This is a genomic window from Ornithinimicrobium sp., assembly GCF_030537745.1.
Taxonomy (GTDB): Bacteria; Actinomycetota; Actinomycetes; order Actinomycetales; family Dermatophilaceae; genus Ornithinicoccus.
Genome location: NZ_JAUNVI010000027.1, coordinates 1 through 42,533, shown reverse-complemented (window position 1 = coordinate 42,533; position 42,533 = coordinate 1). Strand labels below are relative to the sequence as shown.

The 42,533-nt window shown below is 69.7% G+C and carries 38 protein-coding genes and 1 pseudogene; 12 read left to right on the top strand and 27 right to left on the bottom strand.

Annotated features, from left to right (window positions below):
• The first annotated feature begins 51 nt into the window (after window positions 1-51).
• Window positions 52-1,233 carry a thiolase family protein gene (locus Q4P07_RS07800; protein WP_303374344.1) on the top strand — a complete coding sequence of 394 codons (1,182 nt, stop codon included), beginning with the start codon at window positions 52-54 and terminating at the stop codon, window positions 1,231-1,233.
• A gap of 109 nt (window positions 1,234-1,342) precedes the next feature.
• Here the strand turns inward: Q4P07_RS07800 and Q4P07_RS07795 are convergent, their stop codons facing one another.
• Complete coding sequence (locus Q4P07_RS07795; RefSeq protein WP_303374343.1) at window positions 1,343-2,809, bottom strand: YdiU family protein; 1,467 nt, start codon at window positions 2,807-2,809, stop codon at window positions 1,343-1,345.
• Between the two features lie 15 nt (window positions 2,810-2,824).
• Between Q4P07_RS07795 and Q4P07_RS07790 the strand changes: the two are divergent.
• A pseudogene (locus Q4P07_RS07790) lies at window positions 2,825-3,116 on the top strand (aldo/keto reductase); the annotation flags it as partial.
• 28 nt (window positions 3,117-3,144) lie between these two features.
• Here the strand turns inward: Q4P07_RS07790 and Q4P07_RS07785 are convergent.
• Genes Q4P07_RS07785 through Q4P07_RS07765 form a run of 5 tightly spaced genes read right to left on the bottom strand, consistent with a single transcriptional unit; the run spans window position 3,145 to window position 11,526 of the window.
• Window positions 3,145-3,840 (bottom strand): hypothetical protein, encoded by a 696-nt coding sequence (locus tag Q4P07_RS07785; protein ID WP_303374342.1) that lies wholly within the window; start codon window positions 3,838-3,840, stop codon window positions 3,145-3,147.
• Between the two features lie 55 nt (window positions 3,841-3,895).
• Window positions 3,896-5,431, bottom strand: a complete 1,536-nt coding sequence (locus Q4P07_RS07780; RefSeq protein ID WP_303374341.1) for a methylmalonyl-CoA mutase — start codon at window positions 5,429-5,431, stop codon at window positions 3,896-3,898.
• The gene (locus tag Q4P07_RS07775; protein ID WP_303374340.1) at window positions 5,428-6,972 is read right to left on the bottom strand and encodes an AMP-binding protein; all 1,545 of its coding nucleotides are present in this window, start codon (window positions 6,970-6,972) and stop codon (window positions 5,428-5,430) included. The genes Q4P07_RS07780 and Q4P07_RS07775 overlap by 4 nt, the downstream gene beginning before the upstream one ends.
• A 4-nt stretch (window positions 6,973-6,976) precedes the next feature.
• The gene (locus Q4P07_RS07770; protein WP_303374339.1) at window positions 6,977-9,175 is read right to left on the bottom strand and encodes an acetate--CoA ligase family protein; all 2,199 of its coding nucleotides are present in this window, start codon (window positions 9,173-9,175) and stop codon (window positions 6,977-6,979) included.
• On the bottom strand, window positions 9,157-11,526 hold the full coding sequence (locus tag Q4P07_RS07765) for a bifunctional salicylyl-CoA 5-hydroxylase/oxidoreductase (RefSeq protein ID WP_303374338.1): 2,370 nt from the start codon (window positions 11,524-11,526) through the stop codon (window positions 9,157-9,159). Before Q4P07_RS07765 ends, Q4P07_RS07770 begins: the two co-directional genes overlap by 19 nt.
• Before the next feature lie 86 nt (window positions 11,527-11,612).
• Between Q4P07_RS07765 and Q4P07_RS07760 the strand changes: the two genes are divergently transcribed.
• Window positions 11,613-12,383 carry an SDR family NAD(P)-dependent oxidoreductase gene (locus Q4P07_RS07760; protein ID WP_303374337.1) on the top strand — a complete coding sequence of 257 codons (771 nt, stop codon included), beginning with the start codon at window positions 11,613-11,615 and terminating at the stop codon, window positions 12,381-12,383.
• A 23-nt stretch (window positions 12,384-12,406) separates the two neighbouring features.
• Here Q4P07_RS07760 and Q4P07_RS07755 read toward each other — a convergent pair whose 3' ends face one another.
• Window positions 12,407-12,805: a thioesterase family protein gene (locus Q4P07_RS07755; RefSeq protein WP_303374336.1), complete on the bottom strand. Its 399-nt coding sequence runs from the start codon at window positions 12,803-12,805 to the stop codon at window positions 12,407-12,409.
• 5 nt (window positions 12,806-12,810) lie between these two features.
• Window positions 12,811-14,511 (bottom strand): AMP-binding protein, encoded by a 1,701-nt coding sequence (locus Q4P07_RS07750; protein WP_303374335.1) that lies wholly within the window; start codon window positions 14,509-14,511, stop codon window positions 12,811-12,813.
• 65 nt (window positions 14,512-14,576) lie between these two features.
• On the opposite strand from Q4P07_RS07750, the gene Q4P07_RS07745 reads away from it, so the two are divergent.
• Complete coding sequence (locus tag Q4P07_RS07745; RefSeq protein ID WP_303374334.1) at window positions 14,577-15,422, top strand: PaaX family transcriptional regulator C-terminal domain-containing protein; 846 nt, start codon at window positions 14,577-14,579, stop codon at window positions 15,420-15,422.
• 40 nt (window positions 15,423-15,462) lie between these two features.
• Here Q4P07_RS07745 and Q4P07_RS07740 read toward each other — a convergent pair whose 3' ends face one another.
• From Q4P07_RS07740 to Q4P07_RS07720, 5 genes are read right to left on the bottom strand one after another with little or no spacing between them, the layout of a single operon-like run.
• Window positions 15,463-16,209, bottom strand: coding sequence for an ABC transporter ATP-binding protein (locus tag Q4P07_RS07740; RefSeq protein WP_303374333.1), 747 nt, complete (start codon window positions 16,207-16,209; stop codon window positions 15,463-15,465).
• The gene (locus Q4P07_RS07735) at window positions 16,206-17,075 is read right to left on the bottom strand and encodes an ABC transporter ATP-binding protein (protein WP_303374332.1); all 870 of its coding nucleotides are present in this window, start codon (window positions 17,073-17,075) and stop codon (window positions 16,206-16,208) included. Before Q4P07_RS07735 ends, Q4P07_RS07740 begins: the two co-directional genes overlap by 4 nt.
• The gene (locus Q4P07_RS07730; RefSeq protein ID WP_303374331.1) at window positions 17,072-18,061 is read right to left on the bottom strand and encodes a branched-chain amino acid ABC transporter permease; all 990 of its coding nucleotides are present in this window, start codon (window positions 18,059-18,061) and stop codon (window positions 17,072-17,074) included. The genes Q4P07_RS07735 and Q4P07_RS07730 overlap by 4 nt, the downstream gene beginning before the upstream one ends.
• Window positions 18,058-18,933, bottom strand: a complete 876-nt coding sequence (locus Q4P07_RS07725) for a branched-chain amino acid ABC transporter permease (protein ID WP_303374330.1) — start codon at window positions 18,931-18,933, stop codon at window positions 18,058-18,060. Before Q4P07_RS07725 ends, Q4P07_RS07730 begins: the two co-directional genes overlap by 4 nt.
• Before the next feature lie 31 nt (window positions 18,934-18,964).
• The gene (locus Q4P07_RS07720) at window positions 18,965-20,146 is read right to left on the bottom strand and encodes an ABC transporter substrate-binding protein (RefSeq protein WP_303374329.1); all 1,182 of its coding nucleotides are present in this window, start codon (window positions 20,144-20,146) and stop codon (window positions 18,965-18,967) included.
• A 204-nt stretch (window positions 20,147-20,350) separates the two neighbouring features.
• Here Q4P07_RS07720 and Q4P07_RS07715 point away from each other — a divergent pair, with 204 nt between their 5' ends.
• The gene (locus tag Q4P07_RS07715; RefSeq protein WP_303374328.1) at window positions 20,351-21,055 is read left to right on the top strand and encodes a metalloregulator ArsR/SmtB family transcription factor; all 705 of its coding nucleotides are present in this window, start codon (window positions 20,351-20,353) and stop codon (window positions 21,053-21,055) included.
• 6 nt (window positions 21,056-21,061) lie between these two features.
• Here Q4P07_RS07715 and fdxA read toward each other — a convergent pair whose 3' ends face one another.
• The gene (gene fdxA, locus Q4P07_RS07710; protein WP_303374345.1) at window positions 21,062-21,406 is read right to left on the bottom strand and encodes a ferredoxin; all 345 of its coding nucleotides are present in this window, start codon (window positions 21,404-21,406) and stop codon (window positions 21,062-21,064) included.
• Window positions 21,407-21,532: 126 nt separating this feature from the next.
• Here fdxA and Q4P07_RS07705 point away from each other — a divergent pair, with 126 nt between their 5' ends.
• From Q4P07_RS07705 to Q4P07_RS07695, 3 genes are read left to right on the top strand one after another with little or no spacing between them, the layout of a single operon-like run.
• Window positions 21,533-22,168: a hypothetical protein gene (locus Q4P07_RS07705; protein WP_303374327.1), complete on the top strand. Its 636-nt coding sequence runs from the start codon at window positions 21,533-21,535 to the stop codon at window positions 22,166-22,168.
• Window positions 22,168-22,974 carry a ferredoxin--NADP reductase gene (locus tag Q4P07_RS07700; protein ID WP_303374326.1) on the top strand — a complete coding sequence of 269 codons (807 nt, stop codon included), beginning with the start codon at window positions 22,168-22,170 and terminating at the stop codon, window positions 22,972-22,974. The genes Q4P07_RS07705 and Q4P07_RS07700 overlap by 1 nt, the downstream gene beginning before the upstream one ends.
• Window positions 22,971-23,570, top strand: a complete 600-nt coding sequence (locus Q4P07_RS07695; RefSeq protein WP_303374325.1) for a cob(I)yrinic acid a,c-diamide adenosyltransferase — start codon at window positions 22,971-22,973, stop codon at window positions 23,568-23,570. The genes Q4P07_RS07700 and Q4P07_RS07695 overlap by 4 nt, the downstream gene beginning before the upstream one ends.
• 22 nt (window positions 23,571-23,592) lie before the next feature.
• Here the strand turns inward: Q4P07_RS07695 and Q4P07_RS07690 are convergent, their stop codons facing one another.
• Entirely contained in the window at window positions 23,593-23,991 is a 399-nt protein-coding gene (locus Q4P07_RS07690) for a RidA family protein (protein ID WP_303374324.1), read from the bottom strand.
• Window positions 23,988-24,755 (bottom strand): SDR family NAD(P)-dependent oxidoreductase, encoded by a 768-nt coding sequence (locus tag Q4P07_RS07685; protein ID WP_303374323.1) that lies wholly within the window; start codon window positions 24,753-24,755, stop codon window positions 23,988-23,990. The genes Q4P07_RS07690 and Q4P07_RS07685 overlap by 4 nt, the downstream gene beginning before the upstream one ends.
• A gap of 67 nt (window positions 24,756-24,822) precedes the next feature.
• Between Q4P07_RS07685 and Q4P07_RS07680 the strand changes: the two genes are divergently transcribed.
• The 3 genes from Q4P07_RS07680 to Q4P07_RS07670 all read left to right on the top strand — a co-directional run bounded on the left by Q4P07_RS07680 (window position 24,823) and on the right by Q4P07_RS07670 (window position 28,161).
• Window positions 24,823-25,620 (top strand): enoyl-CoA hydratase-related protein, encoded by a 798-nt coding sequence (locus tag Q4P07_RS07680; RefSeq protein WP_303374322.1) that lies wholly within the window; start codon window positions 24,823-24,825, stop codon window positions 25,618-25,620.
• 126 nt (window positions 25,621-25,746) lie between these two features.
• On the top strand, window positions 25,747-26,517 hold the full coding sequence (locus Q4P07_RS07675) for a cyclase family protein (RefSeq protein ID WP_303374321.1): 771 nt from the start codon (window positions 25,747-25,749) through the stop codon (window positions 26,515-26,517).
• Between the two features lie 3 nt (window positions 26,518-26,520).
• Window positions 26,521-28,161: a thiamine pyrophosphate-binding protein gene (locus tag Q4P07_RS07670; RefSeq protein WP_303374320.1), complete on the top strand. Its 1,641-nt coding sequence runs from the start codon at window positions 26,521-26,523 to the stop codon at window positions 28,159-28,161.
• A gap of 58 nt (window positions 28,162-28,219) precedes the next feature.
• Here Q4P07_RS07670 and Q4P07_RS07665 read toward each other — a convergent pair whose 3' ends face one another.
• The 6 genes from Q4P07_RS07665 to Q4P07_RS07640 form a co-directional block, all read right to left on the bottom strand.
• Window positions 28,220-29,878: an NAD(P)/FAD-dependent oxidoreductase gene (locus Q4P07_RS07665; protein ID WP_303374319.1), complete on the bottom strand. Its 1,659-nt coding sequence runs from the start codon at window positions 29,876-29,878 to the stop codon at window positions 28,220-28,222.
• Window positions 29,875-31,392, bottom strand: a complete 1,518-nt coding sequence (locus tag Q4P07_RS07660; protein WP_303374318.1) for an NAD(P)/FAD-dependent oxidoreductase — start codon at window positions 31,390-31,392, stop codon at window positions 29,875-29,877. The genes Q4P07_RS07665 and Q4P07_RS07660 overlap by 4 nt, the downstream gene beginning before the upstream one ends.
• A 13-nt stretch (window positions 31,393-31,405) precedes the next feature.
• Entirely contained in the window at window positions 31,406-32,194 is a 789-nt protein-coding gene (locus Q4P07_RS07655) for an SDR family oxidoreductase (RefSeq protein WP_303374317.1), read from the bottom strand.
• 141 nt (window positions 32,195-32,335) lie between these two features.
• Window positions 32,336-33,166 carry a matrixin family metalloprotease gene (locus Q4P07_RS07650; protein WP_303374316.1) on the bottom strand — a complete coding sequence of 277 codons (831 nt, stop codon included), beginning with the start codon at window positions 33,164-33,166 and terminating at the stop codon, window positions 32,336-32,338.
• A 27-nt stretch (window positions 33,167-33,193) separates the two neighbouring features.
• Window positions 33,194-33,871 (bottom strand): FMN reductase, encoded by a 678-nt coding sequence (locus Q4P07_RS07645; protein ID WP_303374315.1) that lies wholly within the window; start codon window positions 33,869-33,871, stop codon window positions 33,194-33,196.
• A 44-nt stretch (window positions 33,872-33,915) separates the two neighbouring features.
• The gene (locus Q4P07_RS07640; RefSeq protein ID WP_303374314.1) at window positions 33,916-35,067 is read right to left on the bottom strand and encodes an LLM class flavin-dependent oxidoreductase; all 1,152 of its coding nucleotides are present in this window, start codon (window positions 35,065-35,067) and stop codon (window positions 33,916-33,918) included.
• Between the two features lie 118 nt (window positions 35,068-35,185).
• On the opposite strand from Q4P07_RS07640, the gene Q4P07_RS07635 reads away from it, so the two are divergent.
• Window positions 35,186-35,965, top strand: coding sequence for a hypothetical protein (locus Q4P07_RS07635; protein ID WP_303374313.1), 780 nt, complete (start codon window positions 35,186-35,188; stop codon window positions 35,963-35,965).
• Here the strand turns inward: Q4P07_RS07635 and Q4P07_RS07630 are convergent.
• From Q4P07_RS07630 to Q4P07_RS07610, 5 genes are read right to left on the bottom strand one after another with little or no spacing between them, the layout of a single operon-like run.
• Window positions 35,955-36,590 (bottom strand): response regulator transcription factor, encoded by a 636-nt coding sequence (locus Q4P07_RS07630; RefSeq protein ID WP_303374312.1) that lies wholly within the window; start codon window positions 36,588-36,590, stop codon window positions 35,955-35,957. The genes Q4P07_RS07635 and Q4P07_RS07630 overlap by 11 nt on opposite strands.
• Window positions 36,587-37,945: a sensor histidine kinase gene (locus Q4P07_RS07625; protein ID WP_303374311.1), complete on the bottom strand. Its 1,359-nt coding sequence runs from the start codon at window positions 37,943-37,945 to the stop codon at window positions 36,587-36,589. The genes Q4P07_RS07630 and Q4P07_RS07625 overlap by 4 nt, the downstream gene beginning before the upstream one ends.
• Window positions 37,946-37,949: 4 nt before the next feature.
• Complete coding sequence (locus Q4P07_RS07620) at window positions 37,950-40,124, bottom strand: MMPL family transporter (protein ID WP_303374310.1); 2,175 nt, start codon at window positions 40,122-40,124, stop codon at window positions 37,950-37,952.
• Between the two features lie 47 nt (window positions 40,125-40,171).
• Window positions 40,172-41,869 carry an MFS transporter gene (locus Q4P07_RS07615; RefSeq protein ID WP_303374309.1) on the bottom strand — a complete coding sequence of 566 codons (1,698 nt, stop codon included), beginning with the start codon at window positions 41,867-41,869 and terminating at the stop codon, window positions 40,172-40,174.
• Window positions 41,866-42,342: a DUF2871 family protein gene (locus Q4P07_RS07610; protein WP_303374308.1), complete on the bottom strand. Its 477-nt coding sequence runs from the start codon at window positions 42,340-42,342 to the stop codon at window positions 41,866-41,868. Before Q4P07_RS07610 ends, Q4P07_RS07615 begins: the two co-directional genes overlap by 4 nt.
• Window positions 42,343-42,533: the final 191 nt, after the last annotated feature.

Sequence of the window (42,533 nt, the reverse complement as noted above, 5' to 3'; positions counted from 1 at the left end):
GGTCACCTGGCACTCGTCGTGGATCCATCGTGCGCGGGGCATGATGGACCCATGCTCGGACAAGAGGTTTTCCTGCTGGACGCCGTGCGCACGCCGTTCGGCAAGCTGCGCGGCGGACTGTCGCACGTGCGCACCGATGATCTGGCCGCTTGGCCGCTACGCGAGCTGATCGCCCGGCACCCTGGCCTGGACCCGGCGACGATCGAGGACGTCTACTACGGCAACACCAACGGGGCTGGCGAGGAGAACCGCAACGTCGGCCGGATGGCGGCGCTGCTGGCCGGGCTGCCCGTCAGCGTTCCCGGCGCGACCGTCAACCGGCTCTGCGCCTCGGGCTCCGAGGCGCTCCTGCAGGCGGCACGCGCGATCGCGGTCGGTGACGCACGGCTGGTCGTCGCCGGTGGGGTCGAGGGCATGAGCCGGGCGCCCTACGTGCTGCCCAAGCCCGAGGAGGCGCTGCCCCGGCGGATGGAGCTGCACCAGACCACCGTCGGCTGGCGGATGGCCAACCCGTCGTTCCCGGACGAATGGACCATGTCGCTCGGCGCGAGCGCGGAGGCGGTCGCCACCGCCCGAGGAATCGGGCGCGAGCAGATGGACAGGTATGCCGTTGGCTCGCACCACCTCGTCCACGCGGCCTACGAGAAGGGCTTGCACGACGGCTTCGTGCTGCCGCTGGAGGGCGTCGAGCGGGACGAGTCGCTGCGCCCGGACGCGTCGAAGCAGACGTTGGGGGCGCTGCGGCCCGCGTTTTCCAAGGAGGGGACCGTGACTGCGGGCAACTCCTCACCAGTCAACGACGGTGCCCTCGCGGCGCTGGTGGGGACGGCGGAGGTGGCCCAGGAGCTGGGGGTCGAGCCGATCGCCCGCATCGTCGCCTCACGCACCGTGGCCGTCTCGCCGGAGCTCTTCGCCGTCGCTCCGGTGCCGGCGATCCGTCAGCTGCTGGAGCGGACAGGCAGGAGCTTTGCCGACGTCGACCTGTGGGAGATCAACGAGGCCTTCGCCGCGATGGTCCTATCGACCCTGCACGACCTGCCCGAGCTGGACCGGGACAAGGTCAACGTCAACGGCGGGGCGATCGCGATCGGCCACCCGCTCGGCGCGAGCGCCCCCCGCGTGGTTGTCGACCTGGCCCGGGAGTTGAGGCGGCGAGGCGGCGGACTCGGCGTCGCGGCGGCGTGCATCGGCGTCGGCCAGGGCACCGCCGTCATGGTGCAGGTGAGTCCGTAGCACGGTGCTGTCCGTCGGTGGGCAGCGTCAGCTGCGACCGCCAGCGGCCCGGGCACGGCCGTCCACGTCACTGGGAAGCCTCCAGCTCCGCACACCTGGCGAGAGCCTTTCAGGTCCCGCAGAAGGTGCGGTAGGAACCGAAGCCCTCGGGGGCCGCGGCGGCGTAGCGTTCCCGGCCCGGATGCTCGTGGAAAGGGTCGGTCACCGCGTCCAGGAGCGCCTCGAACGGGTCGAGATGCCCGTCGGAAGCGGCGGCCAGGGCCTCCTCGACGAGGTGGTTGCGGGGTATGTAGACGGGGTTGACCCGCTCCATCAGGTCGGCGTCCGGATGCAGGGCGAGCCAACGCCGGAGCCAGGCGTCAAATCTCGGGAGCTGCAGGAACACGCCGCGTGATGCTTCCGCATCACCGCGAGCGGCCGGGCCCAGGCTGCGGAAGAACGACGTGTGGTCGACCTTGTCCTCCTGGAGCACCGCGAGCAGCTCGGCGACCAGGGGCGCGAAGACCTCATCCTCCAGGCTGTCCGGCACGCCCAGCTTGAGCTTCATGCCCCCCGACCATCTGGCGTGGTACTGCCCGGAGAACGTATCCACACACTCCGTGGCCAGGTCGACGGCCCGTTCCTCCTGTGGGTCGAGCAGGGGGAGCAACGCCTCGGCGAGCCGAGCGAGGTTCCACTGGGCGATGACCGGCTGGTTGCCGTAGGCATAGCGTCCACCGACGTCGATGGAGCTGTAGACCGTCGCCGGGTCGAACGCCTCCATGAAGGCGCACGGCCCGTAGTCGATGGTCTCTCCCGAGATGGTCATGTTGTCCGTGTTCATGACCCCGTGGATGAACCCCACGAGCATCCACCGGGCGACGAGCTCCGCCTGGGCCTCGACCACGGCCTGGAGCAGGCCGAGATACCGGTTCTCGGCCTGCGTGGCGCTGGCGTGGTGTCGGCTGATCGCGTGTTCTGCCAGACGGCGCAGCAGGTCGAGGTCACCCGTGGCCCGGGCGTACTGGAAACTACCTACACGCAGGTGGCTGCTAGCGACCCGGGTCAGCACTGCTCCGCGGAGCAGGGTCTCGCGGGGCACGGACCGTCCCGTGGCCACCACCGCCAGCGAACGGGTCGTGGGAATGCCCAGGGCGTGCATGGCCTCACTGACGACATACTCGCGCAGCATCGGCCCGACCGTGGCCCGGCCGTCACCGCCGCGGGCGAACGGCGTGCGCCCGGAGCCCTTCAGGTGCACATCCCGCTCGTGGCCCGTGGCGTCGACGACCTCACCGAGCAGCAGCGCCCGCCCGTCGCCGAGGCGAGGGGAGTAGCCGCCGAACTGGTGCCCGGCGTAGGCCTGCGCCACCGGGGTGCTGCCTGAAGGCAGGAGCTGGCCGGTCAGGAAGCGCACGCCCTCGGGGCCGCGCAGGCAGGAGGGATCGAGCCCCAGCTCAGTGCCGAGGGTCTCGTTGAGCACCAGAAGCCGGGGGTCGGGCAACTCCTCGGCCCGCCAGGCGACGGCCATCTCCGGGAACTCGCGGGCGAATCGATTCTCGAAGGAGACGGCCGCCGGTCGGGATGTCACGCTCACGCCCCGAGACTACGTCAGCGCAGCCGCACGGCTCTCGGCCTGGACGTCGTCGACCTTCACCTCGTCCACTGGCCGGTGCCGAGCAAGGGGCTGTCGAGACCTGGGGCGCCCTCGAGAACCTCTACGTCGAGGGTGCCGTCGGGGCGATCGGCGTCTCCAACTTCCTGCCCGACCACCTGGCGACGCTGCTGAGCAGGCCGAGGTGGTGCCGGTGGTGAACCAGATTGAGCTGCACCCGACGATCCAGCAGGTGGCGACGCAGGAGGCCACCCGGGCCGCCGGGATCGCGGTGGAGGCCTACTCGCCCGAGCGGATCAGGTCAAACATCGACCTGGTCAAACTATGTAGCTCTCGCTGGAATCTGCGGGCAGAACCACTTCCACCGGTTGGCCACCAACCGACCGCACCGCATCGAGGAGAGAGACGTAGTGGTCGCCCAACGTCGCTTTGCTGATGGAGAGGACGCGATGATCGGTCAGGTCGAGCCGGTGGGAGGCGGGCGACCCTTCCGCGTTCGTGCAGTACGACCACTTCACCAGCTCCGACCACGGAAGGAAGCAGGGGACAACCAGGGGGGTCAGCCCCGCCAGGGCCGCCTTTCCCTCCTCGACCCTCCGGCCGAGACCTCGAGTCGCGATGATGCCTGCAGGCAGGTGCATGCCGTCGTTGGTGAGGACGATGACGTCCCCAGAGGGTTCGGCGAGCGGCACACGGACGGGCCCGGTCTTGGCTGGCAGCGCGTCGAGGAGCCGTAGACCGGGCGGGTCACCGGGTTTCAGGACCGAGGGGTCCCCCGTGTCAGCAGATCGCCACAGCCGGAAGGCACCGAAGCCAACCGCAAGAACGAAGATGGCGTAGCCGACGATCAGTTTGGGGTCCGAGGCGGAGTCAAGAATATCCAGCATGGCCGCCACCGCAAACGAGGCCGCCAAGACTGCGAGTCCGAGGGCCATGCCTCGGATGATGAGGACGCTCCTGGCCAACTGCTTCGCGGTGAGAAAGGCGGGGGCGCTGTAATCGTCGGCCGGCACCTCACCAGACTAACTCGGGGAACTTCGGCGCACCCTTGCTGGGGACCATCCAGCCCTAGAACTCCGCGCTGGGACGCCAGGTGCCGAACTGATCCTGGAGCACGGCGACCACCTCACCCAGGGTCGCGTAGGCCTTGACCGCCTCGATCGTCGCGGGCATCACCGACCGGCCCTCACGCACATCGGTGCGCAGCGCCTCCAGGGCAGCGTCGACGGCGCTCTGGTCGCGGGTCTGGCGCAGCCGACGCACCGACTGCGCCTGGCCCTGCTCGGTCGCCGGGTCGATAGAGAAGACCTCCAACGGTTCGGTCCGAGCGGGGAAGCGGTTGACTCCGACCACGACCTTCTCTCCCGACTCGATCGCCTGGGAGAGCCGGTAGGCCGCTTCGGACAGGTCCCTCGCGAACCGGCCGGAGCTGATCCCCTCCAGCGCCCCGCCACGCTCCTCGATGTCCTCCATCAGCGACCAGATCGAGGCCTCGAGCTCGTCGGTCAGCGCCTCGACGGCATACGAGCCGGCGAGCGGGTCCAGGGTGGTGGTGAGCCCGGTCTCGAAAGCGACCACCTGCTGCGTGCGCAGGGCCAGGGTCGCGGCATGCTCGGTCGGGACGCCGAGCGCCTCGTCGTAGGCAGAGACGTGCATCGTCTGCACCCCCGCGAGCGCCGCGGTCGTCGCCTCGACGGAAGCGCGGATCACGTTGTTGAGCGGCTGCTGCGCGGTCAGGGTGGAGCCCGCAGTGAAGGCGAAGATCCGCAGCTGCTGGCTGCGTGGGTCCGTGGTGCCGTAGGTGTCTCGCATCAGCTTTGCCCACACGCGACGAGCGGCACGGAACTTTGCCACCTCCGGCAGCACGTCCTTGGTGATCGCCAAGAAGGTGAACAGCGTCGGCGCGACCTGGTCGATGTCGATGCCTCGCCGCACGCACTCGTCGAGGTAGGCGCGCGCGTTGGCGAAGGTGAAAGCGATTTCCTGCGTCGCCGACGATCCAGACTCGCGGATGTGGTAGCCGCTCATCGCCAGCGGCACCCAGCTCGGCGTCTCGCGGGCGACATACTCGATGCAGTCGACCGAGAGCCGCAGCGACGCTTCCGGCGGGAAGATCTGGGTCCCGCGGGCGATGAACTCCTTGAGCACGTCGTTCTGGATGAACATCCCGAACTCGTTGGGGTGCACGCCGCGCTTCTCAGCGAGCGCGACGAAGAGCGCCGCCCACAGATAGCCGATCGAGTTAGCGGTGGTCCGGACCTGCGACAGCTCCTCCAGGGGTATGCCCTCCATCAGCACCTCGATGTCGGCCAGCGAATCGATAGCCACCCCCACCCGGCCCACCTCGCCGAGCGCGCGTGGGTCGTCGGAGTCGATCCCCATCTGGCTCGGCAGGTCCATCGCTACCGAGAAGCCCGTGACCCCGGCGTCGAGCAGCGAGCGGAAGCGGGCGTTGGACTCCTTGGCGGTGCCGAAGCCGGCGTACTGCCCCATGATCCAGACCTTGGGCTCGGCGCTGACGCCGCGGGTGTAGGGGTACTCACCGGGGTGCTCTGCCTCTTCCGGGGCGTAGTCCACCCGCAACTGCGGGTCCTCCCAGCTCATGGCCGTCCCTCCTGCAGCTGGGCGCGTAGCTCCTTCTTGGAGATCTTGCCGGTGGAGTTGAGCGGAAACTCGGAGAGCACGTGGACGTCCTTGGGTTTCTTGTAGGAGGCCATCCGGCTCCCGCAGTGGGCGCGGACCTGGTCCTGCGTCACCTGGGTGCCGGCTCGTGGCGTGACGAACGCGACGACCCGCTGCCCCCAGTCGGCGTCCTGCACCCCGACCACCGCGACCTGCCCGACGTCCGACATCTCGGCGATGACCTCCTCGACCTCTCGGGGGTAGATGTTGTAGCCACCCGAGATGATCATGTCCCCCACGCGGTCGATGAGCCAGAGGTGACCTCGCTCGGAGAGCCGCCCGAGGTCACCGGTGTGCAGCCACCCGTCGACGACCGCCTTGGACAGGTCGGTGCGCTCGGCCGCGTTGTAGTAGCCGGCCATGACGTGGTCGCCACGGGTGATGACCTCACCGATCTCGCCCGGCGCGACCCGCTGGCCGTCCTCGTCGACGACCGCGAGCTCGACGCCGAGTGCGGGTCGCCCAGCGCTGGTCAGCAGGTCGGGCTCGTCGGTGAGTCCCCGCTCGTGGTCGGCGGCGTCCAGGACGGTGACCGGCGGGATCGCCTCGACCAGGCCGTAGTACTGCACCAGGTGGGGGGTGAGCTGGTCGTGCGCGCGGCGCATTTGCTCCGGTGGCATGGGAGCACCGGCGTAGCCGAGCATCTGCAGGTCAGCGAGGTCCTCGCGGGTCACCCCTGCGGACAGCAGTCGGGCGACCATGGTGGGCACCAGCGCGGTGTGGGTCGCGCCCTGCTGGCCGACCGACTCGAGGAAGGTCTGCGGGTCCCAGGAAGGCAGCACGATCTGCCGGGCGCCCGCGACGAGGAAGGGCAGGATGAACAACCCGGAGGTGTGCGTCACGGGGCCGGCGTGGACGTAGCAGTCGTCAGGGCCGGGAGGGCCACCCAGCACATCCTGGGTCATGTTGACGACGGAGGCGAACCAGTTGCGGTGGGTCCGCTGGGCGCCCTTGGGATGGCCGGTGGTGCCGGAGGAGTAGTGCAGCCCGCACAGGTCGTCGGGCGCGCGCACCGGCAGCGGGCCGACGGTCGCACCGGCGGCGAGCCCGTCGAGCGTGGTCTCGGGGCCCTCACCCACCACGACGACGTGCGGCACCTGCTCGCGGACGGAGCTGATGTCGTCGGCGAACTTTTCGTGGTAGATCAGTCCGCGGGCCCCGGAGTCGGTGGCGATCCGCTCCCAGTCGCTGCGGTGCAGCCGGTAGTTGAGGGCTACCCGCACCAGACCGGCCGCGCGGATGGCCAGGTCAGTCTCCACATACGTCGTGCTGTTGCTCTGCAGGTCCAGCACCCGGTCTCCGGGCTCGAGGCCGAGCGCGAGCAGGCCGCTGGCGATCCGGGTGACGCGGTCCGCGAGCTCGGCGAAGGTGCGCCGTTGCCCGGGCTCGCCCGAGCCGCCCTCCAGGGCTACCCGGTCGCCGAAGCGGTGGCCGGCGCGGGTGACGAGCGTGCCGATGTCCATGAGGTCAGTCTCCTGCAATCTGGTCGGGTATGTCGTGCTCGGGCTGCTCGAGCTGCGGCAGGGCGAGCGCAGCGTCCAGGATCCGGGCACCCTTTCCCTGGGCGAGGACCGTCACGGGGTTGAGGTCGAGCTCGGCACCGGCCGGGAGGGTCGCGGTGAGCTCGGCGACGGCCAGGACGGTGTCGACCAGAGCATCGTGATCAGCCGGCGCCTGGCCCCGGACACCAGCGAGAAGCTGGCTCAGGCGGGTCTCCTCGATCATCTCCTCGACGTCCGCCCGGTCGACGGGCAGGAGGCGCAGGGCGACGTCAGCGATCACCTCGGTGAGGATGCCTCCGACGCCGACGCTGACGATCCGACCCAGGGGGGTGTCGGCACTGCCCACCAGTGCCTCGACGCCGCCGGGCACCATCTCTTCGACCAGCACCTGCCCACCCAGCGCGGCCAGCCGGTCGAAAACCTCGGCCGCGTCCTCGACGGTCACATTCAGCACCACCCCGCCGGCATCGGACTTGTGCAGCAGACCGGGCACGACCGCCTTGGCGACAGCCCGCCCGCCGGCCTCGGCGACGGCGGTGACGGCATCGTCGCGATCGGTGGCGATCCGCCCCACCGGCACCGGAAGTCCCGCGGCGGCCAGGGCCGTCTTGAGCTCACGCTCATCCATCCCCGCCCCCACCCCACCGGACGGTCCGCCCTGCCCCCCCGGCCGGTCGCCCCCCCCACAGCGGACGGGCGGGCTTGCCACACCGGACGGGCCGTCGGGCCGCTGCCGCTTCCCGTGCTCCACCATCTGCGCCAGGGCGGCAAGCGCCCGGACGCCGCGCACCGGCGTCGTGAAGACCGGCAGACCAGCGGCCCGCATGGTCGCCGCGGCCTCGGGTGCCAGGTGGTCGGCGCCCGTGCGCACCACGATGACCGGCACTCCGCTCGCCGCACGAACCCGCGCCAGCGCCTCCACGACATCATCGACGTCTTTGCCGGCGAGCACGCAGAAGCACGCGACGATCGCGTCGACACCAGCGTCGCCGGCGATCGCGGTCAGCGCCTGGTCGAAGAGGTCTGGGTTGCTCATCACCGACGCGGTGACGTCGACCGGGTTGGCGGTCGCACCGTAGGCCGGCACGATCTCGTCTAGGGCGGCGAGCGTCTCGCTGGAAAGGGTCGCCAGCTGCAGGTGGCGGTCGTGCGCCTCGACCGCGTCGGCGGCCAGGATGCCGGAGCCACCCGACGTGGTGACGATGGCCACCGTCCGCACCGTCTTGCCCCGCACGCCCGGCACCAGGTCCATGACCTCACCGACGTCCAGGAGCTCCTCGATGTCGTCGACCCGCACCACCCCGGCACGGCGCAGCGCCGCGTCCACGACCTTGTCGCCGGCCGCCAGCGCACCCGTGTGCGAGGCAGCCGCCCGCGCACCGGCGTCGGAGCGGCCGGCCTTGAGCATCGCGACCGGGATCCCCCGGGCGGCCAGCGCAGCCAGCGAGTCCAACCCTCCGAGCGACTCCGCATACCCCAGGATCCCGGTGCAGCCAGGTTCCTCCGCGAGGGCGGCCATCACCTCGGTAGCGCCGATGTCTGCCTCGTTGCCGGTGTTGACTACCCAGCCGAGGCCGAGGCCGCGCTCGAACGCGAGGGAGACGGCGCCATAGCCGAGCGCGCCGCTCTGGCTGACGAAGCCGAGCCCGCCGGGCACCAGCTGCGTGCTCGCGCCGGAGAACAACGGCGAGAAGGAGCTGACCTGGCCGGTCGCGGTGCCGACGGTGCCGATGCAGTTGGGGCCGAGCACACGGACACCGAGCTCGTGCGCCGTGGCGACCAGCTCCTCCTGCAGCACCTGGCCAACCTCACCGGTCTCGGCGAAACCGCTGGAGCACACGATGACGACCGGCACTCCTGCGGCTGCCGCCTCGCGCACCGCCCCGATCACCTTGTCGGCAGCGACCATCACCATGGCGAGGTCGACCGGCTCGGGAACGGCGCCGATCGAGGGGTATGACGTGAGCCCGGCGACGGGGGCGCCGTCGGGTCGCACGGGGTAGATGCCGCCCGCGTAGCCGTAGCGCTGGAGGAACTGGATCGGCAACCGTCCGACGGCGCCGGGCCGGTCGCTGGCACCGACCACCGCGATGCCGCGGGCGTCCCAGAGGGGTCGCAGGCTGGGGCGTTCGCGCACGCCAGAGCTCACTTGCCCGGCCTCCATCGAGCGTGCCTGGTGCCGCCCTCGCCCTCACGCACCAACTGCAGCCGCGGCCTGGCCTCATCGCTGCGCCCCGCCTGCGGCTTGCGTCGGCCCGCGCGCCACGGCAGCGGCCAGACCGCGCCGGGCCCGTCATAGTCCTGCTCGACCGCGGCGTGGAGGGTCCACATCGGGTCGTAGAGGTGCGCACGGCCGATGGCGCACAGGTCGGCGCGCCCGGCCAGCACGATGGAGTTGACGTCGTCCCAGGAGGAGATGACGCCGACCGCGATGGTCGGGATCCCGACTCTGTTGCGGATCGCGTCGGAGAACGGGGTCTGGTAGGACCGCCCGAAGGCGGGCGTCTCCGCCGGCGTCACCTGGCCGGAGGAGACGTCGATCGCGGCCGCGCCGGCGTCCTTGAAGGCCGCCGCGATCTGCACGGCGTCCTCTACGTCGATGCCACCGTCCACCCAGTCGGTCGCCGAGATGCGCACGGTCATCGGGCGCTCCTGCGGCCAGACCGCCCGCATCGCGGCGAAGACCTCCAGGGGATAGCGCAGTCGTCCGGCCAGACCGGCACCGTCGCCGCCTCCGTATTCATCCGTTCGGTGGTTGGTCACCGGGGAGATGAAGGAGGAGAGCAGGTAACCGTGCGCGCAGTGCAGTTCAAGCACGTCGAAGCCGGCCTCCGCACCGCGGCGGGCGGAGTCCACGAAGTCCTGCGTGATCTGCTCCAGATCCTCCAGGGTCAGCTCGCGCGGCACCTGGTTGACCCCGTCCAGATAAGCCAGCGGCGAGGGCGCCACGACCTCCCAGTTGTCTTCCTCCAGCGGTTGGTCGATGCCCTCCCACATCAGCTTGGTCGAGCCCTTGCGCCCGGAGTGGCCGACCTGGATGCCGATCTTGGCGTCGCTGAGTTGATGCACCTCGTCGACGATGTGCTTCCAGGCCTCCGCCTGCTCGTCGGTCCAGATGCCGGTGCAGCCGGGCGTGATCCGTCCCTCGGGCGAGACGCAGACCATCTCGGTCATCACCAGCCCGGCCCCGCCCATGGCTTTTCCGCCCAGGTGCACCAGGTGGAAGTCCGTGGGCATGCCGTCGCCGTTGGCGACATACATGTCCATCGGCGAGACGACGACGCGGTTGTTGAGCTCGAGGTCACCGAGGCGGAACGGCTGGAACATCGGTGGCGTCTGGGGCTGGCTGCCGGGGGTGGCGGAGGCAAACCATTCATCGATCTGCTCCACGAACTCCGGGTCCCGGACGCGAAGGTTGTCATGGGTGACGCGACGGCTGCGCGTCATGATGTTGAAGGCGAACTCCTCGGGTGCCTGGTCGGTGTACTGCCCGAGGTTCTCAAACCACTCCAGCGAGGCCTGCGCCGCGCGCTGCGTCGACTCCACGACGGGCTTGCGCTCCGTCTCGTAGGCCGTGAGCGCGGCGTCGACGTCGTCGTGCTCGTGCAGGCAGGCGGCCAGCGCGAGGGCATCCTCCATCGCCAGCTTGGTGCCGGAGCCGATGGAAAAGTGGGCGGTATGGGCAGCGTCGCCGAGGATGACGACGTTGTCGTGCCGCCAGGTCTGGTTGCGGATGGTGGTGAAGGAGATCCAGCGCGAGTTGTTGGCCATCACCTCCTCGCCCTCGAAGATGTCAGCGCAGAGGTCGCGGATAAACGTGATGGACTCCTCGTCCGACTCTCCGGGGACCCACGCCCGGCCCTCGGCGTGGTCAAGTCCGGCCGCTCGCCATACGTCCTCGTGCATCTCCAGGATGAAGGTCGAGCCGGTCGCGTCGTAGGGGTAGCCGTGGACCTGCATCACGCCGTAGGGAGTCTTGAGGATGTAGAACTTGAAAGCCTCGAAGACCTTGGTCGTGCCCAGCCACATGTACTTGCACTGACGCACGTCGAGAGTGGGCTGGAAGGTGTCGGCGAAACGGCGACGGACGATCGAGTTGAGGCCGTCGGCGGCCAGCACTAGGTCGTAGTCCGCCGAGAGCTCCTCCACGTCAGGCGCGTCGGTGCGAAAGTGCATCACGACACCCACTTCGCGGCAGCGCTCCTGGAGGATCTCCAAGAGTCGCTTGCGGGTCATCGCGGCGAAGCCGTGCCCCCCGGAGGTGAAGACCTGACCGTCGAGGTGGACGTCGATGTCGTCCCACCGGGCAAACTCACGCTGCATCGACTCGAAGATCGCGGGGTCGGCGTGCTCGATGCCGCCGAGCGTCTCGTCGGAGAAGACGACGCCGAAGCCAAAGGTGTCGTCGGGGGCGTTGCGCTCCCACACCGTGATCTCGTGCGTAGGGTCTAGTGCCTTGGTGAGGGCGGCGAAGTAGAGCCCGCCCGGACCTCCGCCGATGATCGCGATGCGCATGCCGACTCCTTCGCCGTTGTGGTTGCCAGCCCGCTCAGACTATGTTGTCTTTCAGACGGTCGTCAAGAAGACGGAATGAGGATGACATGGGCGTCAAGGGTCGTTTCGAGGGCAAGGTCGTGGTCGTCACCGGCGGCGCGGGCGGGATTGGTCGCGCGGTGTGCGAGGGCTTTGCGGCACAGGGTGCGGCGCTGGCCGTGGTCGACGTGCAGGGCACCGGCGCGGTCGCTGGCGAGCTCGAGGCGGCGTATGGCGTGCGAGCGCGGGGATTCGAGCTCGACGTCAGCAACCAGTCGGCGGTGGTGGAAGTGATGGACGCCGTGGTGGCGCAGCTGGGCGGCCTCGACGTCCTCGTCACGCTGGCCGGCGGATCGCTGGGCACCCCCAAGAACCTGGAGGAGATCGAGCCCGAGCACGTCGACCTCGTGGTGGACGTCAACGTCAAGGGCACTTTCTACTGTGCCCAGGCGGCCCTGGCGCGGATGCCGCAGGACGGCACGGTGGTCACGGTCTCCTCGATCGGCGGTCGCCAGCCCTCCCCCGTCACCGGCGTTCCCTACGCCGCGTCCAAGGCCGCGGTCCTGGGCCTGACCCGGCGCCTGGCTCGCGAGGTCGGCGCTCGGGGGCAGCGCGTCAACGCGGTGGCACCCGGCCTCTTCCTCACCGGCCGGCTGCAGCAGATGTATGACGAGATGCCGGCGAGCGAGCGCGACGAGGTGCTGAGCGCCATACCTCTGGCCCGGTTCCCCGAGCTGCGGGAGATCGTCGACCCGGTCCTCTTCCTGGCCGGCCCCGAGTCGTCCTACATCACCGGCGTGGTGCTGGACGTCAACGGCGGGCGGTTCATGCCGTTGTAGGCGCTGCTCACGCAGGCCAACGGCTAGGAGCTCAGCAGGGCACGCACCTCGTCCGGCCATGCTGTCGCAGGGGAGGAAGTGCCGTCCTCCGGCACGTCGCCGGACCGGCCGCCGATGTTGACGCAGATCATCCGTCCCCGCGCGGCCGGACCCCGCGGCCCGACGACCTCGAAGGCATAGGTCAGCGACGAGCCACCGACTTTCTCCACCCACAGCGACGTGACTACCTCCTCCCGGAACCAGAGCCGGTCGAGGTAGTCCACCTCATACCGGACCCGCGGCACCGTGCCGAAGAGTTCGAGCAGCCCCAGATCTTCGTGCAGCACACTCTCGGCCGCCTCCACCCAACGGATCACGGCCGAGTGGTGATAGTGGCCGGCGGCGTCGGTGTCGATCCAGTCGACCACCCGCGCCGACGACACCGAGGTCACGATGCGCCAGCGGTGCTGGCCGAGTCCGGGTCGGTGCTCACGCCCGAGGTTTCTATCGCGTCCGAACGGAGCACGAAGCGCTGCACCTTGCCCGTCGAGGTGCGCGGCAGCGCGTCGATGAACTCGATCTGACGCGGATATTTGTAGGGCGCGATGACGTCCTTGACGTGGTCCTGAAGCCGCTTGCGCAGCAGCATCTCGCCCTCCTCGCCGAGCATCGACCGACCGCCGCGCGGCACCACATACGCCTTGACCACCTGACCCCGGTCCACGTCGGGTGCGGCCACGACGGCGCACTCCATGACGTCGTGATGGGAGATCAGCGCCTCCTCGACCTCGGTGCCGGAGATGTTGTAGCCAGAGCTGACGATCATGTCGTCAGAGCGCGCCTGATACCAGAAGTAGCCGTCCTCGTCGCGGATGAAAGTGTCGCCGGTGATATTCCAGCCGTCCTGGACATAGACGGTCTGTCGCTCGTCGGAGAGATAGCGGCAGCCCGTCGGACCCTTGACCGCGAGGCGACCCGCGACGCCGTCCGGCGCGTCCCGGCCCGCCTTGTCCACAACCTTGGCCCGGTATCCGGGCACCGGGCGGCCGGTCGAGCCGGGGCGGATGTCGTCGTCGGAGGAGCCGATAAAGATGTGCAGCATCTCCGTGGAGCCGATCCCGTCGATGAGCCGCAGCCCGGTCGCGTCCCGGAGCGCCTCCCAGGTCGACCGCGGCAGGTGCTCACCGGCCGAGACGGCGCGGCGCAATCCGCGCAGCGAGCTCGCCTTGCCCTTGGCCAGCATCGCCTTGTAGGCCGTGGGCGCGGTGAAGCAGACCGTCACCTGGTGCTCGGTGATGAGGTCGGCGAGTTGTTCGGGTGTGGCCTTCTCGACCATCAGCGTGGACGCCCCGACGCGCAGCGGGAAGATCACCAACCCGCCCAGCCCGAAGGTGAACGCGATCGGCGGGGTGCCGACGAAGACATCGTCCGCTTCCGGCTTGAGCACATAGCGCGAGAACGTGTCCGCGTTGGCCAGGATGTCGCGGTGGAAGTGCATGGTGGCCTTGGGCTTGCCGGTCGTGCCAGAGGTGAAGGCGAGCATCGAGACGTCGTCGGCGGCGGTCGGCACGTCGTCAAAGGTGGTCGGCTTGCTCTCCGCGAGCGCGACGATGTCGTCCAGCCCGTCGACATGACCCCCATAGGTCAGGGTGCGCAGCCCCGGTATCTGCGAGTCGAGGAGGTCGCCGGTGAAGCGGTGGTCGCAGATCGCCAGGTTGAAGTTGCCGATCTCGCAAATCGTCCGCAGCTCCTTTGGCCGCAGCATGGGCATGGTCGGCACGATGACCGCCCCCGCCTTGAGCGCAGCAAACCAGATCGCGACCAGCCAGGGATTGTTGGGGCCGCGCAGCAGCACCCGGTTGCCGGGCACCATGCCGAGGTCCTCGACGAAGACGTGCGCGATCCGGTTGGCGTGGTCTCGCAGGTCGGCATAGGTCCAGCGGGTGCCGTCCGGTGCGAGGATGCACGGCCGATCGCCACCGCCGCCGTTGATCACGTCGTCGAGCAACACCGTCCCGACGTTGAGCTGCGCGGGATACTGCACCTCCGGCACCTCGAAGAGAAACTCGGGCCAGAGCTCTCGAGGCGGCAGGTTGTCACGGCAGAAGGTATCGACGTGCGCGCTCGGGGAGAGCTCGGTGTCCAGCATGAAGGGACCTCTCGTCAGGGCACTCGTGGCGACGGTGCCGTGGTATCTCCCAGTATGTTAGTTCTGTGACGACAGTCAAGGGCGCGACATCACAAGGAAATGGCACCGACTCGGGTCTGCGGGCGCTGATCGTGACGATCTACGGGCTCTACGCCCGAGAGGTCGGGGGCTGGCTGAGTGTCGGCGCACTGATCCGGCTGATGGCCGAGCTCGGCGTCGACGAGCCCGCGGTGCGGTCCTCGATCTCGCGCCTCAAGCGACGCGGCATCCTGGAGGCGGAGCGCGTCGACGGGCGGGCCGGCTACTCCCTGTCAGCCAACGCTCGGGAGATTCTCGACGAAGGCGACCGCCGCATCTTCGGCCGCCGGCGCGGCACCGTCGACGAGGGCTGGGTCCTAGCGGTCTTCAGCGTCCCCGAGGCCGAGCGGCGTCGACGTCATACCCTGCGCTCCCGGCTCTCGTGGCTCGGCTTCGGTTCGGTCGGCCCCGGCGTCTGGATCGCCCCCGCCCACCTCTACGACGAGGCCCGCGACGTCCTGCACCGGGAGGAGCTCTCGGGGTATGTCGATCTTTTCGAAGCGCGCTACCTCGGCTTCTCGGCAGCCTCGGAGGAGGTGGGCACGTGGTGGGACCTGGACAGCCTCGACGAGCTCTACCAGCAGTTCTGTGCGGAGTTCTCGCCGATGCTGGCGAAGTGGCGCTCACGCCGCAGCAGGGACGAGCCCGGTATGGCGTTCGCCGACTACATCCGAGTCCTCACCTCGTGGCGCCGATTGCCCTACCTGGACCCGGGCCTGGCCCCCGAGCTGCTCCCGCGGGAGTGGTCCGGGACGACGGCCGCCGATCTCTTCTTCGCCCTGCGCCGCCGTCTCGACGTCCCGTCACACCGGTTCGTCGACGACGTGCGCTGAGCACCGCGACCGTCCGGAGTGGCAAGGGCGACCGTCCGGTCTAGATGCCGAGGAGTTCCTCTGCCCGTAGGCGGTTGCGGCGGAACTCCTCGACGGGGACGTCCCACTGGACGGTGCCCTTCTGCATGACGACCACGTGGTCGGCGACGGACAGGGCCAGGCGCAGGTTTTGCTCGACAATCAGCACTGACATCCCGTGACCGCAGACCTCGTGGATGACGTCGGCAACCTGGTTGACGATCGAGGGGGCGAGACCGTCGGACGGCTCGTCCAGGAGCAGGATCGTGGGGTTGGTCAGCAGGGAGCGGGCGATCGCCAGCATCTGTTGCTCGCCGCCGGAGAGCTGGTCGCCGCGGTTGCGCAGCCGTTCACCGAGTCTGGGCAGGAGCTCGATGACGCGGTCCTGGGTCCAGGAGCCGCTGCGACCGGACCGGTCGGCGATCTCCAGGTGCTCAGCGACCGTCAGTGGCGCGAACACCCGTCGGCCCTGGGGCACCAGACCCACACCGAGCCGCGCGATCCGGTCCGGCCGCGCGCCGGCCACCTCCTGCCCCGCGATCATGACGGAGCCGGCCATCGGTCTGATCAGGCCCATGATGGTGCTGACCAGGGTGGTCTTGCCGACTCCGTTGCGGCCGAGCAGCGCGAGGACGCCGCCTTCGGGGATAGCGATGTCCACCCCGTGCAGCACCCGAGAGCCGGCATAGCCCGAGACCAAGCCATGGGTGGACAACACCGGCGTGTGGGAATGCGGCGGCGGCGAAGACTGCGGCGACTGGGACGTCATACGTGGCCGTCCTGCAGGAAAAGGTCTGACGTGTCCTCATCGCCGAGGTAGGCCTGCTGGACCGCGTCGCTGGAGCGCACCTGCGCCGGGTCGCCGGTCAGCAGGTGTCGACCCAGCTGCATGACGGTGACCTGGTCCGCGACGCCGAAGACCAGGTCGAGATCGTGCTCGACGAGCAGGACGGTCACCTCGGCCGGCAGCCCCAGCACGATCTCCTGGAAGGCCTGCGTGTCCGCGGGCGACATGCCCGCGGCCGGCTCGTCCAGAAGCAGGACCGACGGCGAGGTAGCCAGCGCGACCGCCACCTCGAGCTGACGGCGCTCTCCGTGCGAGAGGGCGCCAGCGACCTGCGCGGCACGGTGGTGCAGGAAGAACTGCTCGAGCACGGCGTCCGCCTCCGCCACCAGCGCGCGGCGCCGCGTGATCGCCCCCCAGGGACGTCCCTGGATCCCGTGCTTGCGCTGGAGGGCGAGCAGGACGTTTTCGCGGGCGGACGCGGTCAGGAAGAGCGAGGAGTGTTGGAAGGTGCGCACCAGGCCCCGTCGGGCGCGCGCGTGCTCCGCCAGGGAGGTGACATCCTCGCCGTGCAGCCACACTTTGCCGGAGGTGGCGCGGAGCGCCCCCGCGACGAGGGCAAAGAGGGTGGACTTGCCGGCGCCGTTGGGACCGATCACCGCGTGGCGGCTCCCTGGCCGGACCTCAAAGCTCACGTCGTCCACGGCCTTGAGGCTGCCGAAATGACGACTGAGCCCCTCGACCCGCAACGCGGCCGCGACGGGGTCCGAGGACGCGACGGGGTGCGCGGGCGCTGGGGACTGCTGCTGCGCATCCTGGCGCAGCTGCCGCTGCGGCTCTGGCTCGCTCATGCGGGCGTCACCGCCTTCGCATCGTCGGCACGGTCCCGGGAGACAAGCCGTCGCCACTGGGCTCGACCACCCGCGATGCCCTTGGGCAGCAGGTAGACGGTGATGACGAAGAGGGCACCGAGCAGCAGTGGAGCGTGTCCGGAGAAGAGTTGGCCGAGGTAGTCCTTGGTAAACACGACGAGCAGCGCCCCCAGACACGCGCCCCACATCGATCCGACACCACCGACGATCACGGCCAGCAGCGCCAGTGCCGACACCTCGAAGCCGAGGTCACCCGGCGCCACGAAACGTTGCGAAGAGGTCCAGAGCGACCCGGCCAGCGCCGCCAGACCACCGGCCCAGACATAGGCCGCGAGCGCATAGGTGTCCGTCCGGTAGCCGACCGCGCGAAGCCGAGACTCGTTATCTCGCAAGCCGCGAAGCGTCAGCCCAAAGGGCGAGCGCATCAGCACCGCCACCGCCAGAAAGGCCACCACCGCGACGACGAGGACGTAGTAATAGATCAGACCCTCGTTGACTAATCCCGGCGAGCCGGGGACGGCCACGACCGGGGGTATGCCGCTGAGCCCGTCGGACCCGCCTGTCACCGAGTCGAGGCGGCCAGCTGCGGAGTAGCCGATCTCGCCGATCGCCAGGGTGATCATCAAAAAGGCCACGCCGCGCCCGCGGATCGCCAGCGGACCCGTCAGCAGCGCGGCCACCACGCCGGCGAGGGTCGCGACGACGAGCTGCACGATGCCCAGCTCGGACCAGTGGATGCCCACGAGCGCGCCGGCATAGGCACCGACCCCGAAGTAGGCCGCCTGCCCCAGCGTCGGCATGCCAGCCACCCCGGTGAGCAGGTTGACGCTCATCGCGAGCACCGCGAAGACCAGCGCCCGGGTAAACGTCATCACCGTGAAGGTGCCAAAGACCCACGGCACCAGCACCAGGAGCACCGCCACCGCAGCCACGAGCAGCCCGGTGCGCACCCTCGATGCCGTCATGTCCGCGCCGCCACGAACAGGCCCTGTGGGCGGAGGGCGAGCACGAGCAGCATCGCACCGAAAAGCAGAAACGGCGCGAATGTCGGCACCAACGCAACCCCCAAGGTCTGGACCTGACCGATCAGAATCGCGCCGAACAGTGCTCCGCGGACCGAGCCGAGCCCGCCGATGACGACGACGACCAGGGAAAGGACCAAGACCCGTTCGTCGATCCCTGGGCCCGGCGCGATGATCGGTGCGCCCAGGACCCCCCCGACCGCCGCGAGCGCCGCGCCGAAGCCGAATACCCCGAAGAGCACCTTTCGGGTGTCAACCCCCATCGCGCGGACCATGTCACGGTCGGCGACCGTGGCCCGCACGAGAGCACCGATGGAGGTCCGCTCGAAGGCGAGGTAGACCAGGGCCGCGAGGCCGCCCGCGACCCCGATGAAGACGAGTCGGTAGAGCGGGTAGGAGTTGCCCAGGATCGAGATCGAGTGCGCCAGCGCCGTCGGAGGGGCGGTCGGGAGGACCTCCGCACCGAACACCATCGTCATCAGTTCACCCGCTATCAGCATGATGCCAAGGGTGAGCGCAGCTTGATCCAGATGGCCTCGCCCCTGGAGCGGGGCCACGGCCGCCGCCAACAGGCCGCCACCGAGCAGGCCGACCACCAGCCCCACCACGAGGGCGAGGAGCATCCCGAGCCAACTGCCGTCCGAGAGGGCATAGGCCGTATAGGCACCGGCGAGGTAGAGCGTCCCGTGCGCAAGGTTGAGCACGTCCATCATCCCGAAGACGAGGGAAAGTCCCACCGCCAACGTGAAGAGCAGCAATCCGTAGGCGACCCCGTCCAGCATGCTGACGAAGTGCGCGTCGAGCCACCCGATCATGAGGCCCGGTCAGGGTGCGTCATCGGTCGCCTCAGTTGTCGCCGAGCTTGCCGAGCTCCTGGATGACGACGTTAGCCAGCTTGCCGTCGACGTCCTTGACCTCGCGGAGATACCACATCTGCACGGGGGTGCCCATGTCGGACCAGGTCCACGTGCCGCGCGGCGACTCGATCTCCGTGATCTTGCCGATGGCGGTGTTGATGGCCTCCGGGTCAGCCTTGCCGCCGGCCTCCTTGATCGCCAGGTCGAGCACCTTGGCCGCGTCATAGGAGGCCATCGCGTAGGTCGTCGGAGTGCGGTCGGTCTTGGCCTGGTAGGCCTCGACGAAGGCTTTGTTGAGCTCGTTGTCGAGGTCGTAGTTGTAGTTCATCGAGGTGAAGGTGCCCTCGGCCGCAGGTCCCTGGCCGTTGAGGACGCCGCCCTCGGTCAGGAAGCCGGCGCTGTAGTGAGCGATCTCGCCCTTGAGCCCGAACTGGTCGTACTGCTTGACAAACTCCACCGCGGCGCCGCCAGCGTAGAAGGAGAACAGGGCCTTGGCGCCCGAAGACTTGGCGTTGGCCAGGAAAGGCTGGTAGTTGCTCGTCGCCGGGAACGGCGTGTAGACCTCATCGACGATCTCGCCGCCAGCGGGCTCGAACGTCTTCTTGAAGCCCTCGACCTCGTCCTTGCCGGCCTGGTAGTCGGCCGCGAGGAAGTAGACACCGCCGTCGACGTTCTCGGCGACATACTTGCCCAGCGCCTCTCCTGGCTCGTCATTGACGTAGGAGGTGCGCCAGATGTAGGTCGCGTCGGTCAGGGTCGTCGGGGAGGCGTTGGAGCCGACCAGCGGGATCTTGCTCGTCTCGAAGAGGTCGGCGACGCCGTTCATCACGGCCGAGCTGACCACGCCGGTGACGACGGTGACCTTGTCCTGCTTGACGAGCTTGTCCGCGGCGGCCTTGCCGGAGTCTGCCGTCTCCCCCTCGTCGGCGAGCACCACCTCGACGTCAGCCCCGCCCAGCTTGTTGTCGTGCTCCTCCAGGTAGACCTGGAAGCCGGCCAGCATGTCGTCGCCCAGAGACTTGTACACCCCGGACTGCGGGACCAGGACGCCGATCTTGATGGGTCCGTCGGACGTCGTCTCGTCTCCCCCAAGAGTGCCTCCGCCACACCCGCTCAGGACGAGGGCGCCGGTGGCGGCGAGAGCGAGCAGGTATGTCGAGCGAGAGTTCATCGCAAGGGCCTTCCTGGGGTCCACGGGCGCGGCATCGCGCCGCCTTCGTCCGAAACCTTATGCCGTTTCTGTGTCGCCCGTCTACAACACGACACAGAGGGTGACCCAATCGTGACGTCCAGGGCCGCGGTGGGCGACGGGCCGACCACGAGAGCGTCGGCGGTAGCGATGGCAGCGACGGTTGTCACCACGTATCCTGTAAAAATGTCCAGCATCAACGCAGGCGATATGCGCCGGGCCGGCGAGCGCCGGGAAGCGGTGCTGCGCGAGGTGGAGGGCGCTCCTGACCGTGTCGGGGTGGGGGTCGCGGAGCTGGCTGCCTCGCTCGAGCTCCATCCCAACACGGTGCGCTTCCACCTGGCGCGTCTCCTCGCCGACGGCGAGGTCACCCAGACGACCGAGCCGCCGACCGGGCCCGGACGCCCCCGCATCTCCTATCTGCGTTCAGCACCCGTGCGAGAACGTAACTATGGCGTGCTCGCACGGATGCTGGCCGGCGTCGTGGCTACCGGCGTGCCGGATCCCGGCGCGAGCGCGCGGGTGGCAGGCGTCGCCTGGGGGCGGCTGGAGATGGCAGAGCCGCAGAGGCGCGATGGCCCCGTGCGCGACAACGACAAAGACAACGACTGCGACCAGCCGGTCGCGGAGTTGCTGACCTTGCTGACCGACGTCGGCTTCCAGCCTGAGCTGGTCCAGAGCGGGAGTCCTGGAGCGCCGCAGGAGATCTGGATGCAGCACTGCCCCTTCTACGAGGCCGCCCGCGAGCACCGCGACGTCGTCTGCGCACTGCACCTGGGACTGATGGAAGGGGCCTTGCTCGCCCGCGACTCCCCCGTCGGCGTGCAACGGCTCGACCCGTTCGTTCGACCGCGACGCTGCATAGCGCACCTCACGGCCGACCAGCGCTAACGAGCGCTAGGGGACCTGCGGCGCCACCGCGGCGACCAGGACGGTGTCGACGTGGTAGGCCCCGATTTTGGCCGCTCCCCCGGGGGAGTCGATGGGCTCGTCCCGGCCGGGGAGAGTCTGGAAGAAGAAGTCCGCGTTGTCCTTGAGGTAGGGCTCGAACTCCTCGGGCAGGTCGTCCTCGTAGTAGATCGCCTCCACGGGGCACACCGGCTCGCAGGCACCGCAGTCCACGCACTCATCGGGGTGGATGTATAGCGATCGCTCGCCCTCGTAGATGCAGTCGACCGGACACTCCTCGACGCACGAGCGGTCCATCACATCGACGCACGGCTGGGCGATCACGTAGGTCATGGTGCTGATCTCCTGGGAAGGGTTGGCGTCCGGACTCTTGTTAGTTTTCACTATAAATGCTGTAATAACAAGGGCCGACACTCCCATCTCTCGCCCGCCACTCGGGTGACCGGCCCAGAGGACACCATGGACACCCCCTCCGACGCGATCTACGCAGACTTCACCTCCCCGCTCGCCCTGCTGGCCAGTCAGCGCCTGGACCGCCTCGGTGCCGCGGGGCTGCCCGCACCGGACTGGCGCGCAGTCAGTTTCCGCCCGACGATGCCGGAGATCGGCATACCCCTGGACAGCAGAGCCGTGGCCAACCGGCAGGAGGAGTTGGACCGGCTCCGGGACCACCTGCTGCCCGGTGAGGTGCTGCCGGAGCAGGCTCCGCGCCTGCTGCCGCACCCTGGCTCAGCGACGGCCGTGTATGCCGAGGCCTACCTGGCCGGGGTCGCCGACGAAGTGCGGGGCCTGCTGCTGCGGGCCTACTGGATGGAGGGCCAGGACATCGGCCAGCCGGAGGTGCTGCGCCGTCTCGTGCCGCCCGCCTTCGCCAAGGGTCGGCGCACCTTCGACCCGATCCAGGACTGGGGGTATGCCGTCTCCCCCCAGCGCTCACCCGTCACGACCGGCGCCTACCGGCTGGTCCACCGCTGGCAGCAGGAATGGCTTGCGCTCGGCACGCCTGTCGGGCTTACCCTCGACGGTCCTTCCGGCAGTCCCACGGGAGTTGCCGCGCTGAGCTCTCTGGATGCCCTGGCCGCGGTGACCTCCTGATGAGCAGTCCGGCAGACGCCTCTCCCCGAGAGAGCCTCTCTGTCTGGGCCGACTCGTGGGAGGAGGTCTCCTACCGGGTGATCGCCGCCCACAGCGCCACGCCCGTCGTCCGCGACCTCGTGCTGGCGCCGGCCGCGGCGAGCCTGCAGCACGTCGCGGGACAGTACCTCCTGCTCAGCGACGTCGACCACCGGCTGCCCGAGCGCTCCTACTCCATCGCCAACGCACCGCGGCAAGACCGGTGGTTGCGTCTACTGATCACCCGTTACGGGGCGGGCCGGACCAGCACGTGGGCGCACGACGACCTGCGGCCCGGCGACGAGGTCGCGGTCAGCGGCCCGTTCGGCACCTTCACCCTCTCGGACGCGCACGACGGTCCGGTCCTCCTGCTGGCCGCCGGGTCGGGCTTAGCGCCGCTGGCGGCGCTGGCCCAGGAGCTGCTGACCGGCAGCCGGCCGGTCACCCTGATCTTCTCCGGGCGGACCCGGGCGGACGTCATCGACCGGGCGCGCTACCTGCGGCTGGCCAGTCAGCACGCCCGCTTCGACTACCGCTACCTCCTGACCCGGCCCCGTGGCGAGCCGCGTGCGCCACGACTGCCCGAATGCCTCGCGAGCCTCCTGCCGGAGCCGGACCTGTCGGGATGGGAAGTCTTCACCGCAGGCCCCGGGGACTTCGTCTCGGATGCCTCCCGGGCCGCGCTCGACCTGGGCGCAGCTCGGGCGGCCGTGCACGGCGAGGAGTTCTTCGCCGACCCCACGCCCTGGGGCACGGCCGCGCCGGAGCCGACGGAGCGTGCCCGATGAGCCGGGTCTACACCCGACTGGGGGACGATGGCAGCACCGGGCTGCTGTTCGGCGGACGGGTCTCCAAGGCCGATGACCTCGTCGCGGTCGTCGGCACCCTCGATGAGGCGGTGGCAGCGCTCGGCCTGGCCCGGGCCAGCCTGTCGCACCGGCAGTTGCGTGAGCAGATCCTGCGCGTGCAGCGGGAGCTCTTCGTGGTGGGCGCCGACATCGCCAGCAACCCGCGGGCCCGCGATCAGCTGGTCGCCGGTGTCTCGCTGGTGACCAGCGGCATGGTCGCCGACATCGAGGCCCTCATCGACACCTTGGTCGCCGAGCAACCGCTCCGACCGGTCTTCGTGGTGCCGGGCGAGAGCCTCGGCTCAGCGGCCATCGACCTGGGGCGCACCATCGTGCGACGCGCCGAGCGCCAACTCGTCGGATGCCGTGGTCCGGGGGCCGGACCGGATCCCCTGACCGGGACGGCAGAGGGCGCCGATGCCCACCGCTGGCCGTTGGTCTACCTCAACAGGGTCTCCGACCTGCTCTATGTGCTGGCACGGCAGGCCAACGACGGCCTGGACGAGCCACCCAGTCACCACCTGGCGACCGGCTAGGGCGCACCCAGCCGCTGACCGCTCAGGCGGAGGGCAGGACCGCCATACCCTGGACCTCGACCAGCGCCTCGACGTCCCAGAGACGGGAGACACCAATGCCGGCCATCGCCGGATAGTCGGTGCCCATGAGCCGCTTCCAGACCCGACCGATCTCGCGGCCGTTGGCCTTGTAGTCGTCCATGTCCACGATGTAGACCGTCAGGCTGGCCAGGTCGGCAGGCGTGCCGCCAGCGGCGGCCAGCGAGGCCAGCAGGTTGCTCAGCGCCTTCTCGAACTGCTCGACGACGGTCTCGCCGACGATCACCCCCTCGCGGTTCAGCGCGGTCTGCCCGGCCAGGAAGACCACCGTCCCGGTCCCGACGACGGCGTTGCTGAAGCCTCGTGGCTCGCCCAGCTCGGGCGGGTTGACGCGTTCGATCATGACTGGAGCCCTCCTCCGTCGACATTGATTCCTTGTCCACTCATGCCACCGTTGCGCACGCAGGTCACAATGGCCTCGACGACCTCCTCGACCGTGATGAGCCGGTTGATGGGCTGCTTGGCCTCGAGCGCCGCGCGGGCCTCGGAGAGGCTGCGGCCGGTCTTGTCGACGATGCCCTGCAGGGTCGCCTCGGTCATCGGGGTGTCGACGTAGCCGGGGCAGACCGCGTTGACGGTGACACCGGTCCGCGCGAGCTCCATCGCCGCTGAACGGACCAACCCGAGCACCCCGTGCTTGCTCGCCGTGTAAGCGGAGATATAAGGCTCGCCGAGCTTGGCTGCCACTGAGGCCACGACGACGATGCGACCGTGGCCGGCGGACTTCATCGCCGGGATGGTCCGGCGCAGCAGCCGAAAGGGTGCGGTGAGGTTGAGGTCCAGCATCCGCGCCCACTGCTCGTCGGTCGTCTTCTCCACCGACGCTGAGATCCCGGCGCCGGCGTTGGCGACGACGACCTCCGGCGCGGCCCACTCCCGTTCGACCAGGTCGAGCAGCTCGTCGACGGAGCCGGCGGCGAGCATGTCGGCCGGCAGGACCAGGGTGGGTCCCGGGCAGCGCGCCGCTGTCTCCTCCAGCTGCTCGCGGCTGCGAGCGGTGAGCGCGACCGCATACCCCGCCTCGCTGAGCGCTATGGCGGCCCCAGCACCGATCCCTCTACCTGCCCCGGTGACCAGGGCGACCGGCTGCGAAACACGTGTCGACACGCTGTGACCTTGCCACGGTCCGTGACGACCGTCAAGATAACGACATACCCACACCAAGGAGCGCACGATGATCAGGCCCGAAGATTTCACCGACATCACCTACGAGGTGCAGGAGAGCTGGGCGGTGGTGACCATCAACCGCCCCGAACGCTACAACTCCTTCCGAGGACGCACCGTCGACGAGCTCCTCGCCGCCTTCAAGCACGCGTGGGCCGATCGCCAGGTCGCGTGCGTCATCCTGACCGGGGCCGGCGAGAAGGCTTTCTGCGCCGGTGGCGACGTCAAGGAGCGGGCTGAGACGGGCAGCTACGGCCAGACCGAATGGGGGATCTTCCAGATCCAGCAGCTGCACCAGGCGATGCGCGACATGCCCAAGCCGGTCATCGCGGCCGTCAACGGCGTCGCGGCCGGCGGCGGCCACGTGCTGCACGTCCTGTGCGACCTGTCGATCGCGGCCGACACGGCGCGCTTCGGGCAGAGCGGACCACGGGTCGGCTCCTTCGACGCTGGCTTCGGTTCCGCCTACCTGGCTCGGGTGGTCGGCGAGAAGCGAGCACGGCAGATCTGGTTCCTGCTCGACCTGTATGACGCGCAGACCGCCGAGCGGTGGGGCCTGGTCAACGACGTGGTCCCGGCGGCGGAGCTGATGGACAAGGCGCGAGAGTACGCCCGCAAGATCTCTGCTCTCTCACCCACCGCGCTGCGGTTCCTCAAGGCCAGCTTCAACGCCGACTCCGACCACATGCAGGGCCTGGGCAATATCGCCTTCGCGGGGCTGGACCTGTTCGTGGAGTCGGACGAGGCCAAAGAAGGCGCCAACGCCTTTGCCGAGAAGCGAGCACCGGACTTCAGCCCCTGGCGCTAAGCAGGAGAGTCAGCCAGGAGCGGCGACAATCTGCCTGACGTTCGGCGACTATTGCGACCTCTAGACGACCGTCATCGATCCGTCATAGGCTGAGGTCAACCGCGACCCGCCCTATCGGAGGTATTCATGTCTATCCTCACCCAGCTTGCCGAGGCGCTGCGCGACGGCAGCATCGAGGTCATCGACCTCACTGCTCCGTTGTCCTCGCAGACCCCTCTCCTGGAGCTGCCGCCCGAGTTCGGTCAGACCGCGCAGTTCCAGCTGGAGGAGATCAGCCGCTACGACGACCGCGGCCCGGGGTGGTACTGGAACAACTTCCGCACCGGTGAGCACACCGGCACCCACTTTGACGCCCCGATCCACTGGGTGACCGGCAAGGACCTCGACGACATCTCCAAGGTCCCGGCGGGCGTCTTCGTCCGGCCTGCTGCCGTCCTCGACGTCACCGACAAGGTGGCGGCCGACCCCAACTTCCTCATCGAGCGGGAGCACCTCCAGGAGTGGGAGGAGGAGCACGGCGCGCTGCCCAGCGGCGGCTGGCTCCTGTGCCGCACCGGATGGTCCGCCCGCACCACCCAAGAGGACATGATCAACAACACGCAGACCGGCCCGACCAGCCCGGGCATGTCCGTCGAGTGCGCCCGCTGGGTCGCGCAGGAGAGCGACCTCATCGGCATCGGCGTGGAGACCGTGGGGACCGATGCTGGCGCTGCCCACTCCTTCGACCCCGCTTTCCCGTGCCACTCCATGCTCCTCGGCGCCGGCAAGTACGGCCTGGCCCAGCTGCAGAACCTCGACCAACTGCCTGCGGCCGGGGCGATGGTCCTGGCCTCTCCGCTGAAGATCGTCGACGGCTCGGGCTCACCCGTGCGCGTGGTCGCTCTCATCGAGCGCTGAGCCGTGTTCGTCGCCGAGGCTGTCGGTCGGGCGCTCGTCGCCTGCGGTGTCGACCACGTCTTTGGCGTCGTCGGTTCGGGCAACTTCCATGTCACCAATGCCATGGCCGACGCCGGGGCGCGCTTCGTCGCGACCCGTCACGAGGGCGGCGGGACCACCGCCGCTGACGGCTACGCCCGCACCTCGGGGCGACCCGCCGCCGTCACGGTGCATCAAGGCTGTGGCTTCACCAACACGCTGACCGGCCTGGCCGAGGCGGCCAAGAGCCGGACCCCGCTGATCGTGGTCGCTGCGGAGGTGACGGAGCCGCGGTCCAACTTCTTCGTGGACCAGGAGGCGATGTCGCGGGCTGTCGGCGCCGTGCCGCACCGGATCACCTCCGGCGCTGAGGCGGTTGCCCAGACGGTGGCCGCAGTCGCCGAGGCGGTGCACGGACGGCGCAGCGTGGTGCTCAACCTGCCGCTGCACGTGCAGGAGGAAGAGGTGCCCGAGGGCGCTCTCGATGGCGCGGCCCTGCCACCGGCCCCCAGCCCGGTCGAGCCGTCGGCCGAGGACCTCGAGCGGCTCGTCGCCGCACTGCGCAACGCACGACGACCCGTCTTTGTGGCCGGACGAGGCGGCCGGTCGCACGCCGCCCGAGACGCGCTCCGAGAGCTGGGCGAGACGGCGGGTGCCCTGCTGGCCACCTCTGCGGTCGCCAAGGGACTCTTCCACGACGACCCCTGGCAGCTCGACATCTCCGGCGGCTTCTCCTCACCACTGACCGCCGAGCTGGTCCACGGCGCCGACCTCATCGTCGGCTGGGGCTGCGCCCTCAACATGTGGACCATGCGACACGGGAGGCTGATCGCTGACGACGCGATCGTCGTCCAGGTCGATGACACCGCCGACGCGATCGGCGTCCACCGCGAGCTCACCTTCGGGGTCGTCGGCGACGTCACGCGGACCGCTCTCGCCGCGTGCGACGCCCTCGATGAGCGCCGCACCGCATACCGGAGCCCACAGCTGCGGGACCGTCTGGACAAGGAGCTGCGCTGGCGCGACGTGGGCTATGAAGACACCGGGACAGACGCGCTCATCGATCCGCGCACGCTGTCCATCGCCCTCGACGACCTGCTCCCTACCGAGCGTGTCGTGGCCGTCGACTCCGGCAACTTCATGGGCTATCCGAGCATGTTCCTGCAGGTGCCCGACGAGCAGGGTTTCTGCTTCACGCAGGCCTTCCAGTCGATCGGGCTCGGCCTGGCCACCGCGATCGGCGCCGCGCTCGCCCAGCCGGACCGGCTCCCCGTCGCAGCACTCGGCGACGGCGGCGCGCTGATGGGCGCCAGCGAGCTCGAGACCGTCGTGCGCCTGGGCCTGCCGATGCTCGTCGTGGTCTACGACGACGAGGCCTACGGCGCCGAGGTGCATCACTTCGGCCCCCACGGCTACGGCCTGGACACCGTGCAGTTCCCACCGACCGACATCGCCGCGATCGGCCGCGGCTACGGCATGGCGGCGGTCACGGTGACCTCCATGGAGGATCTGGCGCCCGTCCGCGACTGGGTCGCTGCCGGTCCGACCGGGCCGATGCTCGTGCATGCCAAGGTCACCAAGGATGAGGCGTCGTGGTGGCTGGAGGAGGCCTTCAAGGGGCACTGACCCCTGCTGCCGGCGCCTAGCAGGCGGTGCCGTGGTGCCCTGGGCGGGCTGGTGCTGCTCAGCGGTGCAGGAGCCCGCCCAGCCGCGACCGGACACCCTCGGTGGCCGCTTCCAGTCCGTGCCTGATCGTCCCGACGGTCGTGCCGGTGCCGGTGATCAACGCCTGGGCCACCAGGTGGCCGGAGCCGCCGCCGAGCCCGGGGCCGGGGTGGGTCGCCGCGCCGATGTGCCAAACGCCGGGCGCTGCCGTGCGGTGGCGTGACGTCGTGGGGCCGGGACGCCACAGGAGGTTCTGGTCCAGCTCGGCCGAACCGCCATAGGGATCGCCATCGATGGCGTTGGGGTTGTGCGCCTCGAGGTCGACCGGGCTGAACTCGTGCTGGCCGACGACGAGCTCACGCACGCCCGGCGCCTGCTCCTCGACGAGGGACAGGACACGATCGACATACCCCTGCACGAGCCCAGGTGTCCACCCGCTGCTGACGTCCAGCTCGCCAGCTGCATCACCACGCAGCTCGCCGGGCAGCTCCTGCAGTTGCAGCCAGAGCAGTGCCTTGCCGTCGGGCACCCGCGTCGGGTCAAGGACATGCTGCGCCCCGACGACGACCGTCGGCCGAGCCGGCAGCAGACCGGCCTCGGCCTGCGCGCACGCGATGCCGGTGCTGCCCGACCCGTCGCTCAGATGCACGAGCGGGACGGCGGCCAGCGCCGGGTTGGTCCACGGGATCGGCCCGTTGAGGGCAAAGTGCAGCTGCATGGCGCGACGTCCCGGACGGTAGGCGGCCGCCTCCACGCGAGCCGGCTCGGGGACGCTCGCGCGGGGCAGGAGACGGTCGTAGAGCGAGGTGGGCGACACCGACGCCAGCACCGCGGTCCTCGCCTCCCACCGTTGATCACCGGCGCGCACCACCGCGACCCGACCGTCGTGCGGGTGGATCCGGTCCACCTCGACGCCCGTGTGCACGGTGACGCCACGCTCGGCCAGGAGCCCTTCGAAGGCCTTGAGAAAGACACCCTGGCCACCCTTGACGATCGGCAGCCCCGCACCGTGCATGGTCGCGGCGAGCAGGGGGATCATCAGCCCGCCCGAGGCACTGTCCGGCGACAGGCCGGCATGCAGCAGCCAGGGCGCCCACAGCTGGTCGACCTGCGTCCCGACGAACCGGCCGCGCAGCCAGTTGCGCCCGCTCGTGGCGACCTGCCGGACATAACTCTCGGCCCCGCTTCGACCCCGCCGCCGCACCATCTTGGCGCCGACTGAGGCCAGGCCGGGTCCGCGCAGCTCGGTGCCCAGCAGCGCGCCGATGAGGTCGATGTCGGCGACCAACTCATCGACCATCTCCAGGTAGGCCGCGCGGTCGGCCCCATCGCGCAGTCCCTCCGCCGTGCGGGCCGGATCGCGGTAGGCGATCACGGCGTTGCCCTCGCGGTCGACGCTGGCGGTGACCACGTCATCGGTCTGGCAGTAGGTCAGTCCGTGGCGGGCCAGGTCCTCACCGAGAGCGGCATACGCACCGCCGGTCACGAAGAGGGGGTGCCAGGAGGAGTAGGTGTCGTGGACAAAGCCGGGCACCGTGAGCTCGTCGGAGGCGATGAAGCCGCCGAGCCGGTCGTTGCGCTCCACGAGACAGACGTCGAGCCCGGCGCCCGCGAGCTCGGCCGCAGCGACAAGCCCGTTGATCCCGGACCCGACCACAACGACGTCATGCAGGCTCACGAACGGCCCTCAGCGCTCGCAGCCACCTGCGTCTGGGCCGGCCTGCGGGCCAGCATCTCCTCGACCATGCCGCGGTAGGAGGACGGGTCGATCGGCATCAGCCATTCCTTGGCCGTGGTGGCCTTGGACCGGGTCACGCCGACCTCGTCCAGGATCTCGTCGACGTTGTGCATCGAGAACGGGATGAGGTTGGTGCCGCGGGCGTGGTGCCCTTCGGTGCGTTCCTCCATCCAGCGCAGTCGCTCCTCGATCAGACGGCGCTGCTCCTCTGGCTCCGGCAGGGAGAGCATGCCCTCGAGGTGGCAGGCGATCCAGAGGGCAGCGGCTTCCGCCGACAGCGGGGAGAAGAAGCTGGAGTTGTAGCCGCAGAACGACAGATCCGGTATGCCGATCGGCTGGATCTGGCGGTAGAGGACAAAGTTGCCGCGCTCGTCGGTGAGGCGTTGCTGCACGTCCTGCGGGAGGAAGGGCACCTCCTGCCGAAAGCCCGTGGCGCAGACAACCAGGTCCGCCGGGCGCGTGGTGCCGTCGGCCAGCTCGGCCACGGGACGCCCATCGACCGCGCCCAGACGAGTGATGTGCGTGTCGCGGACGACTGAGATGCTGCCCTCCTTGACCTTGGCGAAGAAGCCATCGGTGGTCAGGCTGACCGTGCTGCGCGCGATCCGCTCGAAACCGCCCTCGGGGACCAACCCCAGGGATTTCAGGGAGTCCTGCTTCGTCGCGACCCACGCGAGCTGGCCGAGCATGCTGTTGCGGACCGGCTTGAGCGGCCCGTGCAGGACCTTCTCGACCTTGTTAGGTCGCAGGTATTCAAACAAGCCCTCGCCGAGGCGGGTCAGCATGAGGTATTTGTAGTTGAGCGCGCCGCCGAGCTTGCGGGGCATCTTCCAGATCAGCTGTCGGGCCACGACGGTGGTGGATCCGGCGGCGTCGGAGAGACCGGCCGCGATGTCGCAGGCAGACTTCCCGTAGCCGACGACGACCACGTCCTGCCCGGCGGCCTCCTCCGCGGAGTGGACCTCGCTGGGCGCCCGGACTCGTCCGCCCGCGGCCTCGAACTCGGCCCGGCCGTCATACTGCGGGACGAACGGCTCGCAGAAGATCCCGTTGGCCACCACGAGATAGTCGACCTCGCTCGTCACTTCCTCGCCGCCCTCGGCGGGGCGCGTGGTGATGCTCCACCCACCCTCCGCTCGAGGATCCGCCCGGGTGACCTCGGTAGACAGCCGCAGGTAGGGGGTCAGGTCGAAGCGGTCGACGTAGTGCTCCATGTAGTCCTGCACCTGAGCGCTGGTCGGCCACTGCGGGAAGTGCTTGGGCATGGGCAGCTCGGACAACGAGTAGGTGTCCTTGGTGTTCTGGGTGGTGAGGCCCGGATAACGCCGGGTGGCACTCCATACCCCTCCCACGTCCGGGCACTTCTCGTAGGCGACGACGTCGTGGCCAAAGGAGCGCAGGACGCGCACCGCGGAAAGGCCGGCAAAGCCGGCGCCGATGATGGCGATCTTCACGGAACGCTCCTGTTCAGGCTTCGAGTTGGGGGATGGCGGGCACAGCCTGTTCCGGGCCCATCGCCGAGTAACCACCGTCGGCGGCCCAGTCGGCGCCGGTGACCACGGAAGCGGCATCGGAGGCCAGGAAGGCGACGACCTCACCGACTTCGCGGGGGTCACCGGCCCGGCGAGTCAGGTGGAACGGTGCGGCGACGCGGTCGGTCTTGGCCCGGTCGCCGCCGCTGAGGGAGTCCATGATCGCCGACCAGGTCCAGCCCGGGCTGACCGAGTTGACGCGGATGCCGTCGGCGGCCAGGTCCATCGCCATCGAGCGGGTGAGCTGCACCATCGCGGCCTTGCACGCGGGATAGACCCAGCGTCCGGTCTGGGCGACCGAGGAGGAGATCGAGCTGAAGTTGACGACCGCGCCGTGCCCGCTGGCAGCTAGATGCTCGCGCGCTGCGTGGGTGGTGACGACGGCACCGACGACGTTGACGTCGAAGGCCGAGAGCCAGTCCTGGCGGGTGGTCTCCCCGCCGTTGTCCAGATAGCTGCAGGCCAGGTTGACGAGGATGTCGAGCGAACCGTGCTGCTCCACGATCCCGCTGACCACCTCACTGATGGCGGCGTCGTCGGTGATGTCGAGCGGCACGAAACTGACACCCTCGCCGATCGTCTGGGCAGCGGACTGCCCGCCTTCGGTGTCGATGTCGCCGATCACGACAGTGGCGCCATGGTCACGCAGCGACTGCACCACCCCACGACCGATCAGGGTCGCACCCCCCGTCACCAGGGCCACTCGTCCGTCCAGGGTCGCCACTCTTCTTCTCCTTGTCCGGCGCGGCTATCGCGTCCTTGCGATTGCCGTCATGCAGACACTACAGCCGCCGCTGGCTCGGCGGAAGGGGTGAACCCACACCGAGCGGTCGCCCGTGCCACACCGGGCGGTCGCTCCTGCCAGTCAGGAACAGGCTTCCTCGCGCAGGGCCGCGAGGCCGGCGCGGTCGCCGTCGCCGAGTTGCACCTGGTCGCGGTGCTCGGCGGCCATGAGCTGGGTGGGGTCGGCACTGTGCCCCAGGCCCAGGACGTGGATCAGCTCGTGGGTCAGGATCAGCTCCCGGTCACCGCTCTTGTCGCGGAGCCACCCACCCGGCAGATCGGTGTCGAGGACCACCGTGCCGCCGATCGCGTGACCTCCCCCGCCCGGACCCTGGGTGTAGGTCGCGCCACCCAGCCCCGCCGTGGGGCCGGAGAGCTCGGACACCTCGTCCGCGTCCGCCCAGCCGACGAGCACCGAACCCACCCGCTTGTCCGCGAACCCGCGGTCGGCTGTCTCCCCCACCACCTCAAAGGTGAACCCGCTGGACTCGTTGACGGTCGAGATCGCCGACGCGAGCAACTCGCCATACTCCTTGGGCGCGTGCTCGGGGTTGACCTCGATCGCGATGGTGCCGGCGCAGGGCCAGGTGATCGGTGAGCCTGACGGGGTGGTGATGAGGTAGGTGTAGCCGTCGCCACCGGACCCGGGCTCGCCGTGGAGCGGGTCGGTGCGGACGACGTCACGCAGGTCGCCCAGGTTCATCGCCGGTGACGCGATCACGGTGCCCACGATGACGGCCAGGACGATCCCCAGCGTGCCCACCACGCTCAGGCAGGAACGCCCACGCTGCGGTGGCGGGGAGAGGTGCCCGCCCATGAGCTCCGGAGGGGCAGCAGCCAGCTCGAGAGGTCCGACGCTCAGCTCCGGCGGCTCGGGCACGACAGGCCGACCGACAACCCGGTCATCGGTCACCGGACCACCTGCTCGTTCGGGCGCGGATCAACCGTCCAGGCCTTGCAGCAACTGCTCAAACGGCGTGACGTCGGTGTCCAACTCCGTGCCGGAGGTGCGGCGCAGCGCTAGCGAGAGGTCCCCCGACTCAGGTATGAAGCCCGCTACGGACCCGGACTCGGCGACGATCAGCGCCGCAAGCTCGGAGGCCGCACGCCCGATCCGCGAGGTCAACCCCGACCCCCCGCTCTCGCTGCCGCCGAAGTCGTCGGTCGCGGCGAAGACACCGGTCGGGACCACGACAGCGCGCAGATAGGTGAACACGGGACGCAGGGCATAGTCCAGGACCAGCTGGTGCCGGGCGGTCCCCGCGGTCGCGGCGATGATGACCGGCATGCCGTTGATGGCGTCCGTGTCGAGCACGTCCAAGAACATCTTGAACAGCCCCGAGTAGCTCGAGGAGAAGACCGGCGTCACGGCGATCAGCCCGTCCGCACCCGTGACCAGGTCACGAGCCCGGTGGACCGCAGGCGTCGCCAGCCCGCCGGTGGTCATCGTGATGGCCAGGTCCTGGGCAAGTTCACGCAGCTCGATGACCTCAACTGTCGCCACCTCTCCGCGCGCACTCACCCGGGTAGTCACGGAGTCGGCGATCCGGTCGGCGAGCAGGCGGGTGGACGAGGGCCGGGACAGTCCGGCCGTGATGACGACGATCTTGCGGCTCATGGTGACCTCCAGGGTAGGGCGAAAGGCTGGGGTTGGCTGGTCGCTCAGAGATCGGCGCTGACCTTGGACTCCGCGCGCGCAGCCGCGGACTGGGCGGGGGCGACCAGATGGAACGGCGAGTCCGGGCCGGCCGCCACGAGCGCGGCGTGGCTGGGCGGGTCGCTGGGGACGTGGGCAGGCCGCCGCGCCTCACCCTCCTTGCGGAGCACGGGCACGACCTCCTCGCCCAGGATCTCGATCTGTTCCAGGGCCATCTCGATCGGGAGCCCGGCGTGGTCCATGAGGAAGAGCTGACGCTGATAGTCACCGACCTGGTCGGCGAAGCCGAGCGTGCGCTCGATGACCATCTCCGGGGTCCCCACCGTCAGGGGCGTCATCTGGGTGAACTCCTCCATGCTCGGGCCATGGCCATAGACCGGTGCGTTGTCGAAGTAGGGCCGGAACGCTCTCTTGGCCTCCGCCTCGGTGCCCGCCATGAAGGCCTGGCCGCCCAGCCCGACGATCGCCTGGTCAGCGGCACCGTGCTGGTAGTGCTCGTAGCGGCGCCGATAGAGGTGGACCATCTGTGCGGTGTGCTCGATGTTCCAGAAGATGTTGTTATGGAAGAAGCCGTCCCCGTAGTAGGCCGCCTGCTCGGCGATCTCGGTGGACCGGATCGAGCCGTGCCACACGAAGGGCGGGGTGCCGTCCAGCGGCCTTGGGGTGGAGGTGAAGCCACGCAGCGGCGTGCGGAACTTGCCCTCCCAGTCCACGACGTCCTCGCGCCAGAGGCGGCGCAGCAGATGGTAGTTCTCAATCGCCAGCGGAATACCCTGTCGGAGGTCTTTGCCGAACCACGGGTAGACCGGGCCGGTGTTGCCCCGACCCATCATCAGGTCCAGCCGGCCGCCGCTGAGATGCTGCAGGAAGGAGTAGTCCTCCGCGATCCGGACCGGGTCGGTGGTGGTGATGAGAGTCGTGGAGGTGGAAAGGGTGATCCGCTCGGTCTTCGCCGCGATGTAGGCCAGGTGTGTCGTCGGGGCGGAGGGCACGAACGGCGGGTTGTGGTGCTGGCCGGTCGCAAAAACGTCGAGTCCGACCTCCTCCGCCTTGAGCGCGATCCTGGTCATGGACTCGATCCGCTCACCCTCGGTCGGAGTCCGACCGGTGACGGGGTCCATGGTGACGTCGCCGACGCTGAAAACACCGAACTGCATGGCCCGACTCCTCGAGTTAACTGATGGATCACCTACTTGAACGGCCGACTCGGCCTCTCCATTCCAGCACCGGGTGTATGACGTCCTCTGCGCGTCCGGACGTGATTGGGTGGGCAGCATGTCGGCGAGGAAGCGGAGGGGACCGGTGCGGACCTGGGTGCGGAGGATCTTCCTCGGGATCGGGGTGCTGCTCGTCGTGGCGCTGATCGGCAAGCTGATCCAGCTCGGCACGATGAGCGGGCGCACGACGGCGGCGGCGACGACTGCGATGACGAGCAGCGCGCAGACCGGAGCCGAGGAGCTCGCGGCCCTTACCGTGCTGCTCGAGCGGGATCTGGGGATGCCCGTGACGCGATCAGCCCGCGGCTACACCTGCCAGATCGGTCACCGCGACCAGGGGTGGATCGTCCATCACTACTACCAGGAATGCTCGTGGCAGGGGATCGACTATTTCCAGGTGGAGGACCTTGACGGGCTGACCGAGAAGTACCGCCTGTCCGCAACGACCAGCACACCAGAGACCTGCGACCTCCTGTTCCTGCCGCTGCGGGAGGAGGAGAAACGCTTCCGTTTCGTCAGCGCCCACACCCACCCCGCGGGCGCGACCGGCCGGTCCTGCGAGATCCCGACGATGGTTCAAGGAACTGCCGAGTCGTTTGTCCCCAGCGAGACCGTGGTGACCCAAGCGGTGCCATCGCTCGACCTGGATCCCGACGCAGACTGGGTCGTCGTCTCCCACGAGGTTTCCTTCTTCTCCAAGGACCTCGGCTGCGGTATCGGCATCATCTTCTGCACCTCACCGATGAGCGACCCGGCCATGCCGGATCCCTCCGTCTTACCTGGCACCTCCGCTACGCCATACCAAGTGACTCGGGCGGTGCCCCGGGTCAGTCGATGAGCCCGGCCCCGCGCGCCGACGCCACAGCTGCGGTGCGGCTCTCGACGTGCAGCTTGGCGAAGACGTGGTTGAGGTGGGTCTTGACGGTGGCCTCGCTGACCACGAGATGGCGCGCCACGTCGCGGTTGGACAGCCCGTGCGCGACGAGACGTAAGACCTCCAGCTCGCGAGCGGAAAGGTCGGCACGTCGGATCCTCATGCTCGCCACGACGCGCTCGGTCAGCTCCGGCCCGAGCACCGACTCACCCCTGGCCGCAGCCTCGATTGCGGCGACGATCACGGTCGGCGCCGCGTCCTTGAGCAGATAGCCGGCTGCGCCTGCCTCGACCGCGCGCACCAGGTCGGCGTCGTGGTCGTAGGTGGTCAGGATCAGCACCGCCGGCACCAGACCCGTCCCGGCCCGGACGGCCCGGGTGACCTCCACGCCGTCCGGTCCCTCCCCGAGCCGCAGGTCAGAGAGGATGACGTCAGGGCGCAGCTGCCCCGCAGCCGTGATCGCCGACGCCCCGTCGGCCGCCTCCCCCACCACCCGCAGGGTCGGCTGCACCGAGAGCAGCGCGACCAACCCGGCACGGACGACCGGATGATCATCGACGACGAGCACGGTGATGGCGCAGTGGCTCACGGTCGCACCCGCGGGGCGCGCATGGACGACAAACCGGCGGCATCACCGGGCGCTACCCAGGTGAGCGGCACGGAGGCGCTGATGGCGGTCCCCCCGCCCGGCTCGGACTCCACGTCCAGACCCCCGCCGAGCTCGCGCAGCCGCTGACGGCTGGCCCGCAGCCCGTAGCCGCCACGACTGACGTCCTCGCCGTCGGAGACGATCGTCGCCAGATCGAAGCCGCGACCGTCGTCCACGATGTCCAGCCGCACCGAGTCCTCCGCCTCGGCCAGCGTGAGCACGACCTTCGTCGCGTCGGAGTGCTGACGCACGTTGGCCAGTGCCGATTGCGCCACCCGCAGCAGGGCAACCTCGACCACGGGCGGCAGTGCGGTGACGTCACCCTCCACCCGCACCTCACCTCCGACGCCGGCCTCCTGCGCCATCCGTGCGACCAGGCGTCGGAGCGCGTCGGCGAGCCCGGACTCCAGCGGCGCCGGCGCCAGGGCACCGACCAGGCGTCGGGCCTCCTCCAGCCCGTCCGCCGCAGACGTCTCGATCTGCCCGAGCAGCCGACGGCCGGCGGCCGGATCCTGCGTCGCCGCACCCGCCCTGGACAGGAGCAAGATCGAGGAGAAGCCCTGGGCCAGGGTGTCGTGGATGTCGCGGGAGAGGCGGGTGCGCTCCTCCAGGACACCGGCGGCGCGCTGGGCCTGCGCGAGCTCGGTATGCAGCACTTCCGCCTCTTCCTGAGCGGCGACCAGTGAGATCAGGAGACGTTCGCGCTCTACACCGTCATGCACCAGCAGCTGCTGACCACGGGAGAGCGCGAGCGCGAAGACCATGCCGACGGCCGGACCGACGACCTGGGCGAGGTTGAGGCCGCCGTCCCACTGCCGCGCGATGACGACGGCGAGGATGAGCAGACTCACGCCACCGCCGAGGCGCAGCGGCAGCAGGTGCCCGGCGAGCAGCCAGAGGGAGAACGCGATCCAGACGTTCTCTGGGGAGACGGCAGCGGCCAGCAGCCAGCAACCCACCAGACCGAGCAGCCACCACCCGCCAGCGCCAGGTCGGGCCAGGTGCCAGCTCGTCGCGTGAGCAGCCTGTCCTGCCGCGCCTGTGGCCGGGCGGGTCGAGACGGAGGCGCCCTCGAGCGGTTGGACCGCGGCTAGACGCGTCCCGAGAGGCCGGACCGCGGCTCGGCGCGCCCCCACGGCATACCACCCCAGCAGGAGGACGGTGCTGAGCAGGAGCGGGAGGACGGCGACGTGGGTGGCCAGCGATCGCCCCACACCGATCGTCAGCAGGACGAGGAAGAGGACGTGCTGGACGAGCGCAAGGCGGCGGATCAGCGCGGCGGTCGAGGCACTCACCCGCTCATGATGTCAGGGCGGGCTCACGCACCGACACCTCGACAGGCTGCCCCTCGCTGGTGTCATCAGCGCCGCTGCCCGCACGGGTGCCCGCACGGGAGTCGGGCCGGGTGGGCCACCAGAACCGCTCACCCAGCAGCGAGATGACTGCGGGGACGAAGAGGGTGCGCACCACGAAGGTGTCGACAACGACGCCGAGCCCCACGATCAGTCCGAGCTGGCCGAGCGTGACGAGAGGCAGCACACCGAGCGCGGCGAAGACAGCCGCCAGGACGATGCCGGCGCTGGTGATGACCACACCGGTCGTGCTCACCCCCGTCACGACCGCTGCGCGGGTGCCGTGGCTCGGCACCTCGCTCCGGATCCGGTGGGCCAGGAAGATCGTGTAGTCAATGCCGAGCGCGACGAGGAAGAGGAAGGCCAGCAGCGGCACGTCGGTGTCGAGGGCGCCGAAGCCGAACCACTGTCGCCCGATCCACGCACCGGCCCCGATCGCGGCCAGGGTGCTCGCCACGTTGATCACCAGCAGCACCACCGGCGCCACGAGGGAGCGCAGCAGGAGCGCGAGGACGACTGCGACGAGGGCGAGCACTACGGGCGCGATGAGCAAGAGGTCGCTGCGCGCTGCGGCCCTGGAGTCGACATCGGTGGCGGGCGAGCCCCCGACGAGGGCGTCGGCTCCTGGGATGGCGTGAACGGCCTCCCGCAGGTCGGCGACGAGCTCGCGCTCGGCCTCCGTCCCGGGGGCCGCGTCGCCGACGACGGTGAGGGTCGTGACGTCGCCACGGCTGGTGCTCGGCCCGGCGGCCCCAGTGCGGACCATCTCCACGCCGTCGACGGCGGTGACGGCATCCTGGACCGACTCCAGCTCGGCGGTGTCGGTGACCACGACGAGCGGTGCGGCGCTGCCGGCGGGGAAGTGCTCGGTGAGGATGCTGAGCCCGTCAGCCGACTCCGATCCTCCCCGGAAGCGGTCGACCTGACTCAGCCCGACGCTGGTGCCGATCAGTCCGGTGGCCATCACGGCGAGCAGCGTGGCGCCGGCGACCAGGACCCGCCACGGATGACGCGCGACACCGGTCGCCACGGCTCCCCACGGGTCGTGCCGGAGGGAAGGGCTGGTCGAGGCCGACGAGGCGGGCCGCAGGTCCGTGGTGCTGTGATCCGGGACGAAGGGCCAGAACGCCCCTCGACCCACGACCGCGAGCGCCGCGGGCAGCACGAGGACGATAGCCAGCAGGGCGACAACCAGGCCTGCCGCCGACGCGATCCCGAGCCCACGGGTGCCGGGCGCGGCCGCCAGGATGAGGGTGAGGAGCGCCAGGACGACGGCGATGTTGCTGGCCAGGATCGCGGGGACGCTCGCCCGCCAGGCGGCCCGAAGTGCCTGACGGTGGTCGTCGTGCCGACGCAGCTCCTCGCGGTAGCGGGAGATGAGCAGGAGGGCATAGTTGGCGCCGGCGCCGAAGACGAGGACGCTGATGATCCCGCCGTCGAAGTTGAGGTCGAAGCGTTCGCCGAGGGAAGCCGTCACGATCCCGGCGAGCTGGTCCGCGAGACCGACGACGGTCAGCGGCACGAGCCACAGGATCGGTGAGCGGTAGGTCAGCAGGAGCAACAGCCCCACGACCCCGATCGTCACCAGGAGCAGCCGCACATTGGCGCCGTCGAAGGAAGCGGCGATATCAGCGCCGAAGGCGGCGCCACCGGTCGTCCTGGCCTCCAGGCCCGCAGGGAGCGCGTCGGCGACCGCTGTCCGGACGCTGTCCACGGTGGCCCGCAGCGCGTCGTTGTCGGTGACGTCCACGCGGACCGGGACCTGGAGCATGGCGGCCTGACCGTCCTCGCTCATGATCGGACCGAACGCCTGCTGCCCGTCGGTGGCCGGGAGCGTCGCGGTGAGCTCGCCGAGACTCCGCTGCTCGGCTTCGGTCAGCGCCGCACCGTCAGGTCGGGTGACTACGACCACGAGGGGTTGGACGTCTGCGTCCGGCAGTTCACCGACCACCTGGTCGACGATGGAGGACTCCGCCGTGGCGGGGGCAGTTCCGTGGCCGGCAGCCACCTCGGCACCGCGCAGGGAGCCGATGAGTCCGGCGGCGATGAGGGCGGCCAGGAGCAGCGTGATCCAGGCGCAGACACGGCCGGTGAGCAGACGAGGAAGTCGATCGGTGAGCATGTTTTCCACGCTAGGGAAGAGGGCGTCTCCTCCTCGACCGGCCGGCCTCAATCCTTGGGTTGATCTGTGGCGCGCGCCACGACGGCCACGCGGATCGCACCCAGGAGGCCGAGCGCGAGGAAGCCGGCCGCCATCGCGACCGAGATGCCGGTGGCCGCTCCGAAGCCGTCGGCCAGCGCGCGTGCGACAGCCGGCGCGGCATCGCCGAGCTGGGCGAAGGGGCCAGCACCGGCCCGCACCATCGGGATGACGCCTCCTGCGGAGTCGATGACGGCGCTCTGCAGCTGGGCCGCCTGACCGGGGTCCAGATGCGGTATGCCGTCCAGCTGGCGGGGCAGCACCCACGCCAGCGCCGCGGCCAGGCTGGTGCCGGCGACAGCACTGCCGATGGCCGAGCCGATCTGGCGGACCGTGGACTGAGTCGCCGAGGCCGATCCGGACTGCTCCGGGGGGACGTCTCGAAGGACGGTCGAGGTGAGCTGGGCCGAGGCCAGGCCCAGGCCGACACCGTAGACGACCAGGGGCACCACCATCAGCCAGGTGGACAGGTCCGGCCGGGTGGCCAGCGCCAGCAGCACTAGGCCCAGCAGCTCGAGGACTAATCCGCCGACCACCACGGTGGCGGCCGACCAGCGCTCAGCCAGCACCCGGGCAGAGCTGCCCGCGAGGAAGGCGCCGAAGGCCATCGCGGCGAGCACCACCCCGGCACGCATGATCGACATACCGGCCGCGTTGACCAGATAGAGCGGGAGCACGAAGACCAGGGCAAACTCGCCGGCGGCGACGGCCATCGCGGTCAGGTTGCCCCAGCTGAAGGTCGGCACGCTAAACAGGGTCAGGTCCAGCAGCGCCGATCGCCCGACCACGGCTCGGTGCAGTTCCCACCGCACAAAGATCATCAGCAACGCGGCCCCGACGAGCAGGGCGACCGGAACGGGCGACACCGGCCAGGTTTGCGGCCACGTCAGACCCCACAGCGAAAAGTCGTCCTTGGGGCGCCACCAGCCGAGCGCGGTGGCCTCGATCAGCCCGAAGACGACCAGCGCCATCCCGGCGCCACTGAGGAGCACCCCGTCCACGTCGACCCCGCGGCCCCCTTTCTGGCCGCGTGTCTCCGGGACCACCAGGAAGGCGCCGACCAGCACGGCAACCCCGATTGGCACGTTGACGTAGAAGATCCAGCGCCAGTCGGCGATCGTCGTCAGCCAGCCACCGAGCAGGGGACCGATCGCCGCGGTGCCGGCCATGACCGCTCCCCACACCCCGAAAGCCGTCGCTCGGTCACGACCACGAAACGTCGCGTTGACGGTCGAAAGCGTGGCCGGCAGCACGAGCGCGCCACCGACTCCCTGCACCGCACGGGAGGCGATCAGCATGGTCGGCCCGTCCGCCGAGCCGGCCGCGAGGCTGCCCCCCACGAAGACGAGCACCCCGATCACGAGGAGCAACCGCCGACCGACCCGGTCGCCGAGGCGGCCGCTGGCCAGCAGCAGTGCCGCGAACACCATCGCGTAGAGGCTGTTGACCCACTGCGCCTCGGTCAGGTGCAGCTCGAGGTCGTCGATGATCCGGGGCAGGGCGACGCCGACGATGGTCCCGTCCAGGACGATCATCGCCAGGGCCGCGGCCAGGACACCGAGCGCGGCCCAGCGGTGACGCGGTCCTTCCCCTGGTTGCTCCGGCGACCGGGACGCGCCGTTCGAGGTGGTGCGACGTCCTGCGTGCGGACCAGTCGGGTGGCTCATCGAGGGTCGGCCATCTCCCGGGCGTCCTCGTCGACGTCCAGCGGCAGGCTCGTGGCGGAGAGCGCCTTGGTCTGGCGGCCGATGGCCAGCAACAGCAGGACGAGGGCCGCGGTGAGCGTCATGTGGCCGAGACCGGAGACGCCCGCCAGGCCGGGGTGGTCGGCCCAGTCGGCGCCCAGCACCTGCAGGCTCCCCTTGAAGCCGAGCATCCCGACGGTCAGGGCCAGACCGCCGTTGAGCAGGTGTACGCCCCAGCGCATTCGGGCATCACCAGCCAGGCCCGGGAGGACGATCGCCAGGGACAGGAGCACGAGCATGAAGATGGTCCCCCAGACGATGGCGTGCGTGTGGACGAGTGCCAGTTGGGTAAACCCGGTGTAGTCGTGGAGCTTGGTGAACTCGCGGTAGCCGAGGCCACCGGCCAGGCCGATCGCGGTCCAGGAGGCTGCGGAGCGAAAGAGGTAGGTAAGCATGTCTTCCACGCTAGGAAGTTCACCTGCTGCGATCATCCCGCCCGCCTCAACCTTTTGATGGGGAACTGGCTCGGACCGAGGTCGGGGACGAGGGACGCCGGCACGGCATACCCCGCCCCAGCGAGCACAACCCACTCACGCGAGTGGCGCCTGCACGGCATACCGCGCTCCAGCGAACACAACCCACTCAC

Excerpts from the sequence above, each read along its gene's own strand:
- Q4P07_RS07775 (WP_303374340.1), bottom strand. The coding sequence starts at position 6,972 with ATGGACATCGGCACGCTCGTCACCCGCGCCGGCCACCGCTTCGGCGAC.
- Q4P07_RS07750 (WP_303374335.1), bottom strand. The coding sequence starts at position 14,511 with ATGCTGGACACCGAGCTCTCCCCGAGCGCGCACGTCGATACCTTCTGC.
- fdxA (WP_303374345.1), bottom strand. The coding sequence starts at position 21,406 with ATGACCTACGTGATCGCCCAGCCGTGCGTCGATGTGATGGACCGCTCG.
- Q4P07_RS07640 (WP_303374314.1), bottom strand. The coding sequence starts at position 35,067 with ATGCAGTTCGGTGTTTTCAGCGTCGGCGACGTCACCATGGACCCCGTC.
- Q4P07_RS07800 (WP_303374344.1), top strand. The coding sequence starts at position 52 with ATGCTCGGACAAGAGGTTTTCCTGCTGGACGCCGTGCGCACGCCGTTC.
- Q4P07_RS07675 (WP_303374321.1), top strand. The coding sequence starts at position 25,747 with ATGTCTATCCTCACCCAGCTTGCCGAGGCGCTGCGCGACGGCAGCATC.
- Q4P07_RS07740 (WP_303374333.1), bottom strand. The coding sequence starts at position 16,209 with ATGACGTCCCAGTCGCCGCAGTCTTCGCCGCCGCCGCATTCCCACACG.
- Q4P07_RS07725 (WP_303374330.1), bottom strand. The coding sequence starts at position 18,933 with ATGATCGGGTGGCTCGACGCGCACTTCGTCAGCATGCTGGACGGGGTC.
- Q4P07_RS07735 (WP_303374332.1), bottom strand. The coding sequence starts at position 17,075 with ATGAGCGAGCCAGAGCCGCAGCGGCAGCTGCGCCAGGATGCGCAGCAG.
- Q4P07_RS07705 (WP_303374327.1), top strand. The coding sequence starts at position 21,533 with ATGGACACCCCCTCCGACGCGATCTACGCAGACTTCACCTCCCCGCTC.
- Q4P07_RS07770 (WP_303374339.1), bottom strand. The coding sequence starts at position 9,175 with ATGGAGGCCGGGCAAGTGAGCTCTGGCGTGCGCGAACGCCCCAGCCTG.
- Q4P07_RS07700 (WP_303374326.1), top strand. The coding sequence starts at position 22,168 with ATGAGCAGTCCGGCAGACGCCTCTCCCCGAGAGAGCCTCTCTGTCTGG.
- Q4P07_RS07615 (WP_303374309.1), bottom strand. The coding sequence starts at position 41,869 with ATGAGCCACCCGACTGGTCCGCACGCAGGACGTCGCACCACCTCGAAC.
- Q4P07_RS07695 (WP_303374325.1), top strand. The coding sequence starts at position 22,971 with ATGAGCCGGGTCTACACCCGACTGGGGGACGATGGCAGCACCGGGCTG.
- Q4P07_RS07780 (WP_303374341.1), bottom strand. The coding sequence starts at position 5,431 with ATGAGCTGGGAGGACCCGCAGTTGCGGGTGGACTACGCCCCGGAAGAG.
- Q4P07_RS07690 (WP_303374324.1), bottom strand. The coding sequence starts at position 23,991 with ATGATCGAACGCGTCAACCCGCCCGAGCTGGGCGAGCCACGAGGCTTC.
- Q4P07_RS07620 (WP_303374310.1), bottom strand. The coding sequence starts at position 40,124 with ATGCTCACCGATCGACTTCCTCGTCTGCTCACCGGCCGTGTCTGCGCC.
- Q4P07_RS07635 (WP_303374313.1), top strand. The coding sequence starts at position 35,186 with ATGTCGGCGAGGAAGCGGAGGGGACCGGTGCGGACCTGGGTGCGGAGG.
- Q4P07_RS07765 (WP_303374338.1), bottom strand. The coding sequence starts at position 11,526 with ATGCGCATCGCGATCATCGGCGGAGGTCCGGGCGGGCTCTACTTCGCC.
- Q4P07_RS07720 (WP_303374329.1), bottom strand. The coding sequence starts at position 20,146 with ATGAACTCTCGCTCGACATACCTGCTCGCTCTCGCCGCCACCGGCGCC.
- Q4P07_RS07730 (WP_303374331.1), bottom strand. The coding sequence starts at position 18,061 with ATGACGGCATCGAGGGTGCGCACCGGGCTGCTCGTGGCTGCGGTGGCG.
- Q4P07_RS07715 (WP_303374328.1), top strand. The coding sequence starts at position 20,351 with ATGTCCAGCATCAACGCAGGCGATATGCGCCGGGCCGGCGAGCGCCGG.
- Q4P07_RS07645 (WP_303374315.1), bottom strand. The coding sequence starts at position 33,871 with ATGAGCCGCAAGATCGTCGTCATCACGGCCGGACTGTCCCGGCCCTCG.
- Q4P07_RS07680 (WP_303374322.1), top strand. The coding sequence starts at position 24,823 with ATGATCAGGCCCGAAGATTTCACCGACATCACCTACGAGGTGCAGGAG.
- Q4P07_RS07610 (WP_303374308.1), bottom strand. The coding sequence starts at position 42,342 with ATGCTTACCTACCTCTTTCGCTCCGCAGCCTCCTGGACCGCGATCGGC.
- Q4P07_RS07760 (WP_303374337.1), top strand. The coding sequence starts at position 11,613 with ATGGGCGTCAAGGGTCGTTTCGAGGGCAAGGTCGTGGTCGTCACCGGC.